This is a genomic window from Brachybacterium sp. HMSC06H03 (assembly GCF_001807385.1).
Lineage (GTDB): Bacteria > Actinomycetota > Actinomycetes > Actinomycetales > Dermabacteraceae > Brachybacterium > Brachybacterium conglomeratum.
Window position 1 is genome coordinate 1 of record NZ_KV788954.1, and the last position, 53327, is coordinate 53327.

At 72.0% G+C, this 53327-nt stretch carries 61 protein-coding genes, 1 pseudogene and 1 riboswitch (1 of these 63 running past the window's edge); of the genes and pseudogenes, 11 read left to right on the forward strand and 51 right to left on the reverse strand.

Features of this window, described 5'->3' with window-relative positions; translation table 11 throughout:
• The 4 genes and pseudogenes from HMPREF3159_RS17725 to truA form a co-directional block, all read right to left on the reverse strand.
• Nucleotides 1-546: pseudogene (locus HMPREF3159_RS17725) on the reverse strand (CoA transferase); the annotation flags it as partial.
• Between the two features lie 321 nt (nucleotides 547-867).
• Complete coding sequence (rpsI, locus tag HMPREF3159_RS15335) at nucleotides 868-1368, reverse strand: 30S ribosomal protein S9 (RefSeq protein ID WP_010550277.1); 501 nt, start codon at nucleotides 1366-1368, stop codon at nucleotides 868-870.
• A gap of 51 nt (nucleotides 1369-1419) precedes the next feature.
• Complete coding sequence (gene rplM, locus HMPREF3159_RS15340; protein WP_010550278.1) at nucleotides 1420-1863, reverse strand: 50S ribosomal protein L13; 444 nt, start codon at nucleotides 1861-1863, stop codon at nucleotides 1420-1422.
• Between the two features lie 362 nt (nucleotides 1864-2225).
• Nucleotides 2226-3149, reverse strand: coding sequence for a tRNA pseudouridine(38-40) synthase TruA (gene truA / locus HMPREF3159_RS15345; RefSeq protein WP_070502073.1), 924 nt, complete (start codon nucleotides 3147-3149; stop codon nucleotides 2226-2228).
• An 84-nt stretch (nucleotides 3150-3233) separates the two neighbouring features.
• On the opposite strand from truA, the gene purD reads away from it, so the two are divergent.
• Nucleotides 3234-4514, forward strand: a complete 1281-nt coding sequence (gene purD, locus HMPREF3159_RS15350; protein WP_070502147.1) for a phosphoribosylamine--glycine ligase — start codon at nucleotides 3234-3236, stop codon at nucleotides 4512-4514.
• The gene (locus HMPREF3159_RS15355; protein ID WP_070502074.1) at nucleotides 4511-5434 is read left to right on the forward strand and encodes a phosphoribosylaminoimidazolesuccinocarboxamide synthase; all 924 of its coding nucleotides are present in this window, start codon (nucleotides 4511-4513) and stop codon (nucleotides 5432-5434) included. The genes purD and HMPREF3159_RS15355 overlap by 4 nt, the downstream gene beginning before the upstream one ends.
• A 128-nt stretch (nucleotides 5435-5562) precedes the next feature.
• On the opposite strand, the gene HMPREF3159_RS15360 is transcribed toward HMPREF3159_RS15355, so the two are convergent.
• The 5 genes from HMPREF3159_RS15360 to HMPREF3159_RS15380 all read right to left on the reverse strand — a co-directional run bounded on the left by HMPREF3159_RS15360 (nucleotide 5563) and on the right by HMPREF3159_RS15380 (nucleotide 11098).
• Nucleotides 5563-8001, reverse strand: a complete 2439-nt coding sequence (locus tag HMPREF3159_RS15360) for an ATP-binding cassette domain-containing protein (protein WP_246821655.1) — start codon at nucleotides 7999-8001, stop codon at nucleotides 5563-5565.
• A gap of 112 nt (nucleotides 8002-8113) precedes the next feature.
• Nucleotides 8114-8815 (reverse strand): ECF transporter S component, encoded by a 702-nt coding sequence (locus HMPREF3159_RS15365; RefSeq protein WP_083305987.1) that lies wholly within the window; start codon nucleotides 8813-8815, stop codon nucleotides 8114-8116.
• The gene (locus HMPREF3159_RS15370) at nucleotides 8812-9534 is read right to left on the reverse strand and encodes a YkoF family thiamine/hydroxymethylpyrimidine-binding protein (protein WP_070502077.1); all 723 of its coding nucleotides are present in this window, start codon (nucleotides 9532-9534) and stop codon (nucleotides 8812-8814) included. The genes HMPREF3159_RS15365 and HMPREF3159_RS15370 overlap by 4 nt, the downstream gene beginning before the upstream one ends.
• A gap of 37 nt (nucleotides 9535-9571) precedes the next feature.
• Nucleotides 9572-9680, reverse strand: a riboswitch (TPP riboswitch).
• A 49-nt stretch (nucleotides 9681-9729) separates the two neighbouring features.
• Nucleotides 9730-10338, reverse strand: a complete 609-nt coding sequence (locus tag HMPREF3159_RS15375; protein WP_070502078.1) for a protein-L-isoaspartate O-methyltransferase family protein — start codon at nucleotides 10336-10338, stop codon at nucleotides 9730-9732.
• Between the two features lie 7 nt (nucleotides 10339-10345).
• On the reverse strand, nucleotides 10346-11098 hold the full coding sequence (locus tag HMPREF3159_RS15380; protein WP_070502080.1) for an MBL fold metallo-hydrolase: 753 nt from the start codon (nucleotides 11096-11098) through the stop codon (nucleotides 10346-10348).
• Nucleotides 11099-11314: 216 nt separating this feature from the next.
• Here HMPREF3159_RS15380 and purS point away from each other — a divergent pair, with 216 nt between their 5' ends.
• Together purS and purQ are read left to right on the forward strand one after the other, a co-directional pair.
• Nucleotides 11315-11584: a phosphoribosylformylglycinamidine synthase subunit PurS gene (gene purS, locus HMPREF3159_RS15385; protein WP_062947629.1), complete on the forward strand. Its 270-nt coding sequence runs from the start codon at nucleotides 11315-11317 to the stop codon at nucleotides 11582-11584.
• The gene (purQ, locus tag HMPREF3159_RS15390; protein ID WP_070502082.1) at nucleotides 11584-12309 is read left to right on the forward strand and encodes a phosphoribosylformylglycinamidine synthase subunit PurQ; all 726 of its coding nucleotides are present in this window, start codon (nucleotides 11584-11586) and stop codon (nucleotides 12307-12309) included. Before purS ends, purQ begins: the two co-directional genes overlap by 1 nt.
• A 164-nt stretch (nucleotides 12310-12473) precedes the next feature.
• Here the strand turns inward: purQ and HMPREF3159_RS15395 are convergent, their stop codons facing one another.
• Together HMPREF3159_RS15395 and HMPREF3159_RS15400 are read right to left on the reverse strand one after the other, a co-directional pair.
• Nucleotides 12474-13739 (reverse strand): class I SAM-dependent methyltransferase, encoded by a 1266-nt coding sequence (locus HMPREF3159_RS15395; RefSeq protein WP_070502085.1) that lies wholly within the window; start codon nucleotides 13737-13739, stop codon nucleotides 12474-12476.
• A gap of 98 nt (nucleotides 13740-13837) precedes the next feature.
• Nucleotides 13838-14932, reverse strand: coding sequence for a pirin family protein (locus HMPREF3159_RS15400; protein ID WP_070502087.1), 1095 nt, complete (start codon nucleotides 14930-14932; stop codon nucleotides 13838-13840).
• 75 nt (nucleotides 14933-15007) lie between these two features.
• Between HMPREF3159_RS15400 and HMPREF3159_RS15405 the strand changes: the two genes are divergently transcribed.
• Complete coding sequence (locus HMPREF3159_RS15405; RefSeq protein WP_070502149.1) at nucleotides 15008-16147, forward strand: serine hydrolase domain-containing protein; 1140 nt, start codon at nucleotides 15008-15010, stop codon at nucleotides 16145-16147.
• A gap of 26 nt (nucleotides 16148-16173) precedes the next feature.
• Here the strand turns inward: HMPREF3159_RS15405 and HMPREF3159_RS15410 are convergent, their stop codons facing one another.
• Nucleotides 16174-16572, reverse strand: a complete 399-nt coding sequence (locus tag HMPREF3159_RS15410; protein WP_010550292.1) for an MmcQ/YjbR family DNA-binding protein — start codon at nucleotides 16570-16572, stop codon at nucleotides 16174-16176.
• A gap of 87 nt (nucleotides 16573-16659) precedes the next feature.
• Between HMPREF3159_RS15410 and HMPREF3159_RS15415 the strand changes: the two genes are divergently transcribed.
• Both HMPREF3159_RS15415 and HMPREF3159_RS15420 read left to right on the forward strand, forming a co-directional pair.
• Nucleotides 16660-16860 (forward strand): hypothetical protein, encoded by a 201-nt coding sequence (locus HMPREF3159_RS15415; protein ID WP_070502088.1) that lies wholly within the window; start codon nucleotides 16660-16662, stop codon nucleotides 16858-16860.
• 150 nt (nucleotides 16861-17010) lie between these two features.
• Nucleotides 17011-17970, forward strand: coding sequence for a nucleoside hydrolase (locus tag HMPREF3159_RS15420; RefSeq protein WP_070502090.1), 960 nt, complete (start codon nucleotides 17011-17013; stop codon nucleotides 17968-17970).
• Nucleotides 17971-17989: 19 nt separating this feature from the next.
• On the opposite strand, the gene HMPREF3159_RS15425 is transcribed toward HMPREF3159_RS15420, so the two are convergent.
• The 4 genes from HMPREF3159_RS15425 to HMPREF3159_RS15440 all read right to left on the reverse strand — a co-directional run bounded on the left by HMPREF3159_RS15425 (nucleotide 17990) and on the right by HMPREF3159_RS15440 (nucleotide 23944).
• Nucleotides 17990-19729 (reverse strand): HNH endonuclease signature motif containing protein, encoded by a 1740-nt coding sequence (locus tag HMPREF3159_RS15425; RefSeq protein ID WP_246821656.1) that lies wholly within the window; start codon nucleotides 19727-19729, stop codon nucleotides 17990-17992.
• Nucleotides 19730-20151: 422 nt separating this feature from the next.
• Nucleotides 20152-21258 (reverse strand): MaoC/PaaZ C-terminal domain-containing protein, encoded by a 1107-nt coding sequence (locus tag HMPREF3159_RS15430; RefSeq protein ID WP_070502092.1) that lies wholly within the window; start codon nucleotides 21256-21258, stop codon nucleotides 20152-20154.
• Entirely contained in the window at nucleotides 21255-22595 is a 1341-nt protein-coding gene (locus tag HMPREF3159_RS15435) for a 3-oxoacyl-ACP reductase (RefSeq protein WP_070502094.1), read from the reverse strand. The genes HMPREF3159_RS15430 and HMPREF3159_RS15435 overlap by 4 nt, the downstream gene beginning before the upstream one ends.
• Nucleotides 22596-22621: 26 nt before the next feature.
• The gene (locus tag HMPREF3159_RS15440) at nucleotides 22622-23944 is read right to left on the reverse strand and encodes an acetyl-CoA C-acetyltransferase (RefSeq protein WP_070502096.1); all 1323 of its coding nucleotides are present in this window, start codon (nucleotides 23942-23944) and stop codon (nucleotides 22622-22624) included.
• 85 nt (nucleotides 23945-24029) lie between these two features.
• On the opposite strand from HMPREF3159_RS15440, the gene HMPREF3159_RS15445 reads away from it, so the two are divergent.
• The 3 genes from HMPREF3159_RS15445 to purL all read left to right on the forward strand — a co-directional run bounded on the left by HMPREF3159_RS15445 (nucleotide 24030) and on the right by purL (nucleotide 29417).
• Nucleotides 24030-24650, forward strand: a complete 621-nt coding sequence (locus HMPREF3159_RS15445; protein ID WP_070502098.1) for a TetR/AcrR family transcriptional regulator — start codon at nucleotides 24030-24032, stop codon at nucleotides 24648-24650.
• Nucleotides 24647-26830: an acyl-CoA dehydrogenase family protein gene (locus HMPREF3159_RS15450; RefSeq protein WP_070502100.1), complete on the forward strand. Its 2184-nt coding sequence runs from the start codon at nucleotides 24647-24649 to the stop codon at nucleotides 26828-26830. Before HMPREF3159_RS15445 ends, HMPREF3159_RS15450 begins: the two co-directional genes overlap by 4 nt.
• A gap of 259 nt (nucleotides 26831-27089) precedes the next feature.
• Nucleotides 27090-29417 (forward strand): phosphoribosylformylglycinamidine synthase subunit PurL, encoded by a 2328-nt coding sequence (purL, locus tag HMPREF3159_RS15455; RefSeq protein WP_070502102.1) that lies wholly within the window; start codon nucleotides 27090-27092, stop codon nucleotides 29415-29417.
• 105 nt (nucleotides 29418-29522) lie between these two features.
• Here purL and HMPREF3159_RS15460 read toward each other — a convergent pair whose 3' ends face one another.
• From HMPREF3159_RS15460 to rplN, 21 genes are all read right to left on the reverse strand, one after another.
• Nucleotides 29523-30680 carry a polysaccharide pyruvyl transferase family protein gene (locus tag HMPREF3159_RS15460; protein WP_070502104.1) on the reverse strand — a complete coding sequence of 386 codons (1158 nt, stop codon included), beginning with the start codon at nucleotides 30678-30680 and terminating at the stop codon, nucleotides 29523-29525.
• A 1-nt stretch (nucleotide 30681) separates the two neighbouring features.
• Nucleotides 30682-32754 carry an S-layer homology domain-containing protein gene (locus tag HMPREF3159_RS15465; protein WP_070502106.1) on the reverse strand — a complete coding sequence of 691 codons (2073 nt, stop codon included), beginning with the start codon at nucleotides 32752-32754 and terminating at the stop codon, nucleotides 30682-30684.
• 363 nt (nucleotides 32755-33117) lie between these two features.
• The gene (rplQ, locus tag HMPREF3159_RS15470) at nucleotides 33118-33615 is read right to left on the reverse strand and encodes a 50S ribosomal protein L17 (RefSeq protein ID WP_062947609.1); all 498 of its coding nucleotides are present in this window, start codon (nucleotides 33613-33615) and stop codon (nucleotides 33118-33120) included.
• 27 nt (nucleotides 33616-33642) lie between these two features.
• Complete coding sequence (locus tag HMPREF3159_RS15475; protein WP_070502108.1) at nucleotides 33643-34638, reverse strand: DNA-directed RNA polymerase subunit alpha; 996 nt, start codon at nucleotides 34636-34638, stop codon at nucleotides 33643-33645.
• A gap of 166 nt (nucleotides 34639-34804) precedes the next feature.
• Nucleotides 34805-35209 carry a 30S ribosomal protein S11 gene (gene rpsK / locus HMPREF3159_RS15480; protein WP_010550306.1) on the reverse strand — a complete coding sequence of 135 codons (405 nt, stop codon included), beginning with the start codon at nucleotides 35207-35209 and terminating at the stop codon, nucleotides 34805-34807.
• A gap of 109 nt (nucleotides 35210-35318) precedes the next feature.
• Nucleotides 35319-35693 (reverse strand): 30S ribosomal protein S13, encoded by a 375-nt coding sequence (gene rpsM / locus HMPREF3159_RS15485; RefSeq protein WP_070502110.1) that lies wholly within the window; start codon nucleotides 35691-35693, stop codon nucleotides 35319-35321.
• 220 nt (nucleotides 35694-35913) lie between these two features.
• On the reverse strand, nucleotides 35914-36027 hold the full coding sequence (gene rpmJ, locus HMPREF3159_RS15490; RefSeq protein WP_010532506.1) for a 50S ribosomal protein L36: 114 nt from the start codon (nucleotides 36025-36027) through the stop codon (nucleotides 35914-35916).
• Nucleotides 36028-36049: 22 nt separating this feature from the next.
• Nucleotides 36050-36271 (reverse strand): translation initiation factor IF-1, encoded by a 222-nt coding sequence (gene infA / locus HMPREF3159_RS15495; RefSeq protein WP_010550308.1) that lies wholly within the window; start codon nucleotides 36269-36271, stop codon nucleotides 36050-36052.
• 357 nt (nucleotides 36272-36628) lie between these two features.
• Entirely contained in the window at nucleotides 36629-37468 is an 840-nt protein-coding gene (gene map, locus HMPREF3159_RS15500; protein ID WP_070502113.1) for a type I methionyl aminopeptidase, read from the reverse strand.
• Nucleotides 37465-38073 (reverse strand): adenylate kinase, encoded by a 609-nt coding sequence (locus HMPREF3159_RS15505; protein ID WP_083305989.1) that lies wholly within the window; start codon nucleotides 38071-38073, stop codon nucleotides 37465-37467. Before HMPREF3159_RS15505 ends, map begins: the two co-directional genes overlap by 4 nt.
• The gene (gene secY / locus HMPREF3159_RS15510; protein ID WP_070502115.1) at nucleotides 38070-39374 is read right to left on the reverse strand and encodes a preprotein translocase subunit SecY; all 1305 of its coding nucleotides are present in this window, start codon (nucleotides 39372-39374) and stop codon (nucleotides 38070-38072) included. Before secY ends, HMPREF3159_RS15505 begins: the two co-directional genes overlap by 4 nt.
• 155 nt (nucleotides 39375-39529) lie before the next feature.
• A complete protein-coding gene (gene rplO / locus HMPREF3159_RS15515; RefSeq protein WP_070502116.1) occupies nucleotides 39530-39997 on the reverse strand; it encodes a 50S ribosomal protein L15 in 468 nt (155 codons plus the stop codon).
• A gap of 5 nt (nucleotides 39998-40002) precedes the next feature.
• The gene (gene rpmD / locus HMPREF3159_RS15520; protein ID WP_053917125.1) at nucleotides 40003-40185 is read right to left on the reverse strand and encodes a 50S ribosomal protein L30; all 183 of its coding nucleotides are present in this window, start codon (nucleotides 40183-40185) and stop codon (nucleotides 40003-40005) included.
• On the reverse strand, nucleotides 40182-40871 hold the full coding sequence (gene rpsE / locus HMPREF3159_RS15525) for a 30S ribosomal protein S5 (RefSeq protein ID WP_070502118.1): 690 nt from the start codon (nucleotides 40869-40871) through the stop codon (nucleotides 40182-40184). The genes rpmD and rpsE overlap by 4 nt, the downstream gene beginning before the upstream one ends.
• Before the next feature lie 37 nt (nucleotides 40872-40908).
• A complete protein-coding gene (gene rplR / locus HMPREF3159_RS15530) occupies nucleotides 40909-41295 on the reverse strand; it encodes a 50S ribosomal protein L18 (RefSeq protein ID WP_070502152.1) in 387 nt (128 codons plus the stop codon).
• Between the two features lie 2 nt (nucleotides 41296-41297).
• Nucleotides 41298-41840 carry a 50S ribosomal protein L6 gene (gene rplF / locus HMPREF3159_RS15535; RefSeq protein ID WP_010550316.1) on the reverse strand — a complete coding sequence of 181 codons (543 nt, stop codon included), beginning with the start codon at nucleotides 41838-41840 and terminating at the stop codon, nucleotides 41298-41300.
• Nucleotides 41841-41862: 22 nt separating this feature from the next.
• Nucleotides 41863-42261: a 30S ribosomal protein S8 gene (rpsH, locus tag HMPREF3159_RS15540; RefSeq protein WP_010550317.1), complete on the reverse strand. Its 399-nt coding sequence runs from the start codon at nucleotides 42259-42261 to the stop codon at nucleotides 41863-41865.
• A 72-nt stretch (nucleotides 42262-42333) separates the two neighbouring features.
• Entirely contained in the window at nucleotides 42334-42519 is a 186-nt protein-coding gene (locus HMPREF3159_RS15545; RefSeq protein ID WP_010550318.1) for a type Z 30S ribosomal protein S14, read from the reverse strand.
• Between the two features lies 1 nt (nucleotide 42520).
• Nucleotides 42521-43093, reverse strand: coding sequence for a 50S ribosomal protein L5 (gene rplE, locus HMPREF3159_RS15550; protein ID WP_010550319.1), 573 nt, complete (start codon nucleotides 43091-43093; stop codon nucleotides 42521-42523).
• Complete coding sequence (rplX, locus tag HMPREF3159_RS15555; RefSeq protein WP_010550320.1) at nucleotides 43093-43479, reverse strand: 50S ribosomal protein L24; 387 nt, start codon at nucleotides 43477-43479, stop codon at nucleotides 43093-43095. The genes rplE and rplX overlap by 1 nt, the downstream gene beginning before the upstream one ends.
• A 1-nt stretch (nucleotide 43480) precedes the next feature.
• Nucleotides 43481-43849, reverse strand: a complete 369-nt coding sequence (gene rplN, locus HMPREF3159_RS15560) for a 50S ribosomal protein L14 (RefSeq protein WP_010550321.1) — start codon at nucleotides 43847-43849, stop codon at nucleotides 43481-43483.
• Nucleotides 43850-44578: 729 nt separating this feature from the next.
• Between rplN and HMPREF3159_RS15570 the strand changes: the two genes are divergently transcribed.
• Nucleotides 44579-44995, forward strand: a complete 417-nt coding sequence (locus tag HMPREF3159_RS15570; RefSeq protein WP_070502121.1) for a hypothetical protein — start codon at nucleotides 44579-44581, stop codon at nucleotides 44993-44995.
• A 90-nt stretch (nucleotides 44996-45085) separates the two neighbouring features.
• On the opposite strand, the gene rpsQ is transcribed toward HMPREF3159_RS15570, so the two are convergent.
• From rpsQ to ngcE, 14 genes are all read right to left on the reverse strand, one after another.
• Nucleotides 45086-45412, reverse strand: coding sequence for a 30S ribosomal protein S17 (gene rpsQ, locus HMPREF3159_RS15575; RefSeq protein ID WP_062947602.1), 327 nt, complete (start codon nucleotides 45410-45412; stop codon nucleotides 45086-45088).
• A 20-nt stretch (nucleotides 45413-45432) separates the two neighbouring features.
• Nucleotides 45433-45666, reverse strand: coding sequence for a 50S ribosomal protein L29 (gene rpmC, locus HMPREF3159_RS15580; RefSeq protein ID WP_070502123.1), 234 nt, complete (start codon nucleotides 45664-45666; stop codon nucleotides 45433-45435).
• Entirely contained in the window at nucleotides 45666-46085 is a 420-nt protein-coding gene (rplP, locus tag HMPREF3159_RS15585) for a 50S ribosomal protein L16 (RefSeq protein ID WP_053917130.1), read from the reverse strand. Before rplP ends, rpmC begins: the two co-directional genes overlap by 1 nt.
• A 5-nt stretch (nucleotides 46086-46090) precedes the next feature.
• Nucleotides 46091-46927, reverse strand: a complete 837-nt coding sequence (gene rpsC, locus HMPREF3159_RS15590) for a 30S ribosomal protein S3 (protein ID WP_070502125.1) — start codon at nucleotides 46925-46927, stop codon at nucleotides 46091-46093.
• Between the two features lie 10 nt (nucleotides 46928-46937).
• Nucleotides 46938-47291 carry a 50S ribosomal protein L22 gene (rplV, locus tag HMPREF3159_RS15595; RefSeq protein ID WP_010550328.1) on the reverse strand — a complete coding sequence of 118 codons (354 nt, stop codon included), beginning with the start codon at nucleotides 47289-47291 and terminating at the stop codon, nucleotides 46938-46940.
• A 52-nt stretch (nucleotides 47292-47343) separates the two neighbouring features.
• Nucleotides 47344-47625 carry a 30S ribosomal protein S19 gene (rpsS, locus tag HMPREF3159_RS15600; RefSeq protein ID WP_010550329.1) on the reverse strand — a complete coding sequence of 94 codons (282 nt, stop codon included), beginning with the start codon at nucleotides 47623-47625 and terminating at the stop codon, nucleotides 47344-47346.
• A gap of 15 nt (nucleotides 47626-47640) precedes the next feature.
• Nucleotides 47641-48477, reverse strand: coding sequence for a 50S ribosomal protein L2 (gene rplB, locus HMPREF3159_RS15605; RefSeq protein ID WP_010550330.1), 837 nt, complete (start codon nucleotides 48475-48477; stop codon nucleotides 47641-47643).
• Nucleotides 48478-48520: 43 nt separating this feature from the next.
• A complete protein-coding gene (gene rplW / locus HMPREF3159_RS15610) occupies nucleotides 48521-48823 on the reverse strand; it encodes a 50S ribosomal protein L23 (RefSeq protein WP_070502126.1) in 303 nt (100 codons plus the stop codon).
• The gene (rplD, locus tag HMPREF3159_RS15615) at nucleotides 48820-49767 is read right to left on the reverse strand and encodes a 50S ribosomal protein L4, sunset domain variant (protein WP_070502127.1); all 948 of its coding nucleotides are present in this window, start codon (nucleotides 49765-49767) and stop codon (nucleotides 48820-48822) included. The genes rplW and rplD overlap by 4 nt, the downstream gene beginning before the upstream one ends.
• A 5-nt stretch (nucleotides 49768-49772) precedes the next feature.
• Nucleotides 49773-50453 (reverse strand): 50S ribosomal protein L3, encoded by a 681-nt coding sequence (gene rplC, locus HMPREF3159_RS15620; RefSeq protein ID WP_070502153.1) that lies wholly within the window; start codon nucleotides 50451-50453, stop codon nucleotides 49773-49775.
• An 11-nt stretch (nucleotides 50454-50464) separates the two neighbouring features.
• Complete coding sequence (gene rpsJ / locus HMPREF3159_RS15625) at nucleotides 50465-50773, reverse strand: 30S ribosomal protein S10 (protein WP_010550334.1); 309 nt, start codon at nucleotides 50771-50773, stop codon at nucleotides 50465-50467.
• Nucleotides 50774-51275: 502 nt separating this feature from the next.
• Nucleotides 51276-52196: a carbohydrate ABC transporter permease gene (locus HMPREF3159_RS15630; RefSeq protein ID WP_141748267.1), complete on the reverse strand. Its 921-nt coding sequence runs from the start codon at nucleotides 52194-52196 to the stop codon at nucleotides 51276-51278.
• Nucleotides 52193-53200, reverse strand: a complete 1008-nt coding sequence (locus HMPREF3159_RS15635; protein WP_070502128.1) for a carbohydrate ABC transporter permease — start codon at nucleotides 53198-53200, stop codon at nucleotides 52193-52195. Before HMPREF3159_RS15635 ends, HMPREF3159_RS15630 begins: the two co-directional genes overlap by 4 nt.
• Nucleotides 53197-53327, reverse strand: partial view of an N-acetylglucosamine/diacetylchitobiose ABC transporter substrate-binding protein gene (gene ngcE, locus HMPREF3159_RS15640; RefSeq protein ID WP_070502129.1) — the final stretch only. The gene runs 1345 nt beyond the window's last position; only the last 131 of its 1476 coding nucleotides appear in the window; the start codon falls outside the window, past its right edge; the stop codon is at nucleotides 53197-53199. The genes HMPREF3159_RS15635 and ngcE overlap by 4 nt, the downstream gene beginning before the upstream one ends.

The following is a 53327-nucleotide window of genomic DNA, read 5'->3' on the forward strand; positions in this document are numbered from 1 at the left end:
TCCCGCCGCGCCCGCTGTCGCCTCCGGCCCCGCAGGCAGCGGGTGCGGCGTCGGCCGCTCGCCGCGCTCGAGGACCTCGATCCATCCGCTGCCCGACCGGGCCGCGTGCTGCGGCTCCGCCTCCCACTCGGCGCGAGTCCGCACCCGGGCCGCGATGCCGCCGGCGGCGATGACCTCCTGCTCGACCTCGGCGGCGGCGCGGGCGGCGAGCACCCGCTCGAGTCCCGCCCGGTCCTGGATGCCGTAGGTGCGTCGCAGCGCCTCGGCGTGGTGGGGGTAGTTGCCGTGCAGCCGGACCCAGCCGTCGGCCGCGGGGAGGAAGCCGGACAGCTCGGCCCAGCTCTCGACGGACCTGCCGTCGACGCGGAGGTGCTCGTGGGCGGCGAAGGACGCGGCGACGAGGGCGGGAGTCGTCGAGACGTGCAGGTCCAGACCGCGGACGCGCGCGAGCTCGGCGGCGGCGTGCCGGACCGCGCCCACCGCGTCCGCTGCGAGGGACTCGACGTCGAGCGGGCAGGCCCACCAGCGGGGGTCGGAGATGTCCACGTCGTGGAGGCTATCGCACGCCCCGCCCCGCCCCGACCCGAGCCCCGGCCCCTACCCCTGCCCCGGCGTCGGAGTCGACCGCGGCGCTGTGGTCGACTCCTGGCGTATGGCGTACCGGTACGCCTATATCGCCGTACTGGTACGCCATACGCCACCACCTGACCACTCCCGCCCCGACAGCCGACTCCACCACCGACCTCGCTCCCGGCACGCTGCGATGCCTCGCCCGCGAACCGCCCTGGACGCGACGATGCCCCCGACCCGGAGGTCGAGGGCATCGTGCGTACTGCGCAGGTGGGGCGGAGCACTGCTCCGCGCCGATCAGCGCTTGGAGTACTGCGGCGCCTTGCGGGCCTTCTTGAGGCCTGCCTTCTTGCGCTCGATGATGCGCGCATCGCGACGGAGGAAGCCGGCCTTCTTGAGGGTCGGGCGGTTGTGCTCCTCGTCGATCTGGTTCAGCGCGCGGGCGACGCCGAGGCGCACGGCCCCGGCCTGGCCGGACGGGCCGCCGCCGTTGAGGCGCACGATCACGTCGAAGCGGCCCTGGAGCTCGAGGACCGTGAACGGGTCATTGACCTCCTGCTGGTGCAGCTTGTTCGGGAAGTAGTTCTCGAGCGAGCGGCCGTTGATGGTCCACTGGCCGGAGCCGGGGACCAGGCGGACACGGGCGATCGCACGCTTGCGACGGCCGGTGCCGTAGCCGGGGGCGGTGGCCGACTGGCCGGTGCCGACGGCGGCCTCGCCGGTCGACTCGGTGGTGAAGCTCGAGGGGGCCGACTCGTCGGTCACGGCCTCGAGGGACTCGGGGGTGGTCTCAGTCACGGTTCTCCTTGGTTCTTCCGTGCGGCAGGGCGGAGTGGCGGGAGCCCCCGCTTACTGCGCCACCTGGTCGATGGTGAAGGGGACGGGCTGCTGAGCGCTGTGGGGGTGCTCGGAACCCGAGTAGATCTTGAGCTTCTTGATCTGCTGATCAGCGAGCTTGTTCTTGGGGAGCATGCCGCGGATGGCCTTCTCCACTGCCTTCTCGGGATTCTTCTCGAGGAGCTCGGAGTAGGGGACGCCACGGAGGCCGCCCGGGTAGCCGGAATGGCGGTAGGCGAGCTTCGCCTCACGCTTGTTGCCGGTCAGCGCGACCTTGTCGGCGTTGATGATGATGACGAAGTCGCCCGCATCCACATGGGGTGCGAAGACCGGCTTGTGCTTCCCCCGCAGGAGCTGGGCAGCCTGGGAAGCGAGCCGGCCGAGGACGACATCCGTTGCGTCGATGACGTACCAGGAACGCTCGACATCGCCGGGCTTCGGGGTGAACGTACGCACTCGTGCCTTCTTCTCTCGTGGTGGTGCCAGGTCGGCAGGACGCCGTCCGGGCACGGTTCGAATGGACCGTGGGCACGCTTCCTTCGGGTAAAAGCATGGCCCCTGTGGCTGTACCCGGCCCGCTCCGCTGACCATGCGACGGCGGGCCTGGATGTGGGTGAGATCCCGATCGCGCCGCACCGTGAGAGAACGGCAGCGGAGTCGGGCACACATCGAGGCACAACGACCGCTCATCCTACGGGCCTCGCGGAGGGAGCGTCAACGCAGGGCGGGGCCGGAGAGTGTGATCTCCGACCGGTCTCGTGGCGGCCCGCTCGCGCCCGCTGGAGGGCGCTCGCGCGCGGCCGCTCACCCCCGGGCGCTCACTCCGGGACGGCGACGTCCTCGACCGGCAGCGGCGCGCGAAGGGTGCGCGTGCGGGCGGCCCAGGCGGCGAGCTCCTCGTCGGGCGGATAGGCGACGTGGTCGAGGGTCAGGCCCTGCGGCGGGCACAGCGGGGCGGCGCCGGCCCCGTCCCGGGTCGAGGCCTCGCGGGTGCGGGCGGCGAGGACCTCGGCGGGCCAGCTCTCGGGGCGACGCCCCTCCCCCACCCCGAGCAGCGCGCCGACGAGGGAGCGCACCATGTGGTGGCAGAAGGCGTCGGCGACGACGGTCGCGACGATCAGGCCCTCGTCGGCCCGCCCCTCTCCGGGCCGTTCCCAGCGCAGCTCCCGCAGCTCGCGCACCGTGGTCGCGCCCTCGCGCGGGCGGCAGTAGGAGAGGAAGTCGTGCTCGCCCAGCAGCGGCTCGCTCGCCCGCGCCATCGCCTGCACGTCCAGCGGCCGACGGTGGCGCAGCACGTCCCGTCGCAGCGGGTCGTGGGCGGCGGGGCCGTCGGAGATCCGGTAGCGGTAGCGGCGCCACAGCGCCCCGAAGCGGGCGTCGAACTCGGAGGTGACCTCGCGGGCGACGTGGACGACGACGTCGTCCGGCAGCACTCCGGCCAGGCGTGTGACGAGCGCCTCGGCGGGGCTGCGGTCGGAGCGGCCGGGGATCGTGGTGAGCACGTCGCGGGGCAGGTCGAGATGACAGACCTGACCGCGGGCGTGGACGCCGGCGTCGGTGCGGCCGGCGACGGTGACCCTCGTGGGCACGCGCGCGATGCGGGAGAGGGCGGCCTCGAGCTCGCCCTGGACGGTGCGCTGACCGGGCTGGGCGGCCCAGCCGTGGAAGTCGGTGCCGTCGTAGGAGAGGTCCAGGCGCAGCCGTGCGGTGGCGGGGGCGGGATCCGGGATCTCTGCGGGCATGCGCTCGATCGTAACGGCGGCCCCGATCCTCCGCAGTGCGGGCACCTCATCGGGATCGGCACGGTGCTGGTTACGCTGGCCCGCGTGAAGATCCTCGTCATCGGCTCCGGAGGCCGCGAGCATGCGATCATCCGTCGCCTCGCCGCCGACCGCCCCGCCCCCGAGCTGCACGCCGCCCCCGGCAATCCCGGAATCGCGCAGCTCGCGACATGCCACGACGTCGCCGTCGCGGACCTCGCCGGCCAGGTGCTCCTGGCCGACGAGCTGCGGCCCGACCTGGTGGTGATCGGCCCGGAGGCACCGCTCGTCGCGGGCGCCGCGGACCGTCTGCGCGAGGCCGGACACACCGTGTTCGGCCCCTCCGCCGAGGCCGCGAACCTCGAGGGCTCCAAGTCCTGGGCGAAGGAGATCATGGCCGCGGCGGGCGTGCCGACCGCCGCCTCCGTCACGGTCACCGCGCCCGAGCAGCTCGGCGCGGGCCTGGATCGCGTCAACCCGCTGGGCGACGTGCCCTTCGTGGTCAAGGCCGACGGTCTCGCCGCCGGCAAGGGCGTCGTGGTCACCCCCGCCCGGGACGTCGCCGTGGCACATGCCGAGGCCGTGCTCGCCTCGGGCGGTCAGGTCGTGCTCGAGGAGTACCTCGACGGCCCCGAGGTCTCGCTGTTCTGCGTGAGCGACGGCACGCGGGTCCTGCCGCTGGCCCCCGCGCAGGACTTCAAGCGCGCGCTCGACGGCGACGAGGGCCCCAACACCGGCGGCATGGGCGCCTACTCGCCGCTTCCCTGGGCCCCCGAGGGCCTGGCCCGGGAGGTCGTGACCGCCGTCGCCCAGCCCACGATCGACGAGCTCGCCGCCCGCGGCATCCCCTTCTCCGGGATCCTGTACTGCGGCCTCGCCCTCACCTCCCGCGGCCTGCGCGTGGTGGAGTTCAACGCGCGCTTCGGCGATCCCGAGACCCAGGTGGTCCTCGAGCGCCTCGCCTCCCCCTTCGCGCCGCTGCTGCTGGCCGCCGCGCAGGGCGACCTCTCCGCCGTCGACGTCCCCGAGTGGGTCGAGGGCGCCGCGGTGACGGTGGTGGTGGCCTCGGCCGGCTATCCCGTCTCCGCGCAGATCGGCGATCCGATCACCGGGATCGAGGAGGCCGAGCGCCTCGGCGCGCACGTGATCCACGCGGGCACGGCGCTGGACGCCGACGGGGTGCTGGTCAGCGCCGGCGGTCGGGTCCTGACGGTTGTCGGCGCCGGCGCGGACCTCACGGCCGCCCGTGAGCTCGCCCTCGCCGGCGCTCGCGCGATCGAGCTCGAGGGCTCCCACCACCGCGGCGACATCGCCCTCGCCGCCGCCGAGGGGAGCGTGAGCGCATGAGCGCCTCCCCCTCCTCCGACGCGCCGCTGATCGAGGCCCCGGACCTGCCGGGCTGGGACCACGTCGTCTCCGGCAAGGTGCGCGAGCTGTACGTCCCCGCCGGCGCGGATCCCGCGACCGCCGAGGAGGTGCTGGTCCTCGCGACCGACCGCATCAGCGCCTACGACCACTCCCTCCAGCCGGGGATCCCGGACAAGGGCCGCCTGCTCACCGGGATCAGCCTGTTCTGGTTCGAGCAGCTCGCGGACCTCGTCCCCCACCACGTGCTCTCCGCCTCCGACGTGCCGGAGCAGGTGGCCGGGCGGGCGCTGCGCTGCCGCGGCCTGGACATGGTGCCGCTGGAGTGCATCGCCCGCGGCTACCTGACGGGCTCGGGCCTGGCCGACTACCGGGCCGGCGGCTCGGTGGGCGGGCACGTGCTGCCGTCCGGGCTGGTGGAGGCCTCGCGCCTGGACCCGGCGCTGTTCACCCCGTCGACGAAGGCGGAGGCCGGCGCGCACGACGAGAACATCACCGTCGCCCAGGCCCGGGACCTGCTCGGCGCGGAGCTGACCGAGCAGCTCGAGCGGATGACCCTCGCGGTCTACGAGCGCGCGCGCACCCTCGCAGGGGAGCGCGGGATCGTGCTGGCGGACACGAAGCTCGAGTTCGGCCGCTCCCGCACCGACGGCACGCTGGTGCTCGGTGACGAGGTGCTCACCCCCGACTCCTCCCGCTTCTGGTCCGCGGACACCTACCAGGAGGGCCGCGTCCAGCCGAGCCTGGACAAGCAGTTCGTGCGCGACTGGCTCACCTCCCCCGCCTCCGGCTGGTCGAAGGGCTCGAACACGCCGCCGCCCGAGCTGCCCGCCGAGGTGGTCGCACAGACCCGTGCCCGCTACGTCGAGGCCTACGAGCGTCTGACCGGCACGAGCTTCTGAGGCGACCGGCGACCGGCGGGGCGGGCGTCGCCTCCACGTGGACGCTGCTGCGCGGGGCCCCCGCCGCGCTGCGTCGCTGAGGCGCGGGCCTCGACGAGACTGTCAGGGGCGTCCACCCGGCTCCTCGCTCAGCCGGCGAGGACCAGCACCGCGGCGACCGCGAGCACGACCCCGACCACGAGCGCGCCGTCGGCCCGGGTGAGCGCGGCGGTGCGCCACTGCGTGCGCTCCCCCGTGCCCAGGCCCCGGCTCTCGAGCGCGAAGGCGATCCTCGTCGAGGAGCGGATCGCGTCGACGAGCAGCGCGAAGGCGCATCGCCCCATCGCCCGCGGCCCGAGCCGGGCGGGGGTGCCGTCGGCCGACGGGGGCCGGCGCAGCCGGTGGGCGCGGGTGATCGTCGCCCAGCGCCGCGGCAGGTCCTCGAGGAGGCGCTGGCCGGCCAGGAGCGCGAGCGCGATGCGGGCCGGGAGGCGGGCATGGGTGCGCAGGCTGGTCATGGTGCGGCCGGGGTCGCTCGCGCGCACGACGGCGACCGCGCCGAGCCCGATCACCAGCGCCCGCAGCGCGAGCGCGGCACCGAGCACGATCCCCTCGCTGGTGACCCGGACGGGCAGGTCGGGCCACGGCTCGTGGCCGGGTCGACTGAGCACGTTGACCATGAACACCCCGGCCGCGAACAGCACGAACGGCGCCTGCGCACGGGCGAGCGCGAGCGGGCCGAGGCGGAGCCCGAGCATCGTCCCCGCGGCCAGCAGCGCGTAGAGCACCAGCAGCGGCGCGGGGTCGGTGAGCGTGATGCAGACGATGCTGAGCGCCGTGAGCAGGCCGAGCAGCACGGTCGGATCGCGCCTCGCGAGCGGGGCCCGCGGCAGGGCGGGCGGGTCGAGCGCCGTCCGCGGCGCCGGGTCGTCAGCGTGTGCGTAGCTCGGCCGGTCCGCGACCCGCAGCCCGGCCCGGCGCAGCAGCGCGTCGTCCGCCAGCAGCGCGGCCGGGGCGAGGGGGCCGACGAGCCGTCCGTCCGCGATCACCACGACCTCGTCCGCGACCTCGAGGCTGCGCAGGTCGTGGGTGGTCATGACCACGCCGCGTCCCGCATCGGCCGCCTCCCGCAGGAGGGCGAGGACGGCCTCGTGCGCGGCGCGGTCCAGGCCGTAGCCGGGCTCGTCGGCCAGGAGCACCGGGCGGTCGGCGAGCAGCATCGCGCCGAAGGAGAGGCGGCGCTGCTGTCCGCCGGAGAGGCGGTAGGGGCTCTGCGCCGCGTGGTCGGCGAGGTCGAGGCGCTCGAGCATCGCGCGCCGCACGTCCTGCGAGGCCCCGCTCGCGGAGAGCTCGTCCTCGACGGTGTCGCCGACGAACTGGGACTCGGGCCGCTGGAAGGCAAGGCCCGCCGCCGCGCCCTCGAGCGTCCCGGCACGCAGGGGGTCCAGCCGGGAGAGGGCGCCGAGGAGCGTGGACTTCCCGGAGCCGTTGCGGCCGACGACCGCGAGCAGACGCCCGGCGCGGATCTCGAGGTCCGCGCCGGTCAGCACGGACCCCTCGCCCCGACCCGTCGGGCCGGGCGGGCCGAGGGTCGCGTCCCGGAGATGCAGCAGCACCTCCGAGCGAGGTGTCGCGGACGCCAGGGGCACGAGGGCGGCGGATCCAGCCGGTTCAGCGGATCCGACGGGCTCGGCCGGCCATGATCCGCCGATCCGCTCCTCGATCTCGCGCGGCAGCCAGCATCCCTGCTCCCGCAGGGCAGGTCCGTGGGCGGTCAGCACCTCCCGCGTCGGCCCGTCGGCGAGCACCCGGCCGGAGCGGTCCAGCGCCACGGTCCGCGCGGGGAGCCCGTCCAGGCCCTGCTCCCCCGCCCATTCGTCCAGGCGGTGCTCGACCAGCAGCAGCGCGCAGCCGGTCTGATCCGTCGCAGCGTCGACGGCGCTCCGCACAGCGGCCACGCCCTCGGCGTCGAGCATGGCGGTGGGCTCGTCGAGCAGGAGCAGCCGGGGCCGCGCGGCGATCGCGGCGGCGAGCGAGGCCCGCTGCAGCTGTCCGCCGGAGAGCGTCGCGGCGGGGTGGTGCGCGAGCTCGCCCACGCCCATCGCGCTGAGCACCTCGTGGACCCGCGGCCCGATCCGCTCCGGAAGCGTGCAGGCGCTCTCGAGCGGGAGCGCGACGTCGTCGGCGATCAGCGGGAGGCAGACCCCGTCGACCGGGTCCTGGCCGAGATGGCCGAGCACGGGTGCGGTCGCGAGGACCCCTCCCGCCACCGGGTCGATCACGCCCGCACCCTCGACGAAGCCATCGGCCGCACCGCCGGCCGTGCCGTCGTGCGGTCCTCCGGCCGTGCCTCCGGCCATGCCGTCGGCCGGGTCCCCGGCCGTGCCGTCGAAAAGACGCACCGTTCCGGTGACCCGACCGCGCTGATGGGACGGGATCGCCCCGGCGAGCACCCGCAGCAGGGTCGACTTGCCCGAGCCGGACGGTCCCAGCAGCAGCACCTGCTCGCCCGCCCGGATCTCCCCGCTCCACGGGCCGACGCCGGCCCCCGAGGGCAGCACCGCCTCGAGCCCCTCGGCCACCAGCACCCGAGGGTCGCCGGCGGGAGCCGGTGCCAGGACCGGGCCATGCTGCTGCGCCGGGGCCTGCAGATGCCCAGGGCCCTGCGCCTGCACCGGGGTCGCTCCCGCGGCGTGCGCCTCAGCGGACACGGCGTTCGGGGATCCGTGCCGCGTCCGCGGCGCCGATCGCGAAGTCGGCGAGCACGCCGGTGCGCTCGAGCGCGCGCACGATCACCCGGGCCAGCAGGCCGCCGAGCACGATCCCGGACAGCACCTGCACGCCGAGCCGGAGCGCGAGCAGGTCCTGGCCGTACCAGCCCATCCGGTACGCGGTCCAGAAGAACACCAGGCCCGCGCCGAGCGCGCCGGAGGCCGCGAACACGCCCCAGCCGAAGCGGCGGTACCGGGTCAGGGCGAAGGGCAGCTCGGAGCCGATCCCCTGCAGCGCCGCGGAGAGCAGCAGCAGGGGGCCGACGGGGCTGCCGAGGAAGACCACCTCGATGACCGCGGCGAGCATCTCGGCGAGGATCCCCACGCCCGGTCGGCGCAGGATCGCGATCGCGACCGGCGCCACCAGCAGCCAGGAGCCGAACACGAGGTGCTGGGCGAGGTCCCCGGCCGGGCCCATCGCGATCGCCAGGCCGTTCCAGGCCTGCACGAACACCCAGTACAGGAACCCGAACACGACGCCGAGCACCACCACGAGCACGAGCTCGCGCAGGCTCAGCGGGGTGCGGCGACGGGACGTGCCGGCAGGGGCGGTCGCGCCGCCGTCGACAGGCGCCGCGGCGGGCGCTGCGGAGTCGTTCGCGGGCGCGGCGGTGTCGTGCTCCTCGGTCATCGCGAGGCCTCCTGGCCCTCGTCGTCGGTGCCTGGTGCGTCGGCGCTCGCCGCGAGCTCCCGCACCTCGTGCGAGGGGCTGTTCAGCGAGAGGGTGAGGTGGCTGGTGACGTGCTGGACGCCGCGGCCGACGAGCAGCCAGCCGGCGAGCGCGGTCGCGATCACGTCGCCGGCGTCGCCCTCGAGCCGGGTGACGAAGTGCTCGGACCCGCGGAAGGTGCCGAGGTCCTTCGCATGGTCGATCGCGGCGTAGATGTCGCGCATGTGGTCGGGGGCGGTGCCGTCGACGGCGACCTCGTCGGCCAGCGGATAGAGCGCCCACTCGGCGCTCGCGAAGCGTCCGGTGCTCCGCGGCTGCGGCACCTCGGTCGCGCGGGGGCCCGCGCCGCCGGGCAGCTCGCAGGCCACCTCGCCGGGGCAGCCGCGCGAGAGCAGCACGGTGAGCGTCGCGTGGTGGCCGGTGCGGGCGAGCGCCTCGGCCAGGTCGATCAGGGCGCGCTGGAGGTGGGTCTCGTGGCCGCCGAGATAGGTCGAGACGTCCCCGGTCTCGTGCACGAGGCCGGTGAGGTCCAGCCGGGAGAGCGCATCGGTGAGGATCCGGGCGTAGTCCTCGCTCATCACGGCGGCGGTGACTCGGGCACCGACCCCGAAGCCGAGCGGGGTCGCGGTCGGGTCGCCGGAGGGGGCGGGCGCGGTGGGGGCGGTGGGCGATGAGGTCACGGTCCATGCCTTTCGTACGGGCACGGGCGCGCGGCGACGATCGCTCGGCGGAGCTCCCTGCGCCGGCATGATCCGGATCAGGTTCTACGGTCGGAGTTCGAGTACTCCCTCTCAGCCCGGCCTGCCGGACTCCCGTGCACGCCCCGCACCCTATCGGTCCCGTCCGGCGCACGCGCCTCGTGTCCGGCGCTGCTGTCAGCGGGTCGTCGGCGGATCCTCGACGAGGGGGACGAAGAGATAGGCGCCGTGCTCGCTCGCGGCGACCTCCTCGCCGTGACGCTCCAGGCGCAGCATCCGCTCGTTCACGGGGATCACCATCACGCCGCCGTCCGCGAGCTGCGCGACGAGGCTCTCCGGCACGGCGTCGGCCTGTGCGGAGACGAGGATCCGGTCGTACGGCGCGTCCTGCGGCGCGCCGAGCACGCCGGGACGCGCGAGACGGATCTCGGCATCCGCCGTCCCCGCGTCGGCTATCCCGGCGAGCGCGGCCCGGGCCGCGCCGATCAGCTCGGCGCGCCGCTCGACGCCGATCACCCTCCCCTGCGGTCCGCACAGCCGGGCCAGCAGCGCCGTCGTCCACCCCGATCCCGCGCCGAGGTCGAGCACTCGCTGCCCCGGTCGCACGTCGAGGAGGGCGAGCATGTTCCGCACCGTCGTGGGCTGGGAGTTCGTCTGGCCGTGGCCGATCGGCAAGGGCCGATCCTCGCCGGCGAGCCGCCGCAGCTCCTCGGGGAGGAACCGTCGCCGGTCGGTCGCCGCGAGCGCCTCCTCGAGGCGGCGCTCGCTCTCGGCCCGGTGCGACATGGCGCCGTCAGCTCCGGGCGACCTCGACGACGCCGTCCTCCGGCCAGTCCCGCACCTCGGTGCCCTCGGGGGCGAGGTTCGTGGCCTGGCGCAGGTAGATCGGTCGTCCGAGGTCGCTCGCGACCGCGTCGTGGACGGGCAGGGCGAGTCGCGGGCCGACGGCGCGGAGGAACTCGATGGTCTCGGACATCTTCGACCAGGGCGCCGTGACGGCGAAGGCGAGGACGTCGATGCCGTGGAACTCGGGGACCGGCTCGAGGGAGTCCCCGGTGATGCCGAGCCGCGGCCCGTCCCCGGCGGACAGGACGATCCCGCAGTTCCCGATCCGCGGGATGTCGGGGTGGATGATCGCATGGCGTCCGCCGACGGCCTCGAGCCGCAGCGACGGGTGGTCGCCGACGGGCGTGAAGCGGTGCGCATCCCCGGCCGCGAGCGCGATCACCCGCTCCTGCGCGACGAGGGGCCCGCCGCTCCCCTCGCCGACGCCGCCGTCGGAGGCATCGGCGGCGGTGAGCATCCGGGCGGTCTCCGGCTCGGCGATCACCTCGGCGTCGGACGCGGCGGCGAGCACCTCGCCCAGCAGCGCGGGGTCGACGTGGTCCGGGTGCTGATGGGTGATCACCACGGCGTCGAGGCTCGCGAGCTGCTCGCCGCCCAGGCCCCGCACCGCGTCGGCGCTGAAGCCGCCCGGATCCACGAGCAGGCGTCGCCCGGCGGTCTCCACGAGCAGGCAGGAATGGACGAGGTGGCGGATCTTCATCGGGTCCTCCCGGGAATCGAGGTCGCGTGCCTCGAACCTAGTCCCCGTCGGCCGGGACGTGCCAGGGCGTCGGGCCGTCCGCTCGTGAGGGCACCGCCGTGGGCGCCCCGTCGGCACGGCCGCGATCCTCGGTACGATGGGGCCCTCGGGCCGCGCCCGAGCACCAGCCCCCGGCACGCCGCCGCGCGCGCCACACGTCCCCTCAGGAGTGCCCCCATGCCACGTGTCGTGGTCCACGTCATGCCGAAGCCGGAGATCCTCGACCCGCAGGGCAAGGCGGTCGCCGCCGCGCTGCCCCGTCTGGGCTTCGAGGGCATCGCCTCGGTGCGCCAGGGCAAGCGGTTCGAGCTCGAGGTCGAGGGCGAGATCACCGACGAGGTGCTCGCCTCCCTGCGCGAGGCCGCCGAGACCCTGCTGTCCAACCCGGTGATCGAGGACGTCGTCTCGATCGACGTGGAGGACCCCTCCGCGAAGGGCGCGGCCTGATGCGCATCGGTGTGGTGACCTTCCCCGGCACGCTCGACGACCGCGACGCGCTGCGCGCCGTGCGGCTCGGCGGCGCCGACCCGGTCGCGCTGTGGCACGGCGACGACTCGCTGCACGAGGTCGACGCGGTCGTGCTGCCCGGCGGCTTCTCCTACGGCGACTACCTGCGCGCGGGGGCGATCAGCCGCTTCGCCCCTGTGATGGACAAGGTGGTCGACGCCGCGAACGGCGGCATGCCGGTGCTCGGCATCTGCAACGGCTTCCAGATCCTCTGCGAGACGCATCTGCTGCCCGGCGCGATGATCAAGAACGCGCACCGCGCGTTCATCTGCCGCGACCAGCCGCTGGCCGTGGAGAACAACCGCACCGCCTGGACTTCCGGCTACGAGGCCGGCCAGGTCATCCGGGTGCCGCTGAAGAACCAGGACGGCCAGTACGTGGCCGACGAGCGCACCCTGGCCCAGCTCGAGGACGAGGGCCGTGTGGTCTTCCGCTACGCCGCCGGCGCCACCCACGGCCCGGCCGGCTTCGAGCAGAACCCCAACGGATCCCGCCACGACATCGCGGGCGTCACCAACGCCGCGGGCAACGTCGTGGGCCTCATGCCGCACCCGGAGCACGCGGTCGAGCCCGGCTTCGGGCCCGACGAGCCCGGCGCGGGCACCCGCACCGGCACCGACGGACTGACCATGTTCAGCTCGGTGCTGCGCAGCATGGTGGCCTGAGCGGCGACATCGCCACGCCGGCCCGGGTCGGCGCATGAGATGAGAAGGGCGGGACCGTTCGGTCCCGCCCTTCTCGTCATCCCTCGCGGACTCCGCTGCAGCGCGCGGCGAACCGGCCCCGAGGCCCCGTCACCGAGCCTCCTCCCCCGGATCGGCCCGCGTCGTCAGGCCCTGACCGCGCTCAGCACCGTGAAGCGGCGGTCGCGGGCGCGCTGGCGGACCGCACCGACGCGGGCCTCGAGCTCGGGCCGGTAGCGCAGGTGGGAGTTGTGCACGAACCACAGCTGCCCGCCGGGACGCAGCACGCGGGCCGCGGCGTCGAGGAGGCCCTGGACGAGCGTCGCGTCGACCACGGTGCCGTCGTGGAAGGGCGGGTTCAGCAGCACCAGGTCGGCGCTCGCCTCCTCGCACCGGGAGAGCGAGACGTCCCAGGTCACCTCCACCCCTTCGCGGTCCAGTCCGGAGGCGGAGAGGGTCGCGCGGGTCGAGGCGACCGCGTCGGCGTCGTCGTCGCTGCCGAGCACCCGCATCCCCGGCAGCGCGGCGGCGAGATAGGCGGTGAGCAGACCGTTGCCGCAGCCGAGGTCCACCGCGAGGGGCAGGTCGCCGGCGCCCCCGTCCGCGCGGGCCATCGCGTTCTCCCCGGCTCCGTCCTCTGCGGCGGCGCCGGACCGCTCGTCTCCCGTCGCGAGCTCCCCGCCGACGACCGCTCGATCGAGCGCCTCGAGCAGCAGGAGGGAGCCGGCGTCGGCCCGGGCCCCGCCGAACACGCCGCCGAGACCGCGCAGCGCGAGCGCCTGCTCCTGACCGCGCACCGCGATGCGCACCTCACCGGTCGCGGGCTGCGCGGCGTCGACGTCGGCGCGCGGGCCGGAGGCGACGAGTGCGCGGGACTTGCCCAGTCCGCGCGAGCCGCGCACCTCGGAGAACACGGCGGCGAGGGTGCCGTTCTGGGAATGGGTCATGTGCTTGACGCGGCCGCCGGCGACGAGGGTGAGGTCGTCCCGCCCGCTGCGCTCCGCGACGACCGCGAGGCGTCGGGCGAGGTCCTCGAGCGCGGCGAGGGACTTCGGCAGACGGGCCAGCGCGAGATGCGCCTCGGCCCCGGCCGCGAACTCCTCGAGCGGGGCGGGCTCCGCATCCGTCGGCAGCACGAGGCGCCCGGCCTCGAGCGGACCGGGCAGCAGCGCGGCGAGCGCGTCCGTCTCCGCGCGGGAGCTGGTCCAGGACAGGACCCGCGCGCCGGGGTGGTCGGCGACGAGCTCGAGCGCCTCGGCGGTCAGCACACCGGTCGCATCCCCGATGACGAGCAGGTCACAGGGGCAGCCGATCTCGCCATGCTCCTGGGCGGCGCGCAGGATCACCCGCTCTGTCTGGTCGGGGGCGGGGAGCTCGCCGGTCGGCTCGGGCTGGGCAGCGGTGCTGGTCATGGGGTCTCTCGTGCAGTGGGATGGAGGGCAGGAATGTCGGGTGCACGGCGGGCCGTGCGGCGTTCCTCGGAGGCGCGGGCGCGGCCCATGCGACGAACTCAGGCGGGCATGCCTCGCCGTCCGCGCGAGCGCAGGCGCCCGCCGGGCAGCCTCGGGGCGGGCAGCGCGGCGGGGGTGTGCGGGGCGAAGGGGCCGAACTGCTCGTCGTCCTCGGCGAGTCCCCCGCGCCCACGGGCGCTCTGCGCGATCGGGGCGTGCTCGAGCGCGAGCTCGACGCCGATCTCGGCCTGGTAGCGGGCGCGGAACGCCTCGATCTCCTCGTGGGAGCGGCCCACGAAGTTCCACCACATGATGATGTCCTCGCCAAGGGGCTCGCCGGAGAGCAGCATCAGGCGGAGGTCCTCGTCGCCGGTCACCTCGATCTCGAGGTGGTCGACGGCGTCGGGCAGGACCATCAGCTCGCGCGGCGCGACATCGGCGCGCAGCGACCGGGCCGACGGCTCGTCGCCCGTCCCGCCCGTCGCAGGTCCCGTCCCGCGGGCCGTCGTGAGCCGCGCGGTGGCGCGGTCCACGAGCACGCCGTGCTCGTGGCCCGGATCGAGGTCGAGCCGCAGCGTGCTCCCGGCGCGCAGCTCGAGCTGGGCCATGCCGAGGTCCGTGTCGGTGACGACGGGGCTCGCGTCCTCGAGCAGGTCCCCGTCGCCGTCCACGCCGTGCAGCGTCCCGAGGCCCACGCGGGCGCGGGCCGTGCCGGTCGCGACCTCCGTCGGGGTGTGGACGAGGAACTCCTGCTCGCGGAAGCGGGTCCGGTCCGGCAGGGCGTACCAGAGCTGGACGCCGTGCAGCACGGTGGTGTCGTTCGCGGAGAACTCCGAGTGGGTGATGCCGGAGCCGGCGACCATGAGGTCCACGTCGCCGGGCCGCACCAGGGCGTGACTGCCGATCGAGTCGCGGTGGGTGATCGCCCCGTCGAACAGCCAGGACACGGTCGCGAGCCCGGTGTGCGGGTGGCGGGCCACGCGCATCCCGTCGGTCGCGGAGACGTCGTCGGGACCGAAGTGGTCCACGAAGCACCAGGCGCCGATGAGGGAGGTGCGCCGGGCGGGCAGGGTGCGGTGCACGGTCATGCCGCGCGGTCCGCCGAGCGGGACCTCACGCGGCTCCAGCAGCACGAAGTCCTCGAAGGTGGTCATGGTCCGAGTCTAGGCGGCGGGCCGGTCCGTGCAGCCGGTCCCGTCCCCGCCGTCGACCGCCCCTACTCTGTGTCCGTGTCGCTGCCGACCTCGCCCGCCGTCCGTCTGCTCGAGTCCGCGATCGATGCGGGCACCGTGCCCGGCGGGATCATCGCCCACGGGCGGGATCCCGAGCCCATCGCCCGCGGGCGGCTCTCCCCGCGCGGACCGGGCGACTCCGACGCCCCCGCGTTCCCGGCCGACGCGATCGTGCGCATCCAGTCGATGACCAAGGCGATCCAGGCCGTCGCGGCGCTGCGCCTCGTCGAACGCGGCGTGCTCGCGCTGGATTCGCCTGTCGACCTGTGGCTGCCCGAGCTCGCCGCTCCGCGCGTGCTCCCCCGCCCCGATGCGGCGCTCGACCAGGCCGTCCCCTCCCCCGCCGAGATCACGCTCCGCCATCTGCTGACCTGCACGTCCGGGCTCGGGATCGCGACCGCGGCGGGTCCGCTGCAGCGGGCGATGGCGGAGGCCGGCCTCGAGGCGGGCTCGGCGTCGTGGACCCTCGGGGCCGACGAATGGCTCGCGGCGCTCGGCGCGCTGCCGCTGGCGGGCGAGCCGGGTCGGGTGTGGCGGTATCACCACTCCTTCTCGGTGCTGGGGATCCTGCTCTCCCGCGCGGCCGGCAGGTCCCTCGAGGAGCATCTGCGCGCGGACCTGTTCGAGCCGCTCGGGATGGTCGATACCGGGTCCTTCGTGCCCCTCTCGCAGCGGCACCGTCTGCCGCCGGCCTTCTCGGTCGAGGACGGGCAGCTGGTGGAGGCGGAGCCGGCCGGGGGCGGGCCGCTGGTCGGCGAGCCGTCGCTCGACGTCTCCCACGGCGAGCTCGTCTCGACCGCGGCGGACTACCTGCGCTTCCCGCGCGCGCTGCGGGACGGGGAGCTGCTCTCCCCGGAGCACCTCGCGATGATGACGACCGATCAGGTGCCCTCGTCCGTCAAGCAGCCCGACTCGTTCTACCCCGGCTTCTGGGACGGGACGGGCTGGGGCTTCGGGGTCAGCGCCGGCACCGGAGGGGAGCATCGAGGCCGCTGGGGCTGGTCCGGCGGGTACGGCACGGACTTCTCCGTCGACGCCGACGGGACGATCGGGCTGCTGCTCGCGCAGGTCGAGATCGGCGAGCACCTCATGCCGCTGCTCGAGGCGTTCCAGGACCTGCCGACGCCGGCGGGCTGAGACGGGCCCGACCTCTCGCCCTCAGCTCAGCCCTCCCGCGCCTCCAGCTCCGCGATCAGCCGCGCCGGGGCGACGGTGCGATAGGACTCCTCGATCAGCTCGGCGAGCTCGACGAGGTCGGTCGCCTCGTCCAGGTCGATGCCGAGCCAGCCCGACGGCCCGAGATAGGCGGGCACGTAGCTGCGGGGCTCCTCGGCGAGCGCGGCCCGTTCCCGGGGCGGGAGGTGCAGCATCACGGACTGCTCATGAGGAACCCATTCCCCGTCGACCTTGAGTGATCCGCCGTAGTAGCAGTGCACCTTCACGGTGTGGAAGGCGGGCCGGCCATGGCTGATCTTCTCCTTCGCCCCGGGCAGGGCGAGGGCGATCTCCCGGACGCGCTCGAGCCACGGATCGTCGTCGTCGAACATCTGCGGATGCGCCATGACTCGATCCTCCGCCCTGCTGCGGCCCGAGGGAAGGGATTCCGGAAGCGGCCTCTGTCGCGCCGGGGAGCATGGTGGGATGGGTGCATGGACACCGTCCCCTTCGTCGTCCTCCTGCTCGTGGCGCTGATCGATCTCGTCCTCGCGGCCTGGTTCATCGGCCAGGGTCTGCGTGCCGGGGCGAACTCGGCCGAGGGCCGGCCCCGACTGCTGGTGGGGAGCATGCTGATCCCGGGCGCGCTCCTCATCACCGTCCTCGCGTTCGTCCTGTTCGGTCCGCTGGGCTGACGTATTCCAGCGCCCCGAGAGCCCGGCGCTCTCCGCTTGTCGCACGATACGAGCGTCACCGGTCCGAGCCCGCGCCGACGGGAGGTGCCGGCCGTCTCGTCCCGGTCGGCGGCCGGATCACGAGCGTCCGTGCCTCCGTAGGCTGACCCCATGGCACTCCCCCTCCTGGTCGACTGCGACACCGGCATCGACGACGCGATCGCCCTGACCTATCTCGCCTGCCGTGACGACGCGGAGATCACCGGGATCGTCTCGACCGGCGGGAACGTCCCGGCCGCGACCGTGCACCGCAACAACCTCGCGCTCTCGGAGCTGCTCGGCCTGGACGCACCGGTCGCCCTCGGCGCGGACCGTCCGCTGGTCGAGCCGCCGATGTTCGCCGACGACACCCACGGCCCGGGCGGGCTCGGCCACGCCGTGCTGCCCGGCGCCTCCCGCGACGGGGATCCCCGCTCCGGTGCTCAGCTGTGGGTCGACCTCGCGCGGGAGCGGCCCGGGGAGCTCGTCGGCCTGGTGCTCGGACCGCACACGAACCTTGCTCACGCCCTCGAGATCGAGCCGGAGCTGCCGCGGCTGCTGCGCCGGCTGCACGTGATGGGCGGTGCGATCAACCATCGCGGCAACACCGGTGCGACCAGCGAGTGGAACATCGCGGTGGACCCGGAGGCGGCGCAGCGCGTGCTCGCGGCCTTCGCCTCGGCGCCGCTGCTGCCGGTGCTGGGCGCGCTGCAGGCGACCGAGCAGATCGTCTTCACGGGGGCGGAGCTCGAGCGGCTCGAGGCCCTCGCCGCCCGCTCGACGCATCCGGTCGCGCGGATCCTCGCCGATGCGGTGCGGTTCTACTTCGAGTTCCATCAGGCCGACGGCTTCGGCTGGACCGCGCACGTGCACGATCCGCTGGTCACCGCCCATGCCCTGACCGGCGAGTTCGCGAGCACTCGGCCGCTCCCCGTGGACGTCGAGCTCGCAGGGACGCTCACCCGCGGTCAGACCGTCGGCGACGAGCTGGGGCGATGGGGTCGGGGACCGACGGTGGAGCTGCTGGACGAGGTCCGGCCCGCCGAGTTCGTCGAGCACCTGCTGGAGACGCTCGAGGCCGGGCTGGGCTGAAGGTGCCGATGGCTCGGTCTCAGGCCGCGTCCTGCTCCGGTGGCCGTGCGCGTGAGCCAGTGGGCGGCAGGACCACGAGGTAGTCCACCCGGGCCGCTCTTCTCCCTGCGGGAGGATGCGGCCGCACTGTGCCCCCAGGTCGCGACGTCGCGGGCTCTGCGTCGGGAGCGGGCCCTTCGCCGAGAGGCCGCGCGTCCTCGGGGTGCACCTCGGCAGCCTGCACCTCGCCGTCCTCCTCCACTGCACGAAGCTCCGGCAGCGCGAAGCGTCGGTGCATCGGGGGGAGCACGTCATGGTCAGGGCCCGCAGCGCCGCCCTCGCGGACATCCGGAGCAGGCTGCGTCGTGCCCGCCTTCCGCAGGGCCGTGCCGACGGGGTCGAAGTTCACGCCGCGCCGCCTTGCGGTCTGTCCATAGCGGGTCGTCCATTCGACGGTGCGTCGTGTGCCGTCCTCGTCGGTGACCACTCGGGCTGTCGCGCCCGCGGCTTCCTTCTGGTTGTCGGCGGCGCAGAGCCCGTTGCCGTTGTCGCGGCTCGTCGGCCCGCCCTGCGACCAGGGGACGATGTGGTCGATCTGCCGGATGCTCGCATCGCAGTGCGGAGCCCGGCAGGTCTGGTGCGCGTAGCGGAGGAGGCGGCCGAGGCCGGCGGGGAACGCCCGCGCCCGGGACTCCACGGCGACGAGCTGCCCGTCCTCCGCGTCCTGGAGGAGCTTCCGCAGGGCGAGGACGACCTCGGGGTCCGGGTGCTCGAGCGCGCGGAGCATCTCCTCCCGGATGTGCTCGTACGGGACCGCACCGAGGCCCTCCACGGTCGCGGCGTCGGCATGGCCGGGCGCGAGCAGGGAGCGGTCGGTGATGATCACGCCGATGTCGACCACGGGCAGCTCGCCTCCCTCGCCGCGGCCGAGGACCGTGTCGGCGAGGAGATCGGCCATGATCTGCTGGTGACCGCGCCGGTCGCCGTCGGCCCGCGACCGCTCGGCGGCCACCGACAGCGTCTTGCGGATCCGCGCGGCGTCGAGGCCGGGCAGATGCGCGGTCAGGGTCGCCATGCCGTGCCGTCCGCGGCGCACGGTGACGCTGCGCTCCCGGCGCGCCACGCGATGACGCGCGGCCGCACCCTCGGGGTCCAGCGCGTGGAGGATCCTCGCGGCCTCGTCACCCCATTCCCCCGGTCCGCAGTCCTCGAGGTCCGCGAGATGCGCGCCGAGGATCCGGTCCACCTGCTCCCGCTGCGCGGGCGTCGCCGGCCCCATCGCCCGCCCGACCTGGTGACCTGCGGCGGGCATCGCCCGTCCCTGGGCGAGGGCCCGGAGCACGCGGGGCATCGAGTGGACGAGCCGCCTGCACGAGGACATGCTCTGCCCTGCGGACGATGTGGACTTCTTCAGCGCCGCAGCGGCCTCCGCACGAGCGACCCTCTGCGCCTGCCGGGGCGTCTCCCCGCGCTCGAGGCTGTCGGCGGCAACCGCCGCCTCGAGGCGGACGAGGGCACGCGCCTCGATCGCCGCCACCGCGCCGGAGAGCTTCCGCAGCTCCGTCAGCAGGGCGATCGTCCGCTGCGCGTCGAGCGCCTCGAGATCGGCCGATCCCCGCTCCCCGAGCCGTGCGAGAGCCGCCTTGGTCGCGACGACGTCGATGCCGTCGACGACGAGCTCCTCGACCCCCGCGAGGAGGCTCGGCGCGCCAACGGGCCGACGGGACTCCCCGTCGGACTCCGGAGGCTCCACGGCCCCGCCGCGCGAATCGAAAGACATGCCTGTATTTTCGCAGGCCTGTTCGACGACCGGAAGAGCTGCGCCATCACTACTGATCAGCAGTCCGAAATTGTGGACAACCATCCTGTGTGGAGGAGACGTGACGCTCACGCACCTCACGGCCATGGGGCCGGTCGCCGCGATCCACCGGAGGGAATGGGCGTCGCCGGCTCCACACCGTTTCGAACACCGCCTGGCTCCTGTTCGCGTCGTCGACCGATCACCGCTCGAAGAATCAGCAGGAGCAGCAGGAGCACCGACAGCGAGAGCGGCGGCGGTCGACGGGAGCATCCCGTCGACCACCGCCGCTGCAGACCCCGAGGCCGAGGTCTCCGGTCCCTCAGGGGCTCACCCCCGCCCTGCCCACCGCTCGTACGATGAGCGGCGAGGACACCGCCGGGACCGTCCCGACCCCGTCCCGTCTACCGCCCGAGCGTCGTCACCTCGACCTCGAAGCAGCGCCGCGGCCCCTTCTCCCCGCGGGCGGGCTTCCAGCCCACGCACCGCGCGGTCCCGGCCGATGGATCGTCCTCGAAGGCGACGAGCACGGAGCCGGGCAGCGTGACCGGGGCGTCGAAGGTGACGTCCCAGCGCAGCGGCTTCGACAGGTCCACCCTCGCCTCGGTGAAGGCGCGCGAGGCGGTGTACATCCCGTGCGCGATCGCCGAGGGGAAGCCGAAGGCCTTCGCGGTGACGGCGGAGAGGTGGATCGGGTTCACGTCGCCGGAGACCGCGCCGTAGCGCCGTCCGGTGTCCGCACCGAGCACCCAGCGGCCCGTCGGCTGCGGCGGTTCGAAGTCGCGCCTCGACCGCCCGCCGTCCGACGTCGCGGCGTCCGCCCCCGTCTCCCCGGCGCTCGCGGCCGACGACGCGGCACCCGAGGGCACGGCACCGGAGGACGGGGCACTGGAAGACGCAGCGCTGGAGGACGCGGCGCTGGACGGCGCCGTGCCCGAGGGCTCCGCCGCGGCCGGCTTCCCGCCCTTGACGAGATAGGTGGAGACGTCGGTGGCGATGATCTCGCCGTCCTCGCCGAGGATCGTCGAGACCGCCTCGAAGGTGCGGCCCTTGCGGTGCGGGCGCAGGTCCCGCACCCGGCACTCGACATCCACGAGGTCCCCCACCTTCACGGGCCGGTGCTGGAGCACCTGGTTGCGCAGGTGCACGAGGCCCAGCAGCGGGAAGGGGAAGTCGCGCCGGGCCATGAGCGCGAGCGAGACGGGGAAGGCGAGCACGTGCAGCACCCCGGGGTGGACCAGGTCCGTCGCGGGACCGCCCATCAGGTGGTCGAAGTCGCGGGCGCGCTCGGCGTCGATCCGCACCTTCCTCACCCGGTAGGTGATGTTCGGCAGCGTCTCCGCGCCGCCGCCCGCGCCGCCCTCTCCACCCTTCCCGCGCCTCCCTCCGAGACGGGAGCGGGGGTCGAGCGCGGCGGCGTAGATCGCGGGGAACGAGGGGACGTCGGAGAGGTCCTTCACCTGCTCCGGCGCGCGCCCGGCGTGCGCCGCGGCGCCCTGCCCCGCCCTCACTTGCCCACCATGTTCTGGCCGCACACGCGCAGGGTCTCGCCCTGCACGCCCCCGGCCTCGTCGCTCGCGAGGAAGGCGATCGCCTCGGCCACGTCGACGGGCAGGCCGCCCTGCTGCAGCGAGTTCACGCGCCGCGCGACCTCGCGGGTCAGCGGCGGCATCTTCGCCGTCATCTCGGTCTCGATGAAGCCGGGCGCGACCGCGTTCGCGGTGCCGCCGAGCGGGGCGAGACGTCCCGAGAGCGCGTCGACGAAGGCCATGACACCCGCCTTGGACGCGGCGTAGTTGGTCTGGCCACGGTTGCCGGCGATGCCGCTGGTGGAGGCGAGCGAGACGACGCGCGGCTGCGCACCGAGCACGTCCCCGGCCTCGAGCAGCGCCTCGGTGAGCGCGATCTGACTGGTGATGTTCACGGCGAGCACGGGGTCCCAGCGGTCCGGGGTCATGTTGGCGAACAGCTTGTCCCGGGTGATGCCGGCGTTGAGCACCAGCACGTCGAGGGTCAGCCCCTTCTCTCGCAGGAACTCGACCACACGGCGCCCGGCGTCGGCGGAGGTGACGTCGAGCTGGAGCGGGATCGCGCGCAGCTCGTTGGCCAGGCGTGCGAGCTCGGTGCCCGCACCGGGGACGTCGAGCACCACGAGCCTCGCGCCGTCGGCCGCGAGGGTGCGGGCGATCGCCGCGCCGATGCCGCGCGCGGCCCCGGTGACCAGCGCCGTGCGCCCGGCGAGCGGGAGCGAGGCGTTCTCGGTCGTGCTGCCCGCCTCGGTGGAGACGGTCAGCAGCTGACCGGTGATGAAGGCGCTGCGGGCAGAGAGGAAGAAGCGCAGCGCGCCGACGGCGCCGGGGGCGTCGACCCCGACCCCGTCGGCCAGCAGGATGCCGTTGGTGGTCGCGCCGCCGCGCATCTCGTGCGCGACCGAGCGCAGGAACCCCTCGACCCCGCCGCGGGCGGCGTCGCGCGCGGGCTCCTCGCCCGTCGCCGGGCGGGAGATCGTCACCAGGCGCGCGCCCGGTGCGAGGGAGCGCATCGCCCCGGCGAGAGGGAGCAGCAGCGGCCCGAGCTCCGCGGGCGCGGAGAGCTCGTCGGCCACGACGATCACCGAGCCGATCGAACGCAGGCCCTCGACGCGGCGGCGCACGTCGGCGCCGTCCTCGAGGAGTCGGTGGGCGACCGCGTCCGCGCCGGCGGAGGCGCCGAGCACGACGACGGGGCCGAGCACGGGCGCCGGGCGGTCCTTCCGGCGCAGGAGCCGGGAGGGGCGGGGCAGGCCCAGCAGCTTGGCGAGCATGCCGCCGGGGGCGGAGCGGATGAAGCGGGTGTAGGCGTCGGCCATGGGGACCTCCGTGAAGAGTCGGGGTGTCAGTCGGTGACGGACTCGAGCAGCATGACCGTGCCCTGGCCGGCGGCGGCGCAGACCGAGATCAGGCCGCGCTGGACCCGGCCGGTCTCCCTCGCACGCTCGTGCAGGAGCTTGGCGAGCGTGGCGACGAGGCGGCCGCCGGTCGCGGCGAAGGGGTGCCCGGCGGCGAGGGAGGAGCCGGTGATGTTCAGCCGCGAGCGGTCGATCGCGCCGAGCGGCGCGGAGCGGCCCAGGCGTTCGCGGCAGAACTCCTCGGACTCCCAGGCCTTGAGCGTGGTCAGCACGGTGGAGGCGAAGGCCTCGTGGATCTCGTAGAGGTCGAGGTCCTGCAGGGCCAGGCCGTTGGCGTCCAGCAGCTCGGGGACCGCGTAGGCGGGGGCCATGAGCAGGCCCTCGTCGCCGTGGGCGAAGTCGACGGCGGCGCTGCGCGCGTCGACCACGCGGGCGAGCGGGGTGAGGCCGCGCTCGGCGGCCCACTCGGCGCTGCCCAGCAGCACGGAGGAGGCGCCGTCGGAGAGCGGGGTGGAGTTGCCGGCGGTCATCGTCGGCTCTGCGACCTGCGGCGACTTCACGCCGAAGACGGGCTTGAGGGTGCCGAGCTTCTCCAGGGTCGAGTCGGCACGCAGGTTCTGGTCGCGGGCGAGGCCGCGGTAGCCCGTGACGAGGTCGTCGAGGAACCCGGCGTCGTAGGCGGCGGCGAGGTTCTTGTGGGAGGCGAGCGCGAGCTCGTCCTGGGCCTCGCGGGTGATGCCCCACTGCGCGGTGGTCAGCGCCTGGTGCTCGCCCATGGACAGGCCCGTGCGGGGCTCGCCGTTGCGGGGCGGGACCGGGGCGAGGTCCGCGGGGCGGATCGCGGTGAGCGCCTTGACGCGCTGCATCGCGGTCCTCGCGGCGAAGGCGCGGTGGAGGATGCGGCGCAGGCGCGGGGTGACCTCGATCGGCGAGTCGGAGGCGGAGTCGACGCCGCACGCGATCGCGGAGTCGATCTGGCCCAGGCGGATCCGGTTGGAGACGTGCAGGACGGTCTCGAGGCTGGTCGCGCAGGCCTTGGACATGTCGACGGCGGGGGTGCGGGGGTCCAGCGGCGTGCCCAGCGCGCTCTCGCGGGTGAGGTTGAGGTCGCCGGCGAGCTTCAGCACGGCGCCGCCGGCGACCTCGCCGAGCTTCTCGCCCTGGAGCGAGTAGCGGGCGACAAGGCCCTCGAGCGCGGCCGTGAGCAGGTCCTGGTTGGAGATCCCGGCGTAGGGCCCGCCGGAGCGGGCGAACGGGATCCGGTTGCCGCCGAGGATCAGCGCATCGCGCGGGGAGTCGGTGGGGGTCACTGTGGGGCACCTCTTCGTGGTCACGGGGACGGATCGTCGGGAAGGACTTTACATAGAACCGTCGGTACTTGATACCCTAGGTTCTGTGAATGCGACGACGCAAGCCCCCGTGGACGGGCGCTCGGCCCGCTGGGCCCAGCACCGAGAGCAGCGACGTACTGAGCTGCTGGACGTGGCCCGGCACCTGATCCACGAGCGCGGCCCCGACGTGACGATGGAGGACATCGCCGCGGCCTCGGGCACCTCGAAGTCCATCGTCTACCGGTACTTCGAGGACAAGTCCCACCTCCAGCGCGACCTGGGCCGCAGCATCCTCCAGGCGATGCACGACAAGCTGCTCGCGGAGATGCGCGTGCTCGAGGAGCGGATGGGCCGCGAGCCCGCGCCCGAGGAGCGCATCCACGCGATGATCCGCGCCTACGTCGGGACCGCGCAGCGCTCCCCCGGCGTGTACCGCTTCGTCACCCGCCCCAGCGACGGGCTGAACCACTTCCTCGACTCCGTGACCCGCATCATCACGACCTTCCTCCCCGCTGGGACCCCCTCGCCGCAGATCTGGGCGACCGGCGCGGTGGGCTTCGTCGAACGGGCCGTGGACACCTGGATGAACGAACTCGAGGCCCCCGACGGCGCCTCGACCACCCTCACCTCCGATCAGCTCGTGACCCGCCTGGTCACCTGGCTCATGAAGGGACTGCACGCATGACCGCCGAGACCTCCACCACCGCATCCGCCCCCGCGCCCACCGCCGCGAGAGGCACCGACGCCGCCGCGAGCCCCACGCCGACCGGCCCGATCCCGGTCCCCGCCGACGGCAGCCCCCGCCTCGACGTCGAGATGGTCTCCGCGGCGCTGCTGGGCCGCTGGGCCGACGCTCGGCGCGACGCCCGCGAGCGGGCGGCCCGCCCCGAGATGCACCGCCCGATGGACGCGAGCGTCGCCGAGCACCGGGAGCGGGTCTTCGGCCAGCTCCGGACCCTCGCCGACGAAGAGGTCTCGCTGCCGATGCTCCCCGAGCACCTCGGCGGCCCGAACGACAACGGCGCCAACGTCGCCGCCTTCGAGGAGCTGGTCGTCGCCGACCCGTCCCTCCAGATCAAGGCCGGCGTCCAGTGGGGGCTGTTCACCTCCGCGATCGTGCAGCTGGGCGACGAGGAGCAGCAGAAGGCCTGGGTGCCGGGCGCCATGAACCTCGAGACCCCCGGCGCTTTCGCGATGACCGAGATCGGGCACGGCTCCGACGTGCAGTCCCTCGCGACCACGGCGACCTTCGACCCCGAGGGCGGCGAGGACGGCGAGTGGGTCATCAACACCCCCTTCCGCGCCGCGTGGAAGGACTACCTCGGCAACGCCGCGATCCACGCGAGGGCCGCCACGGTCTTCGCGCGCCTGATCACGAACGGCATCGACCACGGCGTGCACTGCTTCTACGTGCCGGTGCGCGATGCGCAGGGGAACCTCCTGCCCGGCGTGCAGAGCGAGGACGACGGCGAGAAGGGCGGCCTGAACGGCATCGACAACGGTCGCCTCGCCTTCGACCACGTGCGCGTCCCGCGCCGCAACCTGCTGAACCGCTACGGGGACGTCGCCGCCGACGGCACCTACTCCTCCCCCATCGACTCCCCCGGGCGGCGCTTCTTCACGATGATCGGCACGCTCGTGCAGGGCCGCGTCTCACTCGACGGCTCCGCGATCCGCGCCTCGCAGCTCGCGCTGCACATCGCGATCACCTACGCCACCCAGCGCCGCCAGTTCACCGCCGCCGACCCGACGCGCGAGACCGTGCTGATGGACTACCAGGCGCATCTGCACCGCCTGCTGCCGAAGCTCGCCGCGACCTACGCGGGCGCCTTCGCGCACGAGCAGCTGCTGCAGGCCTTCGACGACGTGTTCTCCGGCCGCGGCGACACCCCCGAGGGCCGCGAGGACCTCGAGACCCTGGCCGCGACGCTCAAGCCGACCTCCACCTGGCTCGCCCTGGACACCATCCAGGAGTGCCGCGAGGCCTGCGGCGGCTCCGGCTTCATGGCCGAGAACCAGCTCGTCGGGCTCCACCAGGACCTCGACGTGTACGCGACCTTCGAGGGCGACAACACGATCCTGCTGCAGCTGGTCGCCAAGCGGCTGCTGTCGGACTACACCTCCGAGCTGAAGAACGTGGACCGCGCCGGGATCGGCCGTTTCATCGCCCAGCGCGCCGAGGTGCTCGCCAAGCGCCACACCCCCTGGGCCCGCCTCGGCCAGAGCGTGAGCGACCGCGGCAACGCGCGCCGCGCCTTCGACTCGATGCGCAGCGCCGAGTTCCAGGAGGAGATGCTCGCCGACCGCGCCAGGGTCAAGGTCGAGGAGGTCGCCCTCGCCCTGCGCAGTACCGCGAGGATGAGCCCAGCCGACGCCGCCGCCGAGGTCAACAAGCACCAGGTCGAGATGCTCGACGCGGCCCGCGCCCATGCGGACCTCGTGCGCTGGCGCGCCTTCACCGCCGGGATCGAGGCACTCGAGGGCTCGGGCGCTGAGGGGTCCAGGGCCGTGCTCACCGACGTGCGGGACCTGTTCGGCCTCACCGCGATCAACGACGACCTCGCCTGGTTCCTGCTCTCGGGCATGATCTCCACCCAGCGCGGCCGTCAGATCGAGGGGGACCTGCGCCGACTGCTGTGGCGCCTGCGCCCGCACGTGCTCGACCTCGTCGCGGCCTTCGACATCCGCCCGGGCCACGTTCGCGCGCCGATCGCGCTCGGCGGGGAGCAGGAGCGCCAGGACGAGGCCGCCGCGTACTTCCGCGCGCAGCGGGCGAGCAGCGACGCGCCCGTGAGCGAGAAGGCGCTGCGCGATGCGGAGAAGCGGGCGCGCCGCGCGCAGGGGAAGAAGGGCTCCTCGCGCTGACGGTCCGAGCGCTGACGGTCCGAGCACCGAGCGCCTGAGCAGCACGGACCGGGAGAGCGGCCGACGGGACGAGGTCCCCGTCGGCCGGTCTTCCCGTGCGCGCCGTCCCGCCGGATGCCGTTCCGGTCCCACTCCCGGTCTCAGCGCTCGCCCCGGGCGCACCTGCCGTCCGTGTCGCTCGTAGACTGGGGGCACCCTGCGCCGGGCCGCGAGGCCCGCCGCTCCCCCAGCCCTCGTGACGAACGGACCCGACCCCGCGATGACCGCTGAGACCACTCCCACCTCCCCCCACGGCCACGCCGCGGAGTCCGACACCGTCGAGAACGCCTCCGCGACGCCGGACCAGGTGCAGCCCTATGCGGAGCTCGGGCTGAAGGACGACGAGTACGCGAGCATCCGCGAGATCCTGGGCCGCCGCCCCACCAACGCCGAGCTCGCCATGTACTCGGTCATGTGGTCCGAGCACTGCTCCTACAAGTCCTCGAAGAAGCACCTGCGCACCTTCGGGAAGCACACCACCGACGCGATGCGCGAGAAGCTGCTGGTGGGCATGGGCGAGGACGCCGGCGTCGTCGACATCGGTGACGGCTGGGCGGTGACCTTCAAGGTCGAGTCCCACAACCACCCCTCCTACGTCGAGCCGTACCAGGGCGCCGCGACCGGAGTGGGCGGCATCGTGCGCGACATCATCTCGATGGGCGCCCGGCCCGTCGCGGTCATGGACCAGCTGCGCTTCGGCGCGATCGACCACCCCGACACCGCCCGGGTGGTCCACGGCGTGGTCGCCGGCGTGGGCGGCTACGGCAACTCCCTCGGCCTGCCGAACATCGGCGGCGAGACCGTCTTCGACGCCTCTTACCAGACCAACCCGCTGGTCAACGCGCTCGCGGTGGGCATGATGCGCCACGAGGACATCCGCTCCGGCGCCGCGACCGGCGCAGGCAACAAGGTGGTCCTCTTCGGCGCCCGCACCGGCGGGGACGGCATCGGCGGTGCTTCCATCCTCGCCTCGGAGACCTTCGAGGAGGACGGGCCGCTGAAGCGCCCGAGCGTCCAGGTGGGCGACCCCTTCATGGAGAAGGTCCTCATCGAGTGCTGCCTCGAGCTGTACGCGGCCGGCACCGTCGCGGCCATCCAGGACCTCGGCGCCGCGGGCATCTCCTGCGCCACCTCCGAGCTCGCCGCCAACGGCGGCTCCGGCATGCACATCCACCTCGAGGAGGTGCTGCTGCGCGACCCGACCCTCACCGCCGGCGAGATCCTCATGAGCGAGTCGCAGGAGCGCATGATGGCGGTCGTCCCGCCGGAGAAGCTCGAGGAGTTCCAGGCGATCGCCGCGAAGTGGGACGTCGAGGCCGCCGTGATCGGCGAGGTCACCGGCGACGGCCGTCTCACCATCGACCACCACGGCGAGCGGATCGTGGACGTGGACCCGGCGACCGTCGCGATCGACTCCCCCGTCTACGACCGTCCCTACGCCCGTCCCGACTGGCAGGACGCCCTCCAGGCCGACCGCGCCGAGGCCCTCCCCCGCCCCGAGGGCGCCGAGGAGATCTCCTCGCAGATCCGCGCGCTGATCGCCTCCCCGAACCTCGCCTCCACGAGCTGGGTCACCGACCAGTACGACCGCTACGTCGGCGGGAACACGGCGCTGGCCATGCCCGACGACGCCGGCGTGCTGCGCATCGACGAGGAGACCGGACGCGGCATCGCGCTCGCGACCGACGCGAACGGCCGCTACACCAAGCTCGACCCCCGCACCGGCGCGCAGATCGCCCTGGCCGAGGCGTACCGCAACGTCGCGACCGCCGGGGCGACCCCGCTGGCGATCACGGACTGCCTGAACTTCGGCTCGCCCGAGGACCCCGGCCCCATGTGGCAGCTGGTCGAGGCGATCGGCGGGCTCGCCGAGGCGTGCGAGGCGCTCGAGGTGCCCGTCACCGGCGGCAACGTCTCGCTGTACAACTCCACCGGCGAGCCCGGCCTGATCGACTCCGCGATCCACCCGACGCCCGTCGTCGGCGTGCTCGGCGTGTTCGAGGACGTCGCGCGCCGCGTCCCCTCCGGCTGGCAGGGCGATGGCCGGCGCGTGCTGCTGCTGGGCACGACCCGCGAGGAGCTCTCGGGCTCGGCCTGGTCCGACGTCATCCACCAGCACCTCGGCGGCCTCCCGCCGCAGGTCGACCTCGAGGCCGAGCGCGCGCTCGCCCGCGTGCTCGTCGCCTCCTCCGAGCAGGGCCTCGCCGCCTCCGCGCACGACCTCTCCGAGGGCGGTCTCGTCCAGGCGCTCGTCGAGTCGACGACCCGCTTCGGCACGGGCGCCCGCGTCGACCTCGCCGGGCTCCTCGAGCGGGACGGCGTGGACCTCCCCACCGCCCTGTTCTCCGAGTCGCAGGCCCGCGCCCTGGTCGCGGTCCCGGCCGAGGCCGAGGAGCGCTTCCTCGCCCTCGCCGCCGAGCACGGCGTGCCGGTGCTCGCGCTCGGCGCGACCGGCGGCACCGACCTCGAGATCGAGGGCGTGGGCACCTTCGCGCTCGGCGAGCTGCGGGAGCTGCGCGAGGGCACGCTGCCGCGCCACTTCGCCTGAGGTCCGGACACGACAGGAGCGCCCCGGGACCCTCGATGGGCCCCGGGGCGCTCCTGTGCTCGCACGTCCGCTACGTCGGTCGGCGATGCCGCCGGCTTCGACGGCTCAGGCGGTGCCGTACAGCAGTTCGGCCTCGCGGCGCTTGCGCGTGATCGCGTCCTCGAAGGAGCCGGGGTGCTCGAGATCGGCGAGGGTCGGGACCTCTCCCGTGCCGTCCGAGACCCGCCAGCCGCTGCCGAGCTCCACGAGGGAGCCGTGCTTCACGTCGTAGTAGCCGCTGCGGGCGCTGAGCGCCATCCCCCGCGCCCCGTGCAGCGAGGCCACGAGGTGGTGATGGAAGCGCGTGGTGATCCACACCTGGTGCGCCGCCGGTGCGAGCCGGCCGCGCCATAAGCTCGTGAAGGGGACGAAGCCGTCCTCCGCCACGAGATCCTTCAGGCGCTCGTAGCCGGCGTAGTCCCCGCCGGGCAGCGCCTCGACATAGCGGGTGCGCTCGCGCGGGATGCCGAGCGAGGCGACGGTCTCGCGCACATGGGCGACGAGCCGCTCGAAGGAGCCCTCGTCCAGCGCGTCGGACTGCACGCAGAGCACGAGCTCCGGCTCCTGGTCGTCGACCCGCTCGGGTGCCTGCTCGACGAGATAGGCGTCGTCGACGCCTCTGGAGATGCCGAGCTTCTCGGCGCTGGCCGCGTCCCGCACTCCGACGTGGTCGAAACCCGTCAGCTGCTCCTCGCCGAAGGGGGCGAGCCCCTGCCCGGTCGCGAGCAGCGGGGCGCCGCTGATCTCCGCCGCCGCCCGCATCGCCCGCACCAGGTGCGCGTTCTCGGGCCAGACGGCGTTGACGAAGCCGCCGCCGAGCAGGTGCAGCGAGCGGGCCTCGCGCAGCGCGAGCAGCGGCGCGTCGTAGAGCGGGGTGCCGAGGTGGGCGATGATGTCCTCGACCGGGCGGCGCGAGCCCCGCAGAGAGTCCTCGACCGCCCGGAAGACGGCATCGGTCACGCGCAGGCGCGGGTGGAGGCCCCCGAACAGGGCGCTGGCCGTGCCCGGGAAGCGGCAGTCGAGCCACACCTCCTCGTCCGGCCGGTGGATGGCGAGGTGCTCGATCCAGCGCCGTGCGATCAGCTCGTCGCCGAAGTTCGGGTAGCCCGCCATCGAGACGAGGTAGAACGGCGCCTCGACAGGACCGGAGAAGCTCGGACGCAGCGTCGCGGACTCCGCCGGCGAGAAGGACGACCCCGAGGAGCGTCGACGGAAGAGCCGCACCTCAGGCCCTTCCGGTGTGCTTCAGCCACCGCATCATGAACGTGGCCATCTGATCGCGCTTGATGAAGGCGTTCGGGCGGAAGGTGCCGTCGTCCCAGCCGCGGGCGATGCCCGCCTTGGACAGCCAAGTGATCTCCTTGGCGAAGACGTGCGAGGCGGGGACGTCGGAGAAGCCGCTGTTGGTGCTCGTGTGGTTCACCCCGGCGGCGCGGTAGAGGAAGGCCGCGACGGCGTCGCGCTTGACCTCCTCGTACGGGCGGAAGGTGCGGTTCGACCCGGTGCCCCAGCCGCGGGAGATCCCCTCGTCGTACGCCCAGCAGATCTCCTTGTAGAAGGGCTTGGAGGGGCTGACGTCCGTGAACGGGGAGGTCTTCGGCGCGGTGTAGGCGGGGCTGCCCTTCGCACGGTAGATGAAGGCGATCATCGCATCGCGCAGGTTGTCCTCGTTCGGCCGGAACTCCGCGTTCGGCGGGGTTCCCCAGCCCTTCGTGATCCCGCGCGCCGCGAGGTCGGTGATCTCGAGGAAGAACACCCGCGACGGGGAGACGTCGCGGAAGTACGGGCTCACGAAGCGGACCTTCCCGCCCTCGTTCGCGGCCACGCCGTTCTGGAAGGCCTGGATGCGGCGGTCGCCGTCCTGGGAGTCGGCCTTCGCCGGGCGTCCCCACGAGGCGGCCCACTGCTTCGCGAAGGGGGTCGCGTGGCCGGAGGCGGTGCCGCCGCTCTCCTGCAGGATCAGCCCCTTGGTGAGCACGGTCGCGGTGTACTTGCCCGTCCGGTGCGCGGACTTGACCACGGAGCCGAGCTTCGAGGAGCCGCCGGCGCCCTGGAAGGCCCAGAGGTGCTCCTTCCAGCCGCCGTCGATCGCGCGCTGCGCCTCGGTACGCAGGCTCCCGAACTGGTTGTACAGCGCGTTGCCGGGGCAGTCGGTGTGGTTCACGTCCCGGTGCCCGAACATCTTCGGCAGCGCGATCGTCTTCCCCGCGGGGAAGCGAGTGCCGGATCCCGGGGTCCAGGAGGAGGTGGAGGCGACCTTGATCTGGAAGGTGCTCAGCAGCTTCCAGCCCACCAGGCGTGCGACGGCCGCGCGGGCGGCGGACGGCGCGGCGGTGCTCTGATAGTTGCCCATCACGGAGATGCCGAAGGAGCCGGTGTTGAAGCCGTAGGAGTGGGCGCCGGTGATGTTGCGGTGCAGGCCTCCGCTGCGGCCCTCGAAGATCTGCCCGTACTTGGACACCAGCACGTTGTAGCCGATATCGGCCCAGCCCAGGGTCTGCGTGTGGTAGGTCAGGATTCCTCGCACCAGCTCCGCGGACTGCGAGGAGGAGTAGCTGTTGGTGCCGGCGGTGTGGTGGATGACCACGGCCTTCAGCTGGTCGGAGCCGCTCGTGCCGCGCACGAGGCCCTCGTTCGCGCCCCAGCCGGCGCGGGAGATGTAGGAGGGCGCGCCCGGCCCGAGGACCGGGGTGGCGGGGTTCGCCATCGTCGTCGCGGCGGCGGTCGCGGCCATGTCCTGCTGGGCGGCGGTCGACATCGGCTGCGGGGCGCCTGCCCTCTGGGCGACGACCGCGTCCTCGGCGGTGGGCGAGGTGGTGATGACGTGGGCGGTGAGCTGCTCGGTGACGTCGGCCCCGTCGAGCTCGGCCCGCACCTGGAGCGCGCCGACCACACCCACCCAGGCGCACTCGGTGCCGGGGGCGTCCTCGCCCGTCTCCGGGTCCTCGGCGGTCTCGAGCGGCTCCCAGGGCGTCCACTGCCCGTCCTGGTCCTTGCCGCGGACCTGCACCTCGGGCGCATCGGACTCGCTCGGCCAGGTCACGCCCACCATCGTGCCGGGCTGCTCGGGCAGGTCGCGCACCTGGACGCCGTCGGCCTCGACCAGCGGGGCGTCGGCCAGCGGCACGTCGACCACGCGGGTCTCGCCGTCGGTGACGGTCGGGTCGGCCAGGGCAGGAGCCGCGCCGAGCGCGACGGCGCCGGCGGGCACCGCGGCGGCGGTCGCCGCCATCAGCGTGCGGCGGCTGAGGGAGAGGGGGCGGGCGTCGGACTCGGGGGGAAGGGTCCGGTGGGACATCACGAAGGCTCCGGAGGAGAGGGGGCGGGGAATCCCGGGGCGCGTCGCCGAGGCATGGAGCGGTCGACGGGTGCGCGGCGGGGCACCGTCCACCGTAGTCCACGTCCGCGAACGCATCGGGAAGGGCCGGTCACGATCGCACAAAGAACGAGTGTGCCTCGTCCCGTCCTCCTCGGCCCCGCGTGCGGCCGTTGAGGATCGGATCCGGCGGCCCCGCTCGGAGCATCCGGGCCCTGCCGGCCCCGGAGGTCCCGGACGGATGACGAGGGCGGGCCGTCGGGATCTCTCCCGTCGGCCCGCCCTCGGCGGTGTGCGCCCCGCGGCGCGGCGGCTCTGCGCGCCGCGAGGATCAGGCGGCCCGGATCAGGCCTCCTTGGTCTCCTCGGACTCCTCGGTGGACTCCGCGGCGGGGGCCTCGGTCTCGGCGACCGGGGTCTCCTCGGCCTTGGACGCGTTCTTCGCGGCGCCCTCGGCCTCCTTCACCACGGACTGCTTCGCGGAGTACTCCTCCGTGACCAGCTCGATGACAGCCATCGGGGCGTTATCGCCCTTGCGGGGGCCGACCTTGGTGATGCGGGTGTAGCCGCCGGGGCGCTCGGAGAAGGTCGGTGCGATCTCCTCGAAGAGCTGGTAGACGACGCCCTTGTCACGGACGGTCTGCATCACGCGGCGACGCGAGGCGAGATCGCCCTTCTTCGCCTGGGTGATCAGACGCTCCGCGTGGGGACGGAGGCGCTTGGCCTTGGTCTCGGTGGTGGTGATCCGGCCGTGGCGGAACAGCTCGGTGGCGAGGCCCGCGATGATCATCCGCTCGTGCGCGGGGGATCCGCCGAGGCGCGCGCCCTTGGTGGGTGCAGGCATGGTCGTTCTCCTTGGTGGAAGTGAAGGTCAGTACTGGTCGCCGAAGTCGTCGGAGTAGGAGTCCAGGGCCGCGGGGTCGAACCCGGCCGGGGAGTCCTTCAGCGACAGCCCGAGCTCGGCGAGCTTCGCCTTGACCTCGTCGATGGACTTCTGTCCGAAGTTGCGGATGTCGAGCAGGTCCGCCTCGGAGCGGGCGGTCAGCTCGCCGACGGTGTGGACGCCCTCGCGCATCAGGCAGTTGTACGAGCGGACCGTGAGGTTCAGGTCGTTGATCGGCAGGGCCAGATCAGCGGCCAGCGCCTGGTCGGTGGGCGAGGGGCCGATCTCGATGCCCTCCGCCTCCTGGTTCAGCTCGTGGGCCAGGCCGAACAGCTCGACCAGGGTCTTGCCCGCCGAGGCCACCGCGTCGCGGGGGCTGATGGCCGGCTTGGTCTCGACGTCGACGATGAGCTTGTCGAAGTCGGTGCGCTGCTCGACACGGGTCGCCTCGACCTTGTAGGTCACCTTCAGCACGGGCGAGTAGATCGAGTCGACCGGGACCCGGCCGATCTCGCCGTCGACGCCCTTGTTCTGCGCGGCGGAGACGTAGCCGCGGCCGCGCTCGACGATCAGCTCGACCTCCAGGCGGCCCTTCTCGTTGAGGGTCGCGATGTGCAGGTCGGGGTTGTGGATCTCCACGCCGGCCGGCGGGGTGATGTCGGCGGCGGTGACGCGGCCGGCCTCCTCGCGGCGCAGGTACATCACGACCGGCTCGTCGTTCTCCGAGGAGACGACGAGGGTCTTGATGTTGAGGATGACCTCGGTGATGTCCTCCTTGACGCCGGGGACGGTGCTGAACTCGTGCAGCACGCCGTCGATGCGGATCGAGGTGACCGCGGCGCCGGGGATGGAGGACAGCAGGGTGCGGCGCAGGGAGTTGCCGAGGGTGTAGCCGAAGCCCGGCTCGAGCGGCTCGATCACGAACCGGGAGCGGTTGTCCGACACGACCTCTTCGGTCAGCGTGGGGCGCTGTGCAATGAGCACTATGGATCCTTTCGGCGAGCGTCCGCCATATGACGCTCAGAAGGGGGCGGTGGGCCTGGAAGACGGGGATGACCCGCGAGGGGTCCGGGGACGCCGGGCGCGGGAGACCCCGCCCGACACGGTCGACCGTGACGAGCGGGGCGTCCCGTCGTCACGGTCGACGGGATCAGACGCGGCGGCGCTTGGCCGGACGGGTGCCGTTGTGCGGCTGCGGGGTGACGTCCTGGATCGAGCCCACCTCGAGGCCGGTCGCGGTGAGCGAGCGGATGGCGGTCTCGCGGCCCGAGCCCGGGCCCTTCACGAAGACGTCGACCTTCTTCAGGCCGTGCTCCTGCGCCTGGCGCGCGGCGGCCTCGGCGGCCATCTGCGCGGCGTACGGGGTCGACTTGCGCGAGCCCTTGAAGCCCACCTGGCCGGCGGAGGCCCAGGAGATGACGGCGCCGGTCGGGTCCGTGATGGACACGATGGTGTTGTTGAACGTGCTCTTGATGTGGGCCTGGCCGTTGACGATGTTCTTCTTGTCCTTGCGGCGCGGCTTGCGCGCAGCGGCCTGACGGGTCTTGGTTGCCATGCGGCAGAACTCCTCTGGTGGTGTGGGGGTGCGCCGGTTCCCTCAGCGGCGCGAAGTGACTGCGGGCTCCGGGGACGGAGCCGGGCGGCCGATCAGCGGATGCCGCGGATCAGCGAGCCTTCTTCTTGCCGGCGACCGTGCGCTTCGGACCCTTGCGGGTGCGCGCGTTGGTCTTGGTGCGCTGACCGTGGACGGGCAGGCCGCGGCGGTGACGCAGCCCCTGGTAGCTGCCGATCTCGACCTTGCGGCGGATGTCGGCGGCCACCTCGCGGCGGAGGTCGCCCTCGACCATGTAGTTCGCCTCGATGTGATCGCGGAGCTGGACGAGCTCCTCGTCGCTCACCTCACGGACGCGCTTGTCCCCGGAGACGCCGGTCGCGGCGAGGGTCTCCTGGGCGCGCGCGCGTCCCATGCCGAAGATGTACGTCAGGGCGACCTCGAGGCGCTTCTCGCGCGGAAGGTCCACTCCCACCAGACGTGCCATGTGCAGATTCTCCTACTGTCTCGGAGGCCTGAGCCGACACCTCGCCGGGACTGTCTCCCCGACGCCGCAGCCTCCGTCCTGCGGGTGACCGGCCGATGCCGGTGATGTCGTCTCTTCACTTGTGTGGTGCCCGCGATGCGGGCGGGGTGCCCCGTGCTGCGGGGCGTGCCGCCTGACGGCGGCTGTCACGGCAGGAGCCGGGACGGGCGGATCGCTCCGCTCAGCCCTGGCGCTGCTTGTGACGGGGGTTCGAGCAGATGACCATGACGCGCGAGTGGCGACGGATCACCTTGCAGTTGTCGCAGATCGGCTTGACGCTCGGCTTGACCTTCATAGCTTTCCTTCTCCCGGGACGATCACTTGTAGCGGTAGACGATGCGGCCCCGGTCGAGGTCATAGGGGCTCAGCTCGACGACCACACGGTCCTCGGGAAGGATGCGGATGTAGTGCTGGCGCATCTTTCCGGAGATGTGCGCGAGCACCATGTGCCCGTTGTCGAGCTCGACGCGGAAGCGCGCGTTCGCGAGCGCCTCCGTGACCGTGCCCTCGACCTCGATCACTCCGTCCTTCTTCGCCATGCCTCCCCAATCTCCCGCCTCCGGCGAAGCCGGGGCCGAGTTCCGCGTACTTGGTTCCTGGTTTCCCAGGCCCTGCACACCGACCGTCGGGTGACGGTACGGTGATCGACGAGGGTGGCGCCGAGGCAGCGCGTCGGCCTCGCCCTGCGGCCGCGAGGGCCTGCCGGACGGACGGCACGACGGGACTGCACGAGCACACGTTCGCACGCGCGATCGGAGCACACCCGATGGACCAGCCTACACGCGAGGTCCGGATTCGGCGAGGGCCGACGCGATGATGCCCATCACGTCGGCCCCGCTCCCTCTCCGCGCCCGTTGACGGGCTGACCCCTCGCCGGGCGCACGGGGCCTGCCGGCTCAGGCCGCGAGCGGGTCGGGCGCGGCGACGACCCCGCGCCGGGCGAGCTCGGCCGCTCCCCCGTCGCCGGCGGTCAGCACCAGCAGCCCCTGTTCGGTCACGGCGACCGAGTGCTCGGCATGGGCGGCACGGCCGCCGCAGGTGGCGCGGACGGTCCACTCGTCGTCCTCGAGCTCCCAGTTCCCCTGGCCCTGGATCAGCATCGGCTCGATCGCGACGCACAGACCCGGGCGCACCTTCGGTCCGCGGGAGCGGACCCGGTAGTTCATGACATCGGGCGCCTGGTGCATCGCGGTGCCGATGCCGTGGCCGCCGAAGCCCTCGAGGTGGGAGAGGGACTCCCCTGCCGCCTGCTCGACGTAGTCCTCGATCGCGGCGCCGACGTCGCCGACGCGATCGGCGGTGGCGAGCGCCGCGATCCCGGCCCAGAGCGCCTCCTCGGTGATCCGCACCAGGTCCTCGTCGCCGACCGAGCGGGGCCGGCCCACGATGTGGGTGCGGGCCGCGTCCGAGTGCCAGCCGTCGATGATCAGGCCCCCGTCGATGGAGACGACGTCCCCCTCCTCGAGGGGGCGGGCGTCGGGGATGCCGTGGACCACCACGTCGTTGACGCTGATGCAGAGCGTGGCCGGATAGCCCTGGTACCCCAGGAAGTTCGGTGCCGCCCCCGCGTCGCGGATCATCGTGTGGGCGAGGGAGTCGAGCTCGTCCGTGGTGATCCCGGGGCGGATCTCGGACTCGAGCATGTCGTGGACGCGGTGCAGCAGCTGGCCGCTGCGCCGCATCGCCGCGATCTGCTCAGGCGTCTTCCACTCCACCCGCTCGGGCAGGAGGCTCATCGGGCGCCGAGGGCCTCGCGCAGCGCGGCGGTGACGTCGTCGATCGGGGCCATGCCGTCCACGCGGCGCACCAGGCCGCGCTGCTCGTACACGTCGATCAGCGGGGCGGTCTGCTCGGCGTAGACCTCGAGGCGGCGACGGATCGTCTCCTCGGTGTCGTCGCTGCGGCCCTGCTCGGCGCCGCGCGCCACCAGGCGCTGGACGACCTCCTCCTGCTCGACCACGAGCAGCAGCACGAGGTCCAGCGGGGTGCCGAGCTCCGCGAGCATGCCGTCGAGCGCCTCGACCTGGTCGAGGGTGCGGGGGTAGCCGTCCAGCAGGAAGCCGTCCTGGGCGTCGGCCTCGGCCAGGCGGGAGCGGACCATGTCGTTGGTGACGGAGTCCGGGACGTACTCGCCCTTGTCCATGTAGGACTTCGCGAGGACGCCGAGCTCGGTCTGCCCCGAGACGTTCGCGCGGAAGATGTCGCCGGTGGAGATCGCGGGGATCGAGAGCTCCTCCGCGACGCGCACGGCCTGGGTGCCCTTGCCCGCTCCGGGCGGGCCGACGATCAGCAGGCGGCGAGCGGGGGCGGTCGAGCCGTTCGAGGCGGTGGGGGTGGTCACCGGAGAATCCCTTCGTAGTGGTGCTGCTGGAGCTTCGCGTCGATCTGCTTGACGGTGTCCAGTCCCACGCCGATCACGATCAGGAGGGAGACGCCGCCCAGCGGGAAGTCCTGCGAGGTGCCGAGGTAGAAAAGCGCGACCAGCGGGATCAGGCAGATCACCGCGAGATAGATGGCGCCGCCGCTCTGGATGCGGTTGATGACGTAGCGCAGGTAGCGCTCGGTGGGCCTGCCCGCGCGCACGTTGGGGACGAAGCCGCCGTACTTCTTCATGTTGTCGGCGATCTCCTCCGCGTTGAAGGTGATCGAGACGTAGAAGAACGCGAAGAAGACGATCAGGGCCACGTAGACCACGGCGTAGATCCACGAGAAGGAGGCACCGAGGACGAGGTGCGTGTTGATCCACTGCACCCATTCGGCCGACGGGTCCCCGAAGGAGGCGGCCATCTGCGGCAGCGCGAGGATCGAGGAGGCGAAGATGACGGGGATGACGCCGGCCTGGTTGACCTTGATCGGGATGTAGGTGGAGGTGCCGCCGTACATGCGCCGCCCCACCATGCGCTTGGCGTACTGCACGGGGATGCGGCGCTGGGACTGCTCGACGAACACCATGCCGACCATGATCAGCAGGCCCACGAACATCACGAGGGAGAAGGTGATCCAGCCCTTGAGCTGCCAGACCTGGCCGAAGGCTGCGGGGAAGCTCGCGGCGATCGAGGAGAAGATCATCAGCGACATGCCGTTGCCGACGCCGCGCTCGGTGATCATCTCGCCCATGAACATGATCAGGACCGTGCCGACGGTCATGGTCATCACCATGAGCAGCAGGGTCGGGATCGACTGGTCGGGCACGAGCTCGAGGGTGCAGCCGACGAAGAAGTTGCCCGAGCGCACCAGCGTGATGATCGTGGTCGCCTGGAGGACGCCCAGACCGATCGTGAGATAGCGGGTGTACTGGGTGAGCTTGGCGGTGCCGGAGGCGCCCTCCTTGTGGAGGGCCTCGAACCGCGGGATCACCACGCGCAGGAGCTGCACGATGATCGAGGCGGTGATGTACGGCATCACGCCGAGGGAGAAGATGGACAGCTGCAGCAGCGCGCCGCCGGAGAACATGTTGACCATGCCCAGCACGTTGGCGCCCTGACCCGAGGCGGCCTGGTCCGCGCACATCATGACGTTGGTGGCGTCGAATCCCGGGGTGGGGACGAAGACGCCGAGTCGGTAGACGGCGATCAGACCAAGCGTGAAGAGGATCTTCGCCCTCAGCTCGGGAGTGCGCAGCGCGCGCACGAACGAGTTCACCTGATTCCCTCCTGGAGGTCCTGGGACGGGGCCGAGGCGGTGGTCGGCCGTCCTGCGGCCGCGCGGTGGGCGCGGGCGTTCGGACCGGCCCTGGAATGACGACAGGGCACCGCGGCTCAGACTAAGTCTGTGCCGCGGTGCCCGTCAAAAAGATGTCACGCGGTCGTGACGGACCCGCCGGCCGCCGCGATCTTCTGCGCCGCCGAGGCGGAGAACTTCTGCGCGGTGATGTCGAGCTTGACGCTCACCTCGCCCTGGCCCAGCACCTTCACGGGCTGGTTCTTGCGGACAGCGCCCTTGGCGACGAGGTCCTCGACCGTGACGGTGCCGCCCTCGGGGAACAGCTCCTGCAGGGTCGACAGGTTCACGACCTGGTACTCGACGCGGAAGGGGTTGGTGAAGCCGCGAAGCTTCGGCAGCCGCATGTGCAGCGGCATCTGCCCGCCCTCGAAGCCGACGGGCACCTGGTAGCGGGCCTTGGTGCCCTTGGTGCCTCGACCGGCCGTCTTGCCCTTCGAAGCCTCACCACGGCCGACGCGGGTGCGCGCGGTCCTAGAACCGGGCGCGGGGCGCAGGTCGTGGAGCTTCAAAGGGGCTGCTGCGTTCTGGTCCTCGATGCTCATGAGATTCACTCCACCTCTTCGAACGTCACCAGGTGGGTGACGGTGCGGATCATGCCGCGGATCTCGGGGCGGTCTTCCTTCACCACCGTGTCACCGATGCGCTTGAGGCCGAGGCCGCGCAGGGTGGCTCGCTGGCTCTGGGTGCCGCCGATCTCGGAACGGGTCTGGGTGACCTTGATCTGCATCACGCACCCACCTTCTCGGCACGGGCCGCGGCGCGGCCCTCGGCCTGAGCCCGCAGGAGCGCCGCCGGAGCGACGTCCTCGACCGCGAGACCGCGACGCGCGGCCACCGCCTCCGGCTCCTCGAGCTGCTTGAGGGCGTCGACGGTGGCCCGCACGATGTTGATCGCGTTGGTCGAGCCGAGCGACTTGGAGAGCACGTCGTGCACTCCGGCGCACTCGAGCACGGCGCGGACCGGACCGCCGGCGATCACGCCGGTACCGGGGGCGGCCGGGCGCAGCAGGACAACGCCCGCCGCATCCTCGCCCTGGACCGGGTGCACGACGGTGCCCTGGACGCGCGGGACGCGGAAGAAGTTCTTCTTCGCCTCCTCGACGCCCTTGGAGATCGCCGCCGGCACCTCCTTGGCCTTGCCGTAGCCGACGCCGACGGTGCCGTCGCCGTCGCCGACCACCACGAGGGCGGTGAAGGCGAAGCGACGGCCGCCCTTGACGACCTTGGAGACGCGGTTGATGCTCACGACGCGCTCGAGGAACGCCGACTTCTCGGCGTCCTGACCGCGACCGCGACCACCCTGACGACCGACGCGGTCGCCGCCCTGGCGGCCGCCGCGATCGTTGTTGCTGTTGCTGGTGTTGTCGTCCCGTCGGCCGGAGGCCGCGGGACCGTTGCTACGCTGCTGTGCAGCCATATTCAGATCCTCTTCTCGTCCTGTGTCCGGGCGGCGGTCACAGCGCCAGGCCGGCCTCGCGGGCGCCGTCGGCGACGGCGGCCACGCGGCCGTGGTACTTGTTGCCACCGCGGTCGAAGACGACCGCGTCGATGCCGGCGGCCTTGGCGCGCTCGGCGACCAGGGTGCCGACGGTGCGGGCCTTGTCCGACTTCGTCGCCTCGGCGCCGCGGAGGTCCGCCTCCATGGTGGAGGCCGACACGATGGTCTTGCCGAGGGAGTCGTCGACGACCTGCACGAAGACGTGACGCGACGAACGGGTGACCACCAGGCGCGGACGCTGGGCGGTGCCGATGACGCGGCGACGGACGCGGAGGTGGCGACGACCGCGCGAGCGCAGCTTGCTGCCGCGGTTGCCCTTGGTGTGCTTGAGTGCGTAACCCATGGTCACTTACCAGCCTTTCCGGCCTTGCGGAGCACGACCTCGTCGGCGTACCGCACGCCCTTGCCCTTGTAGGGCTCCGGCGGACGGATCCCGCGGATCTTCGCGGCCACGTGCCCGACCTGCTGCTTCGAGATGCCGCTGACCGAGAACTTGGTCGGCGACTCGACGGCGAAGGTGATGCCCTCGGGCGCCTTCACCACGACGGGGTGGGAGAAGCCGAGCGCGAACTCGAGGTCCGTGCCCTTCGCGACGACGCGGTAGCCCGTGCCGACGATCTCCAGCTTCTTCGTGAAGCCCTCGGTGACGCCGAGGACGATGTTGTTGATGAGCGTGCGGGTCAGACCGTGCAGCGCACGGTTCTCCTGCTCGTCATCGGGACGCGAGACGACGATGTTGCCCTCGTCGTCGCGCGCGACGGTCAGGGGCGCGGGCACCTCGTGGGTGAACTCGCCCTTGGGGCCGGTCACCGTGACGGTGCGGTCCTCGATGGTGACGTTCTGGACTGAGGCCGGCACTGCGACCGGCAGGCGTCCGATGCGGGACATAGCTAGTGGTCTCCTCTCCCGCTCACCAGATGTAGGCGAGGACTTCCCCACCCACACCCTTCTTGGCAGCCTGCTTGTCGGTCAGGAGGCCGGAGGACGTGGACAGGATCGCCACGCCCAGTCCGCCGAGGACCTTGGGCAGGTTGGTGGACTTCGCGTACACGCGCAGGCCCGGCTTCGAGATGCGGCGGATCCCGGAGATGGCGCGCTCGCGGCTGTCGGAGTACTTGAGCTCGAGGACGAGCGACTTGCCCACCTCGGCCTCCTCCTCACGCCAGCCGAGGATGTAGCCCTCTGCCTTCAGGATGTCCGCGATGCGGGCCTTGAGCTTCGAATACGGCATGGACGCGGTCTCGTGGTACGCCCCGGAGGCGTTCCTGATCCGCGTGAGCATGTCCGCGATCGGGTCGGTCATGGTCATGTCTGTTGCTTCTTCCTCACCTGGTTTCCCCTACGCCCCGTGGCGGGGCCGTGGGACCTGTGGCGGTAGTCCTTACCAGCTGCTCTTGGTGACGCCGGGGAGCTCGCCGCGGTGAGCCATCTCGCGCAGGCACACGCGGCAGAGGCCGAACTTGCGGTAGACCGAGTGGGGCCGACCGCAGCGCTGGCACCGGGTGTAGGCGCGCACCGCGAACTTCGGCTTGCGCTCCGACTTCTTGATCAGGGCTGTCTTCGCCATATCAGTTCTCCTCCTTGAAGGGGAAGCCGAGCAGCTTGAGCAGCGCGCGCCCCTCGTCGTCGGTCTTCGCGGTGGTGACGACCGTGATGTCCATGCCGCGGACGCGGTCGATCTTGTCCTGGTCGATCTCGTGGAACATGACCTGCTCCGTCAGACCGAAGGTGTAGTTGCCGTTGCCGTCGAAGTGCTTCGGCGAGAGGCCGCGGAAGTCGCGGATTCGCGGGAGCGCGGTCGAGAGCAGACGGTCCAGGAACTCCCACATGCGGGCGTTGCGCAGCGTGACGTGCGCACCGATCGGCATGCCCTCACGCAGCTTGAACTGCGCGATGGACTTGCGAGCCTTGGTGACCTGGGGCTTCTGGCCGGTGATGGCGGCGAGGTCCTTGATGGCGCCGTCGATGACCTTCGAGTCGCGTGCGGCGTCGCCGACGCCCATGTTCACGACGATCTTGGTCAGACCGGGCACCAGCATGACGTTCTCGTAGCCGAACTGCTCGGTCAGCTGCGCCTTGATGGTGTCGTTGTACTTCGTCTTCAGACGCGGGGTGGGCGCCTGGGTGGCGGTCTCGCTCATCAGATGTCCTTCCCGGAGCGCTTGGCGAAGCGGACGCGCACCTGCTTGGTGCGGCCGTTCTCGAGCTCGACGGTCTCGACGCGGTAGCCGACCTTGGTCGGCTTGTTGTCCTCCGGGTCGACCAGGGCCACGTTGGAGACGTGGATGGGGGCCTCGCGCTGCTCGATGCCGCCCGCGCCGCCGGCCTGGTTCGGCTTGACGTGATGGGTGCGGCGGTTGATGCCCTCGACCAGCACGCGCTGGGTATCGGGGAACACCTGCAGGACGCGACCCTGCTTGCCCTTGTCGCCGGCCTCGAGGCCACGCGCGGCGGCCTTGTCGGCGTCGCTCGTGCGGCCCGTGATGACCTGGACGAGATCGCCCTTCTTGATCTTCATCTTTGCCATGTCACAGCACCTCCGGTGCCAGCGAGACGATCTTCATGAAGCGCTTGTCGCGCAGCTCGCGGCCGACGGGGCCGAAGATGCGGGTACCGCGCGGCTCGCCGTCGGTCTTGAGGATGACCGCCGCGTTCTCGTCGAAGCGGATGTAGGAGCCGTCGATGCGACGGACCTCCTTGGACGTGCGGACGACGACCGCCTTGACGACGTCGCCCTTCTTGACGTTGCCACCGGGGATGGCGTCCTTGACGGTCGCCACGATGGTGTCGCCGATGCTGGCGTAACGGCGACCGGAGCCACCGAGAACACGGATGCAGAGAATCTCCTTGGCACCCGTGTTGTCGGCGACCTTCAGTCGCGACTCCTGCTGAATCACTCGTTCTCCTATCGTCTCACCGGTTCTCTTCCGACCCGCGGGAGCGGGCCGGCCGAGCCTGGCGGAACGGAATATGGACCTTGCTCAGCGCCGCCATGGACGCTGCCGCGCCGGGACGTCGCCGCCGACGGGTCCCGGGCACCAAAAAACCCTCTGCCGGACTCAGGCACTGGCGTGGTGAACGCGGCGCGTTCGCCTCTCGTGCGAGGTCTCCGGCGAGGACGGATCGGGTGTCCCGGATCCTGTCGCGGAATCGGGCACCACCACCACGGGGGCGGGGCGCAGTCCTCCGGCAACCGTTCAAGACTACGCCCCGCCCCCAGAACTGTCACCCCTGCAGGGCGGGCTCCCTCGTGTGTGCTTGCTCTCCTGCGCCCGGGGAGCCGTCCTCCTCCGCGGCCTCGAGTGGCTCGGCGAGGTCCTCCTGCCTCAACATGGCCGGGTCGGAGATCTCCGACCGTCGGGCTTCCGCTGGCGGGAGCTGCTCGAACGGGATCGGCTCGACGTCGGACACGAGCGCACCGTCCTCGTCCGCGGGCACGACGATCTTTCACGCGCGCAAAGCGGCGCGGCTCGCGCCACGTCGAACCTTCACCCGGCTCGTCCTCAGCAGTCCCACCCGTCATCGTCGCTGCCGCGCCCTCGCGGTCGTCCTCACACCGCCAGGCGATCCGGTCCCCGGATGTGGAGCATGGCCCCGGCACCCGGCAGGGGCGTAGTTTTCTTCCCATGATCGACATCGATGTGGCCAGACGGCTCCGAGACGCAGGACTGCCCTGGGAGCCGGCCGACGGGGACCTCTTCGCGATCGACAACGCGCTGCTGCGCGAGGAGGCGTTCATGCTCTCCTCGATGGTGGTGGAGGTGGGCCGAGGGCGCACCGGCACCCGCGTCCTGCGCTTCAACGGCACCACTGAGTGGGCGCTGGACTCCGTGGAGCAGGACGAGGCGGTGTGGCTGCCGCGGGAGGACCAGCTGCGCGAGGCGCTCGGCGCCGCCTTCTCCGCGCTGCGGCGGAGGGAGGACGGCGGGTTCGTCGTGGAGCTGCGCGACCGGGACGGTGAGCTGCGCGAGGTCGCCGCACCGAGGGCCGAGGACGCTCTCGCCGGCGCGCTGCTGGTGCACCTCGTCGGCGCTCCGGGCTGACCTCCGGGAAGCGCAGAAGGGCCGGCCCTCCCCGTGGGGAGGACCGGCCCTTCTCAGTGCTGCCGGGCGGTCACGCGGACCGTCGGCGGATCACTTGGCGCGCTCGAGGATCTCGACCAGCCGCCACCGCTTGGACGCGGAGAGCGGACGGGTCTCCATGACGAGGACGCGGTCGCCGATGCCGGCGGTGTTCTCCTCGTCGTGGGCCTTGAACTTGCTCGTCTTGGTCGTGACCTTGCCGTAGCGGGCGTGCTTCACACGCTCCTCGACCTCGACCACGATCGTCTTGTCCATCTTGTCGGAGACCACGTAGCCGCGCAGGGTCTTGCGGTAGGGACGCTCGGCGGATGACGCCTGCGCACCCTCCTTCGCGAGATCCTCGACGGCCGGGGTCTCGGCCTGGTTGTTCTCAGTCATCTCAGTTCCTCGCTCCGGGGTCACTCGGCGGTGCCGGGCGCCTGACGGATGCCCAGCTCGCGCTCGCGCAGGATCGTGTAGATCCGTGCGATGTCCTTCTTGACGGACCGCAGACGGCCGGAGCTCTCGAGCTGACCGGTGGCGTTCTGGAAACGGAGCTTGAACAGCTCGTCCTTCGCCTTCGCCAGTTCCTCGGCCAGCTTGGAGTCGTCCAGCTTGTCGAGTTCATCGGCGGTGAGCTTGGTCGCTGCCATCAGATGTCACCACTCTCTCGGCTCAGGATGCGGCACTTCATGGGGAGCTTGTGCATCGCCAGGCGCAGAGCCTCGCGAGCCACCTCCTCCTCGACGCCGGCGACCTCGAACATGACGCGTCCCGGCTTGATGTTGGCGATCCACCACTCGACCGAACCCTTGCCGGAGCCCATGCGGACCTCGGCAGGCTTCTTGGTGAGCGGACGATCGGGGTAGATGTTGATGAACACCTTGCCGCCACGCTTCATGTAGCGGGTCATGGCGATACGAGCCGCCTCGATCTGACGGTTGGTGACGTACGCCGGCGCGAGCGCCTGGATGCCGTAGTCGCCGAACGCCAGCTCGGTGCCGCCCTTGGCCATGCCGCTGCGGGTCGGGTGGTGCTGCTTGCGGTGCTTGGTCCTGCGAGGGATCAGCATGTCGCTCAGGCCTCCGTTCCGGGCTGCTGCGCGGGAGCCGCGGCCTGCTCGGCGGGAGCAGCGGTCTGCGGGGCAGACTCGTTGCTCTCACGACGGGCAGCGGCGTTGCGCTCGTTGCGACGACCGCGCGGGCGCTCGGCACGCGGGCCGCGTCCGCCGGAGCGGGGACCCTGCGAGGCGGCCTGCTGGGCCGCGAGCTCCTTGGCGGTGACGTCGCCCTTGTAGATCCAGACCTTCACGCCGATGCGGCCGAAGGCGGTGCGGGCCTCGTAGAAGCCGTAATCGATGTTCGCGCGGAGGGTGTGCAGCGGCACGCGCCCCTCGCGGTAGAACTCGTTGCGGCTCATCTCGGCGCCGCCGAGGCGGCCGGAGACGGCCACTCGGATGCCCTTCGCGCCGGCGCGCTGCGCGGACTGCATGCCCTTGCGCATCGCACGACGGAAGGAGACGCGGGCGGCGAGCTGCTCGGCGATGCCCTGGGCGACCAGCTGCGCATCGGTCTCGGGGTTCTTGACCTCGAGGATGTTCAGCTGGATCTGCTTGCCGGTGAGCTTCTCCAGCTCACCGCGCAGACGCTCGGCCTCCGCCCCGCGACGCCCGATGACGATGCCCGGGCGGGCGGTGTGGAGATCGACGCGGACGCGATCGCGGGTGCGCTCGATCTCGACCTTGGAGATGCCGGCGCGCTCGAGCCCCTCGGACATGAGCTTGCGGATCGCGACGTCTTCCTTCACGTAGTCGCGGTACCGCTGCCCCTCCTTGGAGGAGTCGGCGAACCACCGGCTGCTGTGCTCCGTGGTGATCCCGAGGCGGAACCCGTTCGGATTGACCTTCTGGCCCATTCGGGACTCCTTACTTGTTCACGGGAGCGACCACCACGGTGACGTGGCTGGTGCGCTTCTTGATCTGGAAGGCACGACCCTGAGCACGCGGCTGGAACCGCTTCATGGTCGGACCCTCGTCGACGAATGCGGCGGACACGACGAGCTCGCGCTCGTCGAAGCGCTCCCCCGCCTGGTCTGCCTTCACCCGCGCGTTGGCGATCGCGGACTCCACGAGCTTGAGGACGGGCTCGCTGGCGGCCTGCGGGGCGAACCGCAGGGTGTCCAGGGCCTCGGCCGTGCTCTTGCCACGAATCAGGTCCACAACGCGGCGAGCCTTCATGGGCGACATGCGGAGGTACCGCACCTGCGCCTTGGCTTCCATTGCTTCCTGCTTTCTCTCGAGTTCGAGAAGTGCAGTCGCTGCTGACGTCATGTCAGCGACGACGGCCCTTCTTGTCGTCCTTCTCGTGGCCCTTGAAAGTCCGCGTGGGGGCGAACTCGCCGAGCTTGTGGCCGACCATCGACTCGGTGACGAACACCGAGACGTGCTTGCGACCGTCGTGCACTGCGAAGGTGTGGCCGAGGAAGTCCGGGGTGATCACCGAACGACGCGACCAGGTCTTGATGAGGTTCTTGGTGCCCTTCTCGTTCTGGGCGTCCACCTTCTTCTGAAGGTGGTCGTCCACGAACGGGCCCTTGGAAATACTGCGAGGCATGTGCGGTTCTCCCTATCAGCGCTTCTTGCCGGTCCGACGACGGCGCACGATGAGCTTGTCGCTCTCCTTGCCCGGCTTTCGGGTACGGCCCTCGGGCTGACCCCAGGGCGACACCGGATGACGACCACCCGAGGTGCGGCCCTCGCCACCACCATGGGGGTGATCAACGGGGTTCATGACCACGCCGCGGACGTGGGGGCGCTTGCCCTTCCACCGCATGCGGCCGGCCTTGCCCCAGTTGATGTTGGACTGCTCGGCGTTGCCGACCTCGCCGATGGTGGCGCGGCAGCGGGCGTCGACGTTCCGGATCTCGCCGGAGGGCATACGCAGCTGGGCGTACGGGCCCTCCTTGGCGACGAGCTGCACGGAGGCGCCGGCGGAGCGGGCGATCTTCGCGCCGCCGCCGGGGCGGAGCTCGATCGCGTGCACCACGGTGCCGAGCGGGATGTTCTTGAGCGGCAGGTTGTTGCCGGGCTTGATGTCGGCGCCGACGCCGTTCTCGATCCAGTCGCCCTGACGCAGCTTGGCCGGCGCGAGGATGTAGCGCTTCTCGCCGTCCAGGTAGTGCAGCAGCGCGATGCGCGCGGTGCGGTTGGGGTCGTACTCGATGTGAGCGACCTTGGCCTTGACGCCGTCCTTGTCGTGACGGCGGAAGTCGATCACGCGGTAGGCCCGCTTGTGGCCGCCGCCCCGGTGACGGGAGGTGATACGACCGTTGCTGTTGCGGCCGCCGGACTTGGACAGCGGGCGCACCAGGGACTTCTCCGGCGTGGACCGGGTGACCTCGACGAAGTCGGCGCCACTCGAGCCGCGACGACCGGGAGTGGTCGGCTTGCTCTTACGAATTGCCATGTGGGTTTCCCTCAGACTCTCTGCTCCTCGGAGATCGGCCGCCTCAGGCGACCGACCCTCCGAAGATGTCGATGGCTCCGTCGGTCAGGGTCACGATGGCGCGCTTGGTGTCCTTGCGCTTGCCCATCCCGAAGCGCGTGCGACGCGCCTTGCCCTGACGGTTGATCGTGTTCACCGAGGAGACCTTGACGTCGAAGATCTTCTCGACGGCGATCTTGATCTCGGTCTTGTTGGCGTCGGCAGCCACCAGGAAGGTGTACTTGCCCTCGTCCATCAGCCCGTAGCTCTTCTCGGAGACGACCGGGGACAGCACGACGTCGCGGGGATCCTTGTTCAGCGCGCTCACTTGGCGGCCTCCTCATCGGACGAGGCGGACTCCTTGACCGCGTTCACGAACCCGGCGGCCTTGGCGGCCTCCGGAGTCGCGAACCAGACCTCGGCCCTGGTGCGGCCGTACCACGGGGAGTCCGGGGTGTGGAACTTCATCGAGCCCTGGTTGCCCTTGATGTCGAAGCCCTCGGGAGCGGAGCCGTCGGCCAGCGGGGCCGCGGAGCCCTCGCCGAACGGCGCATCCGCGGCAGCAGCAGGCGCGGCAGCGGCGGCGGGGGCCGACGAGCCGGCCTTCGCCGCGGCGAAGGTCGAGGTGGGCAGGGTCAGGGAGGCCTGGGCCACGAAGTCCTCGAGCGCATCGGCGGTGAAGACCACGTCGTCGGACAGCATGACGTCGTAGGTGTTCACCTGGTCCGCGTACAGGACGTGGGCGGCAGGCAGGTTGCGGGTGCTCAGGGCGCCCAGGTCGTCGTCACGACGCACGACCACCAGCAGGTGGCGACGATCGGAGACGTGCGACAGGGTGACCTTCGCAGCCTTGGTGGAGGCGGACTCGCCCGCGAGGAGCGAGGACACGACGTGCACGCGGCCGTTGCGGGCCCGGTCCGAGAGGGCACCGCGCAGGGCGGCGGCCTTCATCTTCTTGGGGGTGCGCTGGCTGTAGTCGCGCGGGACGGGCCCGTGGACGGTGCCACCGCCGGTGAACTGCGGGGCGCGGAGCGAGCCCTGGCGGGCACGGCCGGTGCCCTTCTGCTTCCAGGGCTTCTTGCCGCCGCCGCGCACCTCGGCGCGGGTCTTGGCCTTGTGGGTGCCCTGTCGGGCCGCCGCCTGCTGGGCGACGACGACCTGGTGGATCAGGGCCACGTTGGTCTGGACGTCGAAGATCGACGCAGGCAGCTCGACGGTGCCGGACTTCTTGCCGGCCGGGTCGAGCACGTCGACGGTCAGATTCGCTGCCATCGGGCTCAGGCCTCCTTCGCGGGAGTCTTGACAGCCGAGCGGACCAGCACGAGGCCGCCCTTGGGGCCGGGGACGGCACCCTTGAGGAGCACGAGGCCCTTCTCGACGTCGACCGCGTGAACGGTCAGGTTCTGGACACTGGTGCGGTCGCCGCCCATGCGGCCAGCCATGCGCTGGCCCTTGAACACGCGACCGGGGGTGGAGGCGCCGCCGATGGAGCCGGGCTTGCGGTGGTTGCGGTGCTGGCCGTGCGTGGCGCTGACGCCCGCGAAGCCGTGACGCTTCATGACACCCGCGGTGCCCTTGCCCTTGGAGGTGCCCACGACGTCGACCTTCTGGCCCGCGGCGAAGATCGACGCGTCGATCTCCTGGCCGAGGGAGTAGTCGGCGGCGTCGGAGGGGCGCAGCTCGACGAGGTGGCGGCGCGGGGGCACGCCGGCCTTCTCGAAGTGGCCCTTGAGCGGCTTCGACACCTTGCGGGGGTCGATCTGCCCGAAGGCGATCTGGACCGCGTTGTAGCCGTCGGTCTCGACGGAGCGGACCTGGGTGACGACGTTCGCGCCGGTCTGCACGACGGTCACGGGCACGAGCTTGCCGTTCTCGTCCCAGACCTGGGTCATGCCGAGCTTGGTGCCGAGCACGCCCGCGACGGGGGTGGCCTTCTGGCCGGTCAGTTCGTTGCTCATCTCCACCACCCTCAGAGCTTGATCTCGATGTTGACGTCCGCCGGCAGGTCGAGGCGCATGAGCGAGTCCACGGCCTTGGGCGTGGGGTCGACGATGTCGATCAGTCGCTTGTGCGTGCGCATCTCGAAGTGCTCACGGGAGTCCTTGTACTTGTGGGGCGACCGGATCACGACGAACACGTTCTTCTCGGTCGGCAGCGGCACCGGGCCCACCACAGTCGCGCCCGCGGAGGTCACCGTGTCGACGATCTTGCGCGCCGAGCTGTCGATCACCTCGTGGTCGTACGACTTGAGCCGGATGCGGATCTTCTGTCCCGCCATGGCGTCCTGTCTCTCTTCTTCGTCTGGCATGGATGCGGCCTCTCCCCGGTACCCGAGGACGGGCGTGTCGGCCGGTGCGGCGCGAAAAAGCACGGCACAGGACGCCGAGGATCGGCTGCTTCTGCGTCGGATCCCTACCTCTGATGCGCACTCCGCACGACGGTGCGGTTCGCATCCTCGGGACGGACCTCATCCGGTGATCATTCGCCGAGGTGGACCTCGGAGAACGGAACCGGGCATGTCGGCCCGCGCAGACAACTCGAACAGTCTGCCAGACGGGCGCACGGGCCCACAAGGGAGAGTGTCGTGCACCCCGTCACAACGGGGGCCCGGGCGACCGCGCTCAGCGGCTGCGGCTGCGGCTGCTGGGATCGTGCTCCGGCCACGATGCCGGCCCCTGCGCGACGGAGGGCCGGGACCACCGTACGGCATCCGCGCCGCCGGGGTCCCGGCCCTCCCCTCGCTCTCCCGGACGCAGCGGGCCGGGGCGGGCGGGGTGCTGCTACTTGTTCGTGCTGGGGCCGAGCCCGCCCTGGAGCTGGCGCTGGAAGATCACGTAGACGATCAGCACCGGCAGGATCGTGATCGTCACCGAGGCGAACATCGCGCCCCAGTCCGATTCGTAGCCCTGCTGCGCCTGGAGGCTCTTCAGCCCCTGGGCGAGGACGTACTTGTCCTCGTCGGTGTTCAGCACCACCGGCAGGAGGTACTGGTTCCACAGGCCCAGGAAGTTGAAGATCGTGACGCTCATCAGGCCGGGTGTGGCCAGCGGCACCATGATCTGGAAGAACGTGCGGAAGTCCCCGGCGCCGTCGATCGCGGCGGCCTCGGCGATCTCCTCCGGCAGCTGCCGGAAGAAGGCGTAGAGGAAGAACACCGTGAACGGCAGCGCGAAGCCCACGTAGGCGAGGATCAGCCCGATGTACGTGCCCCGCAGACTCATGTTCATCAGCACGAAGAACAGCGGGACGACGGCGAGGAAGATCGGGAACGTGAGCCCCGCGATCATCCCGTAGTAGATGATCCGACGGCCCGGGAATTCGAAGCGCGCCAGGACATACGCGCACATCGCGCCCAGCAGCATCACCAGGAACAGCGCACCGCCGACGACGATGAGCGTGTTCATGAAGTAGCGGCCGATCCCGGCCTCGGTCCAGGCGGTGATGAAGTTGTCGAGGTTCCACTCGCTCGGCATCGAGAACGGCGAGGTGAGGATCTCCCGGGACGTCTTGAACGAGCTGTAGACGGTCCACAGCAGCGGCAGCACCACCGCGAGGGTCCACACGATCAGGACGATGTGGGCGACGCCGGCGAAGGCGCGGTCGCCGCGGCTGCGGCGGGGCCGACGAGGCTCGATCCGGCGCGTGCCGCTCTCTCCAGCGGAGGGGGAGGCGGCCGCGTCGAGGGGCGGGGCCTGGGTCATGCGTCCTCCTTCGACCGGCTGCCGAACAGCACGATGACGGCCATCAGCATCGTCACCAGCGCCAGCACCACGCCCATCGCCGAGGCGAGGCCGAACTGCGAACGCGCGAAGGCGGTCTCGTAGAGATAGCGGGAGACCACCTCGGTGCTGCGGGCGGTGCCTCCCGACGGGGTCATCACCGAGACGTAGACGAACATGTCCAGCGCCATGATCCCCATGTAGACCACCGCGGTGGAGACGTTCTCCCGGATCTGCGGGAGCACGACCTGCGCGGCGAGCCTGACCCGGCCGCAGCCGTCGAGCCGGGCGGCCTCGATGATCTCCGAGGGAATCGCCTTGATCGCGGCGACGAACAGGACCATGTAGAAGCCGACGAGCGACCACACCACGGCCAGGATGATCGCGCCGAGGGCGTAGCGGGGATCGCCGAGCCAGGCGGTGCCGACCAGCCGGACGTCCGCGCCGAGGGCGTTCAGCAGCCGCAGCGGGAGGTTCAGCAGGCCGTTGAGCAGGCCGCCGTTCGGGGAGTAGATGAAGGCGAAGAGGATGCCGATGACGACGGCCGGCAGCACGTAGGGGAAGAAGCTCACCACGCGATAGATGCTCGAGCCCCGGATGCCGTGGATCTCGCCCTTGGTGTCCCCGCCGATCGTGACCATGACGGCCAGGACGAAGGCGAGGGTGATGGTCACCGTGGGCAGGATGATCATCAGCAGCAGGTTGTTGCGCAGCGCCTTGAGGTAGACCGGGTCGGTGAAGATCCTGACGTAGTTGTCCAGGCCGATGAAGTCGGCGTTCCCGCTGACACCCTTCCAGTCGGTGAGGGAGTAGTAGAACGCCTGCAGGAAGGGCGAGACGACGAAGACGATGTAGACCAGCAGCGGGAGGCCGAGGAAGACGGCGAAGAACAGCAGGCGCGACGGCGCGGGGCGCCGGCCGCGCCGCACGCGGGGTGCGTGCGGCGCGTCCGACGGCCCGGCGAGGGCCGTTGTCGGGAGGCTCATCCCTCGACGTCGAACTTCTCGATGCTGTCGTCCTCCCGCACGCGGTCGAGGACGGCCTGGGAGCGCTCGCGCACCTCGTCGGCCTTGATCCCGCCGCTGAGGAACTCGTTCCAGATCGGCTTGAAGT

What these genes read in the sequence shown, in the direction of transcription:
- truA (WP_070502073.1), bottom strand. Translation starts at nt 3,149, where the DNA reads ATGCCCGCAGAGATCCCGGATCCCGCCCCCGCCACCGCACGGCTGCGC.
- HMPREF3159_RS15355 (WP_070502074.1), top strand. Translation starts at nt 4,511, where the DNA reads ATGAGCGCCTCCCCCTCCTCCGACGCGCCGCTGATCGAGGCCCCGGAC.
- HMPREF3159_RS15365 (WP_083305987.1), bottom strand. Translation starts at nt 8,815, where the DNA reads ATGACCGAGGAGCACGACACCGCCGCGCCCGCGAACGACTCCGCAGCG.
- HMPREF3159_RS15375 (WP_070502078.1), bottom strand. Translation starts at nt 10,338, where the DNA reads ATGTCGCACCGGGCCGAGAGCGAGCGCCGCCTCGAGGAGGCGCTCGCG.
- HMPREF3159_RS15380 (WP_070502080.1), bottom strand. Translation starts at nt 11,098, where the DNA reads ATGAAGATCCGCCACCTCGTCCATTCCTGCCTGCTCGTGGAGACCGCC.
- purS (WP_062947629.1), top strand. Translation starts at nt 11,315, where the DNA reads ATGCCACGTGTCGTGGTCCACGTCATGCCGAAGCCGGAGATCCTCGAC.
- purQ (WP_070502082.1), top strand. Translation starts at nt 11,584, where the DNA reads ATGCGCATCGGTGTGGTGACCTTCCCCGGCACGCTCGACGACCGCGAC.
- HMPREF3159_RS15395 (WP_070502085.1), bottom strand. Translation starts at nt 13,739, where the DNA reads ATGACCAGCACCGCTGCCCAGCCCGAGCCGACCGGCGAGCTCCCCGCC.
- HMPREF3159_RS15400 (WP_070502087.1), bottom strand. Translation starts at nt 14,932, where the DNA reads ATGACCACCTTCGAGGACTTCGTGCTGCTGGAGCCGCGTGAGGTCCCG.
- HMPREF3159_RS15410 (WP_010550292.1), bottom strand. Translation starts at nt 16,572, where the DNA reads ATGGCGCATCCGCAGATGTTCGACGACGACGATCCGTGGCTCGAGCGC.
- HMPREF3159_RS15415 (WP_070502088.1), top strand. Translation starts at nt 16,660, where the DNA reads ATGGACACCGTCCCCTTCGTCGTCCTCCTGCTCGTGGCGCTGATCGAT.
- HMPREF3159_RS15420 (WP_070502090.1), top strand. Translation starts at nt 17,011, where the DNA reads ATGGCACTCCCCCTCCTGGTCGACTGCGACACCGGCATCGACGACGCG.
- HMPREF3159_RS15425 (WP_246821656.1), bottom strand. Translation starts at nt 19,729, where the DNA reads ATGTCTTTCGATTCGCGCGGCGGGGCCGTGGAGCCTCCGGAGTCCGAC.
- HMPREF3159_RS15435 (WP_070502094.1), bottom strand. Translation starts at nt 22,595, where the DNA reads ATGGCCGACGCCTACACCCGCTTCATCCGCTCCGCCCCCGGCGGCATG.
- HMPREF3159_RS15450 (WP_070502100.1), top strand. Translation starts at nt 24,647, where the DNA reads ATGACCGCCGAGACCTCCACCACCGCATCCGCCCCCGCGCCCACCGCC.
- purL (WP_070502102.1), top strand. Translation starts at nt 27,090, where the DNA reads ATGACCGCTGAGACCACTCCCACCTCCCCCCACGGCCACGCCGCGGAG.
- HMPREF3159_RS15465 (WP_070502106.1), bottom strand. Translation starts at nt 32,754, where the DNA reads ATGTCCCACCGGACCCTTCCCCCCGAGTCCGACGCCCGCCCCCTCTCC.
- rplQ (WP_062947609.1), bottom strand. Translation starts at nt 33,615, where the DNA reads ATGCCTGCACCCACCAAGGGCGCGCGCCTCGGCGGATCCCCCGCGCAC.
- rpsK (WP_010550306.1), bottom strand. Translation starts at nt 35,209, where the DNA reads ATGGCAACCAAGACCCGTCAGGCCGCTGCGCGCAAGCCGCGCCGCAAG.
- rpsM (WP_070502110.1), bottom strand. Translation starts at nt 35,693, where the DNA reads ATGGCACGTCTGGTGGGAGTGGACCTTCCGCGCGAGAAGCGCCTCGAG.
- rpmJ (WP_010532506.1), bottom strand. Translation starts at nt 36,027, where the DNA reads ATGAAGGTCAAGCCGAGCGTCAAGCCGATCTGCGACAACTGCAAGGTG.
- infA (WP_010550308.1), bottom strand. Translation starts at nt 36,271, where the DNA reads ATGGCGAAGAAGGACGGAGTGATCGAGGTCGAGGGCACGGTCACGGAG.
- map (WP_070502113.1), bottom strand. Translation starts at nt 37,468, where the DNA reads ATGAGCCTCCTGCCCGAGCGGGTGGAGTGGAAGACGCCTGAGCAGATC.
- rplO (WP_070502116.1), bottom strand. Translation starts at nt 39,997, where the DNA reads ATGAGCATCGAGGACCAGAACGCAGCAGCCCCTTTGAAGCTCCACGAC.
- rpsE (WP_070502118.1), bottom strand. Translation starts at nt 40,871, where the DNA reads ATGGCTGCACAGCAGCGTAGCAACGGTCCCGCGGCCTCCGGCCGACGG.
- rplR (WP_070502152.1), bottom strand. Translation starts at nt 41,295, where the DNA reads ATGGGTTACGCACTCAAGCACACCAAGGGCAACCGCGGCAGCAAGCTG.
- rplF (WP_010550316.1), bottom strand. Translation starts at nt 41,840, where the DNA reads ATGTCCCGCATCGGACGCCTGCCGGTCGCAGTGCCGGCCTCAGTCCAG.
- rpsH (WP_010550317.1), bottom strand. Translation starts at nt 42,261, where the DNA reads ATGACCATGACCGACCCGATCGCGGACATGCTCACGCGGATCAGGAAC.
- HMPREF3159_RS15545 (WP_010550318.1), bottom strand. Translation starts at nt 42,519, where the DNA reads ATGGCGAAGACAGCCCTGATCAAGAAGTCGGAGCGCAAGCCGAAGTTC.
- rplE (WP_010550319.1), bottom strand. Translation starts at nt 43,093, where the DNA reads ATGAGCGAGACCGCCACCCAGGCGCCCACCCCGCGTCTGAAGACGAAG.
- rplX (WP_010550320.1), bottom strand. Translation starts at nt 43,479, where the DNA reads ATGGCAAAGATGAAGATCAAGAAGGGCGATCTCGTCCAGGTCATCACG.
- HMPREF3159_RS15570 (WP_070502121.1), top strand. Translation starts at nt 44,579, where the DNA reads ATGATCGACATCGATGTGGCCAGACGGCTCCGAGACGCAGGACTGCCC.
- rpsQ (WP_062947602.1), bottom strand. Translation starts at nt 45,412, where the DNA reads ATGACTGAGAACAACCAGGCCGAGACCCCGGCCGTCGAGGATCTCGCG.
- rpmC (WP_070502123.1), bottom strand. Translation starts at nt 45,666, where the DNA reads ATGGCAGCGACCAAGCTCACCGCCGATGAACTCGACAAGCTGGACGAC.
- rplP (WP_053917130.1), bottom strand. Translation starts at nt 46,085, where the DNA reads ATGCTGATCCCTCGCAGGACCAAGCACCGCAAGCAGCACCACCCGACC.
- rpsC (WP_070502125.1), bottom strand. Translation starts at nt 46,927, where the DNA reads ATGGGCCAGAAGGTCAATCCGAACGGGTTCCGCCTCGGGATCACCACG.
- rplV (WP_010550328.1), bottom strand. Translation starts at nt 47,291, where the DNA reads ATGGAAGCCAAGGCGCAGGTGCGGTACCTCCGCATGTCGCCCATGAAG.
- rpsS (WP_010550329.1), bottom strand. Translation starts at nt 47,625, where the DNA reads ATGCCTCGCAGTATTTCCAAGGGCCCGTTCGTGGACGACCACCTTCAG.
- rplB (WP_010550330.1), bottom strand. Translation starts at nt 48,477, where the DNA reads ATGGCAATTCGTAAGAGCAAGCCGACCACTCCCGGTCGTCGCGGCTCG.
- rplD (WP_070502127.1), bottom strand. Translation starts at nt 49,767, where the DNA reads ATGGCAGCGAATCTGACCGTCGACGTGCTCGACCCGGCCGGCAAGAAG.
- rplC (WP_070502153.1), bottom strand. Translation starts at nt 50,453, where the DNA reads ATGAGCAACGAACTGACCGGCCAGAAGGCCACCCCCGTCGCGGGCGTG.
- rpsJ (WP_010550334.1), bottom strand. Translation starts at nt 50,773, where the DNA reads ATGGCGGGACAGAAGATCCGCATCCGGCTCAAGTCGTACGACCACGAG.
- HMPREF3159_RS15630 (WP_141748267.1), bottom strand. Translation starts at nt 52,196, where the DNA reads ATGACCCAGGCCCCGCCCCTCGACGCGGCCGCCTCCCCCTCCGCTGGA.
- HMPREF3159_RS15635 (WP_070502128.1), bottom strand. Translation starts at nt 53,200, where the DNA reads ATGAGCCTCCCGACAACGGCCCTCGCCGGGCCGTCGGACGCGCCGCAC.